The organism is Acidovorax sp. JHL-9, assembly GCF_000426205.1.
In the GTDB taxonomy this organism is placed as follows: Bacteria; Pseudomonadota; Gammaproteobacteria; order Burkholderiales; family Burkholderiaceae_C; genus Acidovorax; species Acidovorax soli.
This window is the reverse complement of record NZ_AUEX01000011.1, coordinates 1-57671: the sequence shown is the minus strand read 5'-3', so window position 1 is coordinate 57671 and position 57671 is coordinate 1. Positions and strand designations below refer to the sequence as shown.

Below are 57671 nucleotides of genomic sequence, written 5' to 3'. Positions count from 1 at the left end.
GCGATGGGCGCGGCGGCATGCTCGGCGGCTGGTCCACCGCTGTCGAATACTTCGACGGCGTGGCCCTGGCGGGCCAGTTCAACGGCCAGAAGCCGGCCCATGAGGCCGGCACCCAGAATGACAATGGAGGAAGGTTGGGGGTTCATGCGTCCTTCTGTGGCAACAGGAGGACAAAACGGGGCTGTGCCGTTGCTGGAAACTCCCCACGCCAGCATGACCTGGATCGGGTAGCGGAGCCCAGCGCCGAAGCGGCTGTTGAGTGGCTCCAGGGTCTTTCTCAGTCGCGCGCCAAGCTGGCGGGACACCCCTGTTTCGTCCGTAGGCAGGCATTACAGCATATCCTTTTGCGCCCCGGATTGACCTGGCGCATAGGCCATAATTTTTGCCATGACCATTCCATCCCGTTCCGATTCCCCGCAGCCGCGCTACGTGCGCGTGCTGTCCATTGCCGGCTCCGACAGTGGTGGTGGCGCGGGCATCCAGGCCGACCTCAAGACGTTCAGCGCCCTGGGCTGCTACGGCATGACCGCCATCACCGCCATCACCGCCCAGAACACGCTGGGCGTTACGGGCATCCATGGGGTGCCGCCCGACATGCTGCGCGCCCAGATCGATGCCGTGGCGCAGGACATCGGCGTGGACGCGGTCAAGATCGGCATGCTGGCGTCGCCCGAGGTGGTGCGTATGGTGGCGCAGGCCATCCGCACCCACAGTCTTCCCCATGTGGTGCTCGATCCGGTCATGGTGGCCACCAGCGGCGACCGGCTGATCGCCAGCGAGACCGTGCAGGTGCTGGTGAACGAGCTATTTCCGCTGGCGGAGGTGGTCACGCCCAACCTCGACGAAGCGGCCCTGCTGCTGGGCCGCGCGATCGACGGCATTGACGCCCTCGAAGACGCAGCCCAGGATCTGCTGGGCCTGGGCGCGCCCGCCGTGCTGCTCAAGGGCGGGCACCTGAAGGGTGAGCGCGTGGTGGACCTGCTGGCCACGCAGGCGGGCCAGCGCAAGCGCTTTGAGAGCGCCCGCATCGCCACCCACAACGGCCACGGCACGGGCTGCACGCTGTCGTCCGCCATGGCCGCGTTTCTGGCGCAGGGGCATGCCCTGCCGCAGGCCGTGGAAAAGGCCCGCGCCTATATCCTGGGGGCCATTGCGGCCGGCGCCGACGTGCACACCGGCCAGGGCCACGGGCCGCTGAACCACGGCTATGCACCGGTGGCGCAGATGGTGTTGCGGGTTTGATGACACCAGTGCTTTATAGGCAAGCGCTGGTGGTCACAGCGCCAGCAGCTCGGCCCAGATGCATGTCGAGCATGCCGCCACGGAAAACCTCGTGCAGCCGGCTCTGCAATGTCTTCCAAGTTCAGGCCTGTTGCAAGACCGTTGGCAATCATTGCCGACCACCAGGGGGTGGATATCCTCTGTTTCTGCGGGGCTTGGGAAGTCTGGCCGGGCTTCCACCGCAACGGAAAAATCCGCGCAGTCAGTCCCCCGCGACCCCGAGCAGCTTCTGCAACCTCTCGCTGCTCGTGGTGTATTCAAGCGGCAGCTTGTGCCCTGCCAGCCACTCGGCCGCTCCGAAGGCGGCGAGTGTGGCTTCGTGGAAGCCGCTCAGGATGAGCTTGCGCTTGCCGGGGTAGGTGATGGCGTCGCCCACGGCGTGGATGCCGGGCGTGCTGGTGGCCAAGGTGGCAGGGTCCACCACGAGCTGCTTGCGTTCCAGCTGCAGGCCCCATTCGGCAATCGGCCCCAGGCGCGGCACCAGGCCCAGGCGCACGAGCAGCAGGTCCAGGGGCAGGCGCAGTGGAGTGCCCTCGGGGGTGGTCAGCTCCAGCGCCGCAAGGCGTCCTTGTTCTTCCACAATGCCGCTGGCCACGCCGATGGCGACCTCGATGCGGCCTGCCGCGCGCAGGGCCTGCAGTTGGTCCAGCAGGGCGGGCGGGGCGTCGAACACGTCGCGGCGGTGCTGCAGCGTGGTGCGGGCCGGGCGCAAGGCCTCGGGAGCGGTGGCGCAGGCGATGGCCTGCTGCACGGCGGGTTCGTCGCCGCCGTGCACCACCACGCGCTGGCCGGCGAGGTGGGTGCCTTCATCGAGGCGGTAGCGCAGCTGGCCGCCCTCGTAGGCCTCCAGGCCGGGCAGCTTGAGCGTGCGCGGCACGAACGCACCCACGCCGCTGGCGATGAACACGGTGCGGGCCTGCAGCTGCGTGCCTTGCGCGGTGCCCACAAGAAAGCCGCCCTCCGGCTGCGCCTGCAGCGTGCTCACCTGCTGGCCGAGGTGGAAGGTGGGAGCGAAGGGCTCGATCTGCGCGCGCAGGCGCTGCACCAGTTCGTGTCCGGTGCAGGCCTTGATGCCGGGAATGTCATAGAGGGGTTTGTCGCCGTACAGCTCGGCGCACTGGCCGCCGGGGTGGGGCAGTGCATCGATGACATGGGCCCGCAGGCCCTGCAGGCCGAGCTGGAACACCTGGAAAAGCCCAACGGGCCCAGCGCCGATGACGATGGCGTCGGTGCAGGGCATTCCCGAACTCAATGAACCAGGGAGCCCATGCAACGGGCCTCGCCCAGACCCGGGCCGCCGTGCAAGGGCTGCCCCGTCGCACTGGCTGCGTTCCCCTTACCGCGCGCAGCGCGAGAGAAGGGGGAAGGCGCGCAGCGCCACAGGGCGGTGGGCATTATTTCACCAGGTCCTTGACCTTGCCGGGCTTGCCATTCCACTCGTCCGCATCGGGCAGGGCGGGCTTGCGCTTGGTGATGCTCTTCCAGCCGTCGGCAAAGGCCAGGTCGGCGTTGAGCTTGATGAAGGCGATCTGGTCTGCCGGCAGGTCCTCTTCGGCAAAGATGGCGTTGGCCGGGCACTCGGGGATGCACACGGCGCAGTCGATGCACTCGTCGGGGTCGATGACGAGCATGTTCGGGCCTTCGCGGAAGCAGTCCACGGGGCACACGTCCACGCAATCGGTGTACTTGCACTTGATGCAGTTTTCGGAAACGACGTGGGTCATGGCAGGAGTTGTGTGGGTCGGTGGAAACCCTCGATTTTAAAAGCTTTCACCGACGAGATTGAAGGTGCCCTGAAATCAGTGTGGATTCAGGGCATGGAGACATATCAATTGACCAGGACGGCGCCGGCAGTTTTGTGGCTGGCCGTGTCCACCAGGATCAGCGATCCCAGGATGCGGGCTTGGCCGAACGCAGCGGCCGGAATGGCCTCTTGCAGCACGAGCTGAACATGGCCAATGGCATTGGGGTCCAGCTGCGTGCTGGGCTCTTCGGCCAGCGTGTTGATGTTGAGCTTGTGCACCACAGCTTTCACCTTGGCCTTGACCCAGCGGTGGCCGTGCAGGGCCCAGTACACGCGGCCTGCCACCAGGGGCTCGTCGTCCATCCAGGCCACGGTGGTGCGCAGCTCGCGGCTGGCGGGCCAGGCAGGCGTTGCGGCGGGTGTGTCGCCGAAGTCGTCTTCGGTGGCCGGAGCGGCAGCTGCCGTGGGGGCCGCCAGGATCCAGTCGCCACGCGAGACATCCACCTCGCGGTCGAGGATGATGCCGGCGCTGGTGCCTGCGGGCACGTCCTGGGGGCGGCGGGCGTGGTCCAGCACCTGGGCCACAGTGGCCAGCTGGCCGCTCGGGAAGATCTGTACGGCGGCGCCGGGTGCAAAGCTGCCTGCGGCCACACGGCCCCAGAACACGCGGCGGCCCTGCGAAGTGTCGGAGGACGACGAGAACTTCTCGACCCACTGCACCGGGAAGGCCAGGGGCAGCGCTGTGTCGGCGGGGGTGTTGGGCAGTTCCTCGAGCACCTGGAGCAGGGTGGGGCCGTCATAGCCGCACCAACCGGCATGGGCGTCCACCACGTTCCAGCCCTTCAGGGCCGAGACGGGCACCGTGGCGCGCACGGTGATGCCCGCTGCCTGCGCAAAGGCCTGCAGCGCGCCCTGGATGTGCTTCCAGGCGAGCGCCGGGTCTTCCACCGCATCGAGCTTGTTCACGGCGAACACCAGCGAATGCACGCGCAGCAGGTGCGCCAGCAGACTGTGGCGGCGCGTCTGCGGCAACAGCTGCAGGCCGGGGTTCTGCCAGTCGAGCTTGGTGGCGTCCACCAGCACCACGGCGGCGTCGGCGCTGCTGGCGGCCGTGACCATGTTGCGCGTGTACTGCTCATGGCCCGGCGCGTCGCCAATGATGAACTTGCGCGCTTCGGTGGCGAAATAGCGGTAGGCCACGTCGATGGTGATGCCCTGTTCGCGCTCGGCGCTGAGGCCGTCGGTCAGCAGGGCCAGGTCGGTCTCGCCCTGGCGTTGCACGCCGGCCAGGTGGTCCTGCAGCACGGCCTTGCTGTCCACCAGCAGGCGGCCGATCAGCGTGCTCTTGCCGTCGTCCACGCTGCCGCAGGTGATGAACTTCAGCGCGGAAATATGGTCGTTCTTGACTGCGGCGCCTGCCACTACAGAGGTGTCGGCTATCAAATTAGTAGTCATCAGAAATACCCGTCTTTCTTGCGCTTCTCCATCGAAGCGTCGCTCGTCTTGTCGTCCATGCGCGTGGCGCCGCGCTCGCTCACGTCGGCGGCCAGGGTCTCGATGACGATATCGGCCGGTGTGGCGGCGGTGCTCTCCACCGGTGCGGTGCAGGTGATGTCGCCCACGGTGCGAAAGCGCACGTCGCGTGTTTCCACCACTTCACCGTCGCGCGGCGGGGTCAGCTCGGTCACGGGCATCAAGAGGCCCTTGCGGTCCACCACCGGGCGCTTGTGGGTGTAGTAGATGCTGGGCAGGCCGATCTGTTCGCGGTCGATGTATTGCCACACGTCCAGCTCGGTCCAGTTGCTGATGGGGAACACGCGGAAGTGCTCATTGGGCTGCAGGCGCGTGTTGAACAGCGTCCACAGTTCGGGGCGCTGGGCCTTGGGTTGCCACTGGCCGAAGCTGTCGCGGTGGCTGAAGATGCGCTCTTTGGCGCGGGCCTTTTCCTCGTCGCGGCGGGCGCCGCCGATCAGCGCGTCGAAGCGGAATTCCTCGATCGCTTCCAGCAGCGTGACGGACTGGTGCACGTTGCGCGATTCGCCGGGGTGGGCCAGGCGCACGGTGCCGCGCGCCATCGAATCCTCGACGCTGCGCACGATGAGGTCGGCGCCCAGTTCTTTTGCGCGGAAGTCGCGGAAGTCCGTGACCTCGGGGAAGTTGTGGCCCGTGTCGATCATGAGCAGCGGGTAAGGAATGCGGCCTGCGCCAAAGGCTTTTTCGGCGCACTTGAGCATGACCAGAGAATCCTTGCCGCCCGAGAACAGCAGGGCAGGGCGCTCGAAGGCGGCGGCGACTTCGCGCAGGATGAAGATGGTTTCTTCTTCCAGGGCGTCGAGATGCGAGTTGTTGAGGTGGTAGCTCATGGGGCTGTTTGCGTTCTTCTGCAGCAGCGCAGCGTCTGTGCGGGCGTTCATGGTCGGCTCCGTGGCGGGTCAGTGGGCAATGTGCAGGCCGCACTCGCGGTTGTCTTCACCTTTGGTCGGGTCCACGTAATCGAAGTTGTTGGGCAGGCCGTGCTTCACGCAGTATTCGTGCAGGTCCCTGGACGACCAGTGCAGCAGCGGTGCCACCTTGATCAGGCCGTCGGGATTGATGCTCACCGGTTCCATCTGCGCGCGCACGGCGGTGTCGGTGGCGCGCAGCGCGGTGAACCACACCCTGGGCGCAGTCTCGCGCAGTGCGCGGGTGAAGGGTTCGAGCTTGACCTCTTCGGTGAAGGCGGCGTGGCGCGGGTCGTCGAGCGCGGGCGTGGGGCCTTCCACGGCTTCGCGGTGCGCGCGCGAGCGGCGCGGCAGGTAAATCTGCAGGTTCAGGCCGAGCTGCTTCGTCACCGCATCGGCAAAGCGGTAGGTGGCCTCGGTGTTGTAGCCGTTGTCCATCCAGACCACCGGCACATCGGGCTGCACGCGCGTGACGAGGTGCAGGATCACCGCCTCGAACGGGCGGAAGTTGGTGGTGACGATGGAAGACTGGCCCAGGCCCAGCGCCCAGGCCACCAGGCCGGGGGCATCGTGGCCGAGTGTGGCATTGACCTGCGCGAGGTCGATGCTGCTGTTCACGGAAGCGCTCATGCCGCCTCCCGTGCAAACAGGGGGCGCGGTTCGTTCACATCGCCCTGGTAGAAGCCGCCAAAACGCGCGAACTGGCGCTCGGCGGCAGCGGCGTCCACACCCTCGGCCAGCACGGCGCTGCTGAAACCACTGCGGTGCATGTGCACCAGCTGGTCGATCAGTACATCGCCCGTAGCACGGATGTCGCCGGCGAATTGGTAGCGCCGGCGCAGCAGCAAGGCCTGGCTGTAGGCGCGGCCGTCGGTGAACTTGGGGAACTGCAGCTCGATGCGCTGCACGCCTTCGAGGGCACCGTTGGCTGCCAGCTCGGCCAGGTCGGCGTCGTTGGGGATTTGCAAGGTTTTCTCGGCTTCAGCGCCCGTTGGTAAAACGCCAGCAGCTATTATTTTCATGGTCATCAATCGCTCTCAGTCTTGTTCTGCCAGGGCTTCCTGGTCGGCCTTGGGGTGGCGCGCGGCGTTGGCGGCCTGCTTGAAGGGCTCGTGGCCAATGCGGCGCAGCGCGTCGATGAACAGCTCGCCGGGCTTGCGCAGCGCGCGGAAGGTGGCGAGCAGGGCCTCGATCACGTCGGGCACTTCGGCGGCCGTGAACGAGGGGCCGACGACCTTGCCGCCAATCGCGGGGCCGGACAGCGTGGTGCCGTCGGAGCCGCCCAGCGTGATCTGGTACCACTCCTTGCCGTCCTTGTCGACGCCCAGGATGCCGATGTGGCCGCTGTGGTGGTGACCGCAGCTGTTGATGCAGCCGCTCATGTGCAGGTCGATGGGGCCGAGGTCGAACAGCTCGTCCAGGTCCTGGTAGCGCTCGGTGACGGCCGCGCCGATGTGCAGCGAGCGTGCATTGGCCAGCGAGCAGAAATCACCGCCGGGGCAGATGATCATGTCGGTCAGCAGGCCGATGTTGGGCTGCGCCAGGCCCAGTGCGCGTGCCGCGTCGTACAGCGCGGGCAGGTCGCTTTCATGCACCCAGGGCAGCATCAGGTTCTGCTCGTGCGTCAGGCGCGCCTCTGCGGCGCTGAACTGCTCGGCCAGTTGCGCCAGGGCTTCCAGCGTGGCGGCGTCGGCGTCGCCGGTGGCAAAGCCAGGGCGCTTGAACGACAGGGTGACGGTCTTGAGGCCCGGCAGCCGGTGGCCGCGCACGTTTTGCTGCAGCCAGCGCTGGTACAGCTGGCCCTGCGTGTTGACCTTGGATGGCAGGTTGGCGGCTTGCAGTGCGGGCACCACGAAATTGGCGGTCACCCGGTCGAGTTCGGCCTGCGTGATGGTGTGGGGCGCGCCATCAAGTTCGACGATGTCCCTGTATTCCTTCTCCACCGCGTCGATGAAGTTCTGGCCTTCGCTCTTGACGAGGATCTTGATGCGCGCCTTCCACTTGTTATCACGCCGGCCGTAGCTGTTGTAGGTGCGCACCACGGCCTCGATGTAGTTGAGCAACTGGTCCCAGGGCAGGAATTCACGCACCACGCTGCCGATGATGGGCGTGCGGCCCATGCCGCCGCCCACTTTCACCGTGAACCCTATGCTGCCGTCCTCGGCGCGGCGCGCCTGCAGGCCGATGTCGTACCAGCCGGTGGCGGCGCGGTCTTCTTCCGCACCATTGAAGGCGATCTTGAACTTGCGTGGCAGGTAGCTGAACTCGGGGTGCAACGAGCTCCACTGGCGCGTGATTTCGGCAAACGGTCGGGTATCGACGATGCTGTCTTCGGCGATGCCTTCGAGCGCGTCGCAGGTGATGTTGCGGATGTCGTTGCCGCTGGTCTGGATACCGTGCATGCTCACGCTGGCCAGCAGGTCCATCACATCGGCGGCGCGGGTGATGGGAATCCAGTTGAACTGCACATTGGTGCGCGTGGTGAAGTGCCCGTAGCCATAGCGCAGCGGCGCTGCCGGCAGCGTGGTGCCGGGCTGCGCGTCCTGCAATGCGTCCTGCGTGGCCTGGGCATGCGCCAGCAACTCCGGTGCAGGTTGGTCGTACTCGCGCGCAATGTGGGCCAGCGTGCGCAACTGCGTGCTGCTGATTTCGCCGTAGGGCACGGCAATGCGCGCCATGGGGGCGTAGCGCTGGATGTACCAGCCGTTTTGCAGGCGTAGCGGCAAAAGTTGTTCGTCGGTCAGTTCGCCGCGCTGCCAGCGTTCGATCTGGTCGCGGAACTGCTCGGCGCGCAGTTTGACGAATTGCTTGTCGAATGAGGTGTATTGGTACATGGGGCAACGAGCCTCTTAAATCAAAACGAGTTTGGCGCCCGCCCAGGCGAGCAGCACGGAAAGGGCCGAGCGGATGAGGCGCTCGGGGGTGCGTGAAACCAGGCGTGAGCCCAGCCAGATGCCGGGCAGCGAGCCGGCCAGCAATTGCGCCAGCAGCGGCCAGTCGACCGAGCCCAGCGACGCATGGCCCAGGCCCGCCACCAGCGTGAGCGGCACGGCGTAGGCGATGTCGGCGGCGATGATACGCGGCAGCGGCAGGTGCGGAAACACCAGCAGCAGCACGGTGACGCCGATGGCGCCGGCGCCGACCGAAGTAAAGGTGACCAGCGTGCCGATGACGGCGCCCAGCAGCACCGGCAGGCTCCAGTGGCGGGGCTCTGCGGCATTGGCTGCGTTGGCGCGGCGCGCGGCCAGTTCGGCAGCCTGGCGCTGGGCCGAGAACACCAGCACCTTGTAGGCGGTGGCCGCGGCCGTGAGCAGCAGGGCAATGCCCAGCGTGCTGGTCATGAGGTGCTGCGCCTGCGCCGTGGCCGGCCCCATGCGGTGCAGCAGCCACAACGCAGCCAGTGCTGCCGGAATGCTGCCTGCGCACAGCAGGCCCACCACGCGCCAGGGCACCAGGCGCTGGCGCGCCATGCTCACGGTGCCACCCATCTTGGTGAAAGCCGCGAACAGCAGGTCGGTGCCAATGGCCAGGTGGGGTTTCACGCCAAAGAAGAAGATCAGCACGGGCGTCATCAGCGAGCCGCCGCCCACACCGGTCAGGCCCACGATGAGCCCGACGGCAAAGCCCGCAAAAATGAACGCGAAATCATGCATGGCTGCGACTGTAGAGGTGCAGCTTATGAAAACAAACGATTGTTTCGTGCTGCCCTTATGCGAATAAGCTTATGCACGAGCTGTGGCGCGGGTTGCGCGGGTTTGATGCCGCCGCTGGCCTTGTTCTTTCTCCGGCCCGGGCCAGCAGCCTCCGTGCATGTGCCGCCCTGCCTGTGCGGGCGTGAAGGCGCTTGAGGCGCTGGCCCGCCTTTGGTGGCTCCAGGGAGGCGCGCAGCACCCTGTTCACTTCTCCAGCCGCTCCGTGCCCATGGCACGTGCCAGGCGCGCATCCAGCGGCAGCGGCTCTGCATTCAACAGCGCGGCCAGCAGCTCGCCGCACAGCACGGCCCGCGTGAGCCCGCGAGCACCCATGGCGGTGCAAACCCACAGGCCGGGCAGGGATTGGGCATCGACAGGGCCGACGATGGGCAGGCGGTCGGTCGAGGTGCAGCGCACGCTGGCCCAGGCGCGCACGGCCGCGGCATCCGAGGGCGATGTGCCGGCAAACGCCGCCTGCAGCGTGGGTGCCGCGCCGGGCAGCAATTCCTGCAAGCGCCGCCAGTTGGTGGCATGGGCCGAAGCCGCTTCTGCGGGAGTCAGCGGCAGGGCGTCCACATCCCGTTCAAAGGTGGAGCCCATGTGCCAGGCAAGGCCCACCTCTCGCGGAACATGGGCGACCAGTCCGCCATTTCCGTTGACCGGAAAAGGGGGCAGGGCAGTGGCACCCGGGTCTTGCAAGCCCCACGATAACTGGCCACGCACGGACTGCAGCGCCAGGGCGGGCGCCGAAGAGGCCGCGAGCAACGCATTGCAGGCAGGGCCTGCAGCCAGCACCACGCATTCAGCCTCGGCAACGGCGTGGCCGTGCTCATCCAGTGCCTGCCACTGCCCCGTGGCGCAGCCGTTGGTCCCGGGGCTGCGCTGCAGGCGCGCTACCAGCGTGCGGGGGCACCACTCGATGCCGGGCTGCGCCAACAATGCGCGGACCAGGCGGGCGGGTTGCACCCAGCCCGCTTTTGCATGCCAGCAGGCGGGGGTGTCTTGCGCCAGGCCGGCGGCTTGCAGAATGGGCGCACTGGCTGCCCGGCTCCAGTCGGCACCCGGGCCTTGTTCCCAGCCTTCGGGCAGGCCCAGGTTCAGCTCGGGCCGGCGTTCCAGCACGCCGCAAGGATTCCAGTCCACACTCTGCTGCAACAGCGCCTTCGACTGCTGCAGCATGGCGCGCACACCACTGCGCGACACGCGCGAGAAAACATTGTCGTCCGGCGACAGATGGGGGGCGAACAGGCCCACCGGCAGTCCGGAGGCCCCCGCCGCTGGTGCATCCCCCATGTCCAGCACCTGCGCCTGCCAGCCGCGCCGCGCCAGGCTGGCTGCCGTGGCGGCCCCTGCCAGGCCTGCGCCAATCACCATGCAGCGGGCCGGTGCCGTGTGCACGGTGTGGGCAGGGGCGGTGCGCGAAGTGCGCGGCTCCCACCGTGGATCGAAGGTGGCTTGCAGGTTGTCGCGCTTGGGCGGCACGCCCGCCACCTTCTCTGCATTGAAGCCGCATTGCGTGAGGGCGTCGCGCACCGAGCGCGCAATGGTCCAGGTGGCCAGGCGCGTGCCTCGGCGGCAACAGCGCGCCACGGCCTTGAGCGTATGCAGGTTCCAGAGTTCCGGATTGCGCTGGGGGCTGAATCCGTCCAGATAGACTGAATCCACGGTCCATTCCTGCTGGCGCAGCACCGTTTGCGCGTCACCGACGCACAGCGTGAGCAGCACGCGCCCGCCATCAAACGTGAGACGGTGCACGCCGGGCAACAGTCCCCAGAACTGGTCGTGCAGTTCCTGGGCCAAGGGCGCAAGTGCCGGATGGGCCGAGGCAGCGCGCAGCAGATCAGCGGCACCGATGGGCCAGGCCTCCGTCGAGATGAAGTGCAGCAGGCGCGGACGCTGTGCATCGGCCCGCCATGCCGCCCAGGTGACCAGAAAATTCAGCCCGAAGCCGAACCCGGTTTCGAGAATGCGCCACTGGGCCTGCCCGGCCCAGGCCGCAGGTAGCCCGCAGCCGTGCAGGAAAACCTGGCGCGCCTGTTCCGGTCCACCGTTTTCACTGTGGTACCGGTCGCTGAAGCGGGGGCTGAACGGGGTGCCGTCCGGGAGCCAGTCAATGGGTTCGGACATGGGGCGGTATGGAAAAAGACGCAGGAGCCAGGTGGTGCGCAGGCCAAGGCCTGACCGCGACCGTCACCCGATGACTGTTGAAAGTGAAATCACTGATGCAGCGCTGCACGCCGTTACGCGCTGGGCGGGACATAGCCCGCCGCGGCGTCTGCGCCGCCGCCAAAGAAATGATTCTCCATTTGCCGGGCCAGGTACTGGCGGGCGCGGGCATCGGCCAGGTTCAGGCGGTTTTCGTTGACCAGCATGGTCTGGTGCTTGATCCAGTCGGCCCAGGCCTGCTTGCTGACGTTTTCCCAGATGCGCTTGCCCAGTTCGCCGGGGTAGGGAGGGAAGTCGAGGCCTTCGGCTTCCTTGCCGAGCTTGATGCATTGAACGGTGCGTGCCATGGGGTTTCCTTGTGTTGGGGTGAGCACACAGTGCTCGCTAAGATGTTTTGGATATAAAAAACTGAAATCTTGGTTGTTCCAGTTTTGAAGAGGGCCTTCCAGAATGCGTTGCATTGGTGTTTCGCGCCGCAACCCATTCCCAAAAGAGGCCTTTCATGAACTTTCGCCGCAACTTTATCAAGTTTCCCTTCGCTACCGCCCTCGTGGGCGGTTTGGCCCTGGCGGCGTTGCCGTCGTTTGCACAGTCTGTGACGCTGCTCAATGTGTCGTACGACCCCACCCGCGAACTGTATGCGGAGTTCAACCAGGCTTTCGCCAGGCACTGGAAGGCCAGGAGCGGCCAGGACGTGACCATCCAGCAAAGCCATGGTGGTTCGGGCAAGCAGGCGCGCTCGATCATCGACGGGCTGGAGGCCGACGTGGCCACCCTGGCCCTGGCCGGTGATACCGACGCGCTGCACGCCAACGGTGGCTGGATTCCGAAAGACTGGCAAAAGCGCCTGCCGCACAACAGCTCGCCCTACACCTCCACCATCGTGCTGGTGGTGCGCCAGGGCAACCCCAAGGGCATCAAGGACTGGGACGACCTTGTCAAGCCCGGCATCCGCGTGATCACGCCCAACCCCAAGACCTCGGGGGGCGCACGCTGGAACTACCTGGCCGCCTGGGAATTCGCCAAGCGCAAGCTGGGCAGCGACGCCAAGGCCAAGGACTTCGTGGCCAGGCTCTACGGCAACGTGCCCATACTGGACACCGGCGCGCGCGGCTCCACCATCACCTTTGCCCAGCGCAATCAGGGGGATGTGCTGATCGCCTGGGAAAACGAGGCCTACCTGCTCGAAAAGGAATTTGGCGCCAAGTTCGACGTGATCGCGCCCTCCATTTCCATTCTGGCCGAGCCCGCCGTGACGGTGGTGGACAAGAACGTGAACAAGAAGGGCACGCGCGCCGTGGCCGAGGAATACCTCAAGTTCCTCTACACCGAAGAGGGCCAGGACATCGCGGGCAAGCATTTTTACCGCCCGGCCGTGTCCGACAAAGCCAAGGCCAAGTACGCCAGGCAGTTCCCCAGGCTGAACCTGTTCACCATCGATGCCGCCTTTGGCGGTTGGGACAAGGCGGCCAGGGACCACTTTGCCGACAACGCGAGCTTTGACCAGATCTATGCGCGGAAATAAGGGGCGGATGTGCATGCAACTACAGCACGCACAAGAAGCTATTCAATATGCAGCTTTTGCCGGCTTGGCTCAGCGCCTGGACTCTGGCGGGCTGGCGGTTGAACGCTGGGGGGCGAACAGATCCCAGCTGGCAATGAACAGTGCTGCAATCGCGGGGCCGATGACAAACCCGGTCAGCCCGAAAAGGGCCATGCCGCCCAGCGTGGAGATCAGTACCACATAATCGGGCATCTTGGTGTCCTTGCCCACCAGGATCGGGCGCAGGATGTTGTCCACCAGGCCGATCACCCCCACGCCATAGAGGGCCAGCACCACGCCCTGCACCACGGCGCCGGTGGCCAGGAAATACAAGGCCACAGGCCCCCATACAAGCCCTGCGCCCACGGCGGGCAGCAGCGACAAGAATGCCATGGCCACGCCCCAGAGCACGGGGGCCTGGATGCCCAGGATCCAGAAAATCAGGCCACCCAGTGCTCCTTGCGAAGCGGCTACCACGATGTTCCCCTTCACGGTGGCCCGGATGACGGTGGTGAACTTGTCGGCCAACTGGTGCTTGTGTTCGTGGCCGAGCGGCGTGGCGTGGCTGATGCGCTTCGCCAGCACCGCGCCGTCGCGCAGCAGAAAGAACAGCAGGTACAGCATCACGCCAAAGCCCACCACGAATTCCAGGGTGTTCTGACCGAAGCTGAGCGCCTGGGTTGCAAAGAACTGGCTGGCCTGCACCGCCACCGACGACAGCTTTTCCTGCAGTTCGGCCAGGGTGGTCAGGTTGAAACGCTCCAGCAGCCCGGTGGCCCAGGCGGGCAGGGCGGCCAGGATCTGCTGCAGATACTGGCCAAAGTTCAGCTGGCCTGATTTGAGGCGGTCGTAGATGCCGGTGGCCTCCTGGACCAGGTTCAAGGCGATCAGCGTCATGGGCAAGATGACGATCACCAGGCACAGCGATAAGGTGGCAAGGGCTGCCAGATTGGGGCTCTTGGGCATGCGCCGCAACAGCCTGCGGTGCAGGGGGGCAAACAGGATCGCCAGCACCACTCCCCAGAACACGGCACCATGAAACTGCCACAGGATGGCGCCGAAGGCGAGCGTGACCAGGGTCAGGAGAATCAGGAACACGCGGTTCTCGAAGGGGGAGGATGGCATGGGCGTCGGCTGGCAGATGGAATGCCCGCAATGTACGCGAGTGAATGACGCCCCCCTGGCACGCTGGCCCCGGGGGCGAGGTAATCCCGGATTCCTTGGCAGGGACCGGTTGGCGGTTCGGTGGCACAATACGCCCCGTACCAAAGGCCCTTCCCCAGCCACAGTCGCATCCGCCAATCGGTCCAGCCGTGTCGCGGAAGGTTTCTCAACCAGCTAATGCTTCCCCAAGGGAAGCGGAGGTCAGCGGAATATGAGCGATACGACATCCGTCTATCAAGCCTACCAAGGCAATACCTACCTCTTCGGCGGCAATGCGCCCTATGTCGAAGAGATGTACGAAAACTACCTTGCCAACCCTGGCAGCGTGCCCGACACGTGGCGCGAGTATTTTGATGCGCTGCAGCATGTGCCGGCCGTCGATGGCTCCAACGCCCGCGACGTTCCCCACCTGCCCGTGATCAACGCTTTTGCCGAACGCGCAAAGCAGGGCGGCACCAAGGTGGTGGTGGCCAGTGCCGACGCCGAAATGGGCCGCAAGCGCACGGCCGTGCAGCAGCTGATCGCCGCCTACCGCAACGTGGGCCAGCGCTGGGCCGATCTGGACCCCCTGAAGCGGACCGAGCGTCCCGCCATTCCCGAACTGGAGCCGTCGTTCTACGGCTTCAGCGATGCCGACCAGGAAACGGTGTTCGACACCAGCAACACCTTCTTCGGCAAGGACAAGATGCCGCTGCGCGAGCTGCTCAATGCGCTGCATGAAACCTACTGCGGCACCATCGGCGCCGAGTACATGTATACCACCAACCAGGCGCAAAAGCGCTGGTGGCAGCAAAAGCTGGAAGGCATTCGCAGCAAGCCCCAGTTCAACGCCGACCGCAAACGCCACATTCTCGACCGCCTGACGGCTGCCGAAGGGCTGGAACGCTTCCTGCACACCAAGTACGTGGGCCAGAAGCGCTTCTCGCTCGAAGGCGGCGAGAGCTTCATCGCCGCCATGGACGAGCTGATCCAGTCGGCCGGCGCCAAGGGCGTGCAGGAAATCGTGATCGGCATGGCCCACCGCGGCCGCCTGAACGTGCTGGTGAACTCGCTGGGCAAGATGCCCAAGGATCTGTTCGCCGAGTTCGACCACACTGCGCCCGAAGACCTGCCGGCCGGGGACGTGAAATACCACCAGGGCTTCAGCTCCGACGTCGCCACTGCCGGCGGCCCGGTGCACCTGTCGCTGGCCTTCAACCCCTCGCACCTGGAAATCGTCAACCCCGTGGTCGAAGGCTCGGTGCGCGCCCGCATGGACCGCCGCGACGACCCCAGGGGCAGCCAGGTGTTGCCCGTGCTGGTGCACGGCGACTCGGCCTTTGGCGGCCAGGGCGTGAACCAGGAAACCCTGGCGCTGGCCCAGACCCGTGGCTACACCACCGGCGGCACGGTGCACATCATCATCAACAACCAGATCGGTTTCACCACGTCCGACCCGCGCGACATGCGCTCGACCGTGTACTGCACCGACATCGTCAAGATGGTCGAGGCCCCCGTGCTGCACGTGAACGGTGACGACCCCGAAGCCGTGGTGCTGGCCACCCAGCTGGCGCTGGAGTTCCGCATGGAGTTCCGCCAGGACGTGGTGGTCGACATCACCTGCTTCCGCAAGCTGGGCCACAACGAGCAGGACACCCCTGCACTGACCCAGCCGCTGATGTACAAGAAAATTGCCCAGCACCCCGGCACGCGCAAGCTGTACGCCGACAAGCTGGCCGCGCAGGGCATGGGCGCCACGCTGGGCGACGACATGGTCAAGGCCTACCGCGCCGCCATGGATGCCGGCAAGCACACCATCGATCCGGTGCTGACCAACTTCAAGAGCAAGTACGCGGTGGACTGGTCGCCCTTCCTGGGCAAGAAGTGGACCGACGCCGGCGACACCGCCATTCCGCTGACCGAATGGAAGCGGCTGGCCGAAAAGCTCACCACCATTCCGGACAGCGTGGCGCCGCACCAGCTGGTCAAGAAGGTGTACGACGACCGCGCCGCCATGGGCCGTGGCGAGGTCAACGTGGACTGGGGCATGGGTGAGAGCATGGCTTTTGCCTCGCTGGTGGCCAGCGGCTACCCGGTGCGCCTGTCGGGCGAGGACTCGGGCCGTGGCACCTTCACGCACCGCCACGCCGTGATCCACGACCAGAACCGCGAAAAGTGGGACACCGGCACCTATGTGCCCCTGCAGAACGTGGCCGAGAACCAGGCACCGTTCGTCGTGATCGACTCCATCCTGTCCGAAGAAGCCGTGCTGGGCTTCGAGTATGGCTACGCCGGTTCCGACCCTAACACGCTCGTCATCTGGGAAGCGCAGTTCGGCGATTTCGCCAATGGCGCGCAGGTGGTGATCGACCAGTTCATCGCCTCCGGCGAGGTCAAGTGGGGCCGCGCCAACGGCCTGACGCTGATGCTGCCGCATGGCTATGAAGGCCAGGGGCCCGAGCACAGCTCGGCACGACTGGAGCGCTTCATGCAGCTGGCCGCCGACGCCAACATGCAGATCGTCCAGCCCACCACGGCCAGCCAGATCTTCCATGTGCTGCGCCGCCAGATGGTGCGTGACCTGCGCAAGCCGCTGGTCATCATGACGCCCAAGTCGCTGCTGCGCAACAAGGATGCGACCTCGCCGCTGTCCGAGTTCACCAAGGGTAGCTTCCAGACGGTGATCCCCGAGCAGAACGAGGCCATCGACAAGAAGGCCGACAAGGTCAAGCGCGTGATTGCCTGCTCTGGCAAGGTGTATTACGACCTGGTGAAGAAGCGCACCGAAAACGAAGTGACCGACGTGGCGATCATCCGTGTCGAGCAGCTGTACCCGTTCCCGCACAAGGCCTTTGCTGCTGCGCTCAAGAAGTACCCCAACGCCACCGACATCGTCTGGTGCCAGGACGAGCCGCAGAACCAGGGTGCCTGGTTCTTCATCCAGCACAACATCCACGAGAACATGCTCGATGGCCAGAAGCTGGGCTACTCGGGCCGCGCAGCGTCCGCTTCGCCGGCCGTGGGTTATTCGCACCTGCACCAGGAACAGCAAAAGGCGCTGGTCGAAGGCGCGTTTGCCAAGCTCAAGGGTTTTGTCCTGACCAAGTAAGGCCGGCAACCCCTCTCCAGAACAAAACCCATTCCGAAAGAACTGACATGGCTATCGTAGAAGTCAAAGTACCGCAACTGTCCGAATCCGTGGCCGAGGCCACCATGCTGACCTGGAAAAAGAAGGCCGGCGAGGCCGTGGCCGTGGACGAGATCCTGATCGAGATCGAAACCGACAAGGTCGTGCTGGAAGTACCCGCACCGGCTGCCGGCGTGCTGGCAGAAATTGTCCAGGGTGACGGCGCCACCGTGGTGGCTGACCAGCTGATCGCCAGGATCGACACCGAAGGCAAGGCCGGTGCAGCCGCTCCTGCGGCTGCAGCGCCTGCGGCGGCAGCGGCGCCTGCCGCCGCAGTGGCCGTGGCCGCTGCGGCGACCGGTGGTTCGAAGGCCGACGTGGCCATGCCTGCCGCCGCCAAGCTGCTGGCCGACAACAACCTGTCGGTGTCGGCTGTGGCGGGCACGGGCAAGGATGGCCGCGTGACCAAGGGCGACGTGCTGGCCGCCGTGGCCGGTGGCGTGAAGTCGACGGCCGCCGTGATCCCCACGGGCGTGCCCACCAAGGCGCTGGCGCAGGTGGCGGCACCTTCGTCCGCTCTGAACCTGGGCGACCGCCCCGAGCAGCGCGTGCCCATGAGCCGCCTGCGCGCCCGCGTGGCCGAGCGTCTGCTGCAGTCGCAGTCCACCAACGCCATCCTGACCACGTTCAACGAAGTCAACATGGCACCCGTGATGGAGCTGCGCAAGAAGTTCCAGGACCAGTTCACCAAGGAACACGGCACCAAGCTGGGCTTCATGTCGTTCTTCGTGAAGGCCGCCGTGCACGCGCTCAAGAAGTACCCGGTGCTGAACGCGTCGGTGGATGGCAATGACATCGTCTACCACGGCTATTTCGACATCGGTATCGCCGTGGGTTCGCCCCGTGGCCTGGTGGTGCCCATCCTGCGCAACGCCGACCAGATGAGCTTTGCCGACATTGAGAAGAAGATCGCTGAATTCGGCAAAAAGGCGGGCGAAGGCAAGCTGGGCATTGAGGAAATGACCGGCGGCACGTTCTCCATCTCGAATGGCGGCACCTTCGGCTCGATGATGTCCACCCCCATCATCAACCCGCCGCAGTCGGCGATCCTGGGTGTGCACGCCACCAAGGACCGCGCCATGGTCGAAAACGGCCAGGTCGTGGTGCGCCCGATGAACTACCTGGCGATGTCGTATGACCACCGCATCATCGACGGCCGCGAAGCCGTGCTGGGCCTGGTGGCCATGAAGGACGCGCTGGAAGACCCGTCGCGCCTGCTGTTCGACATCTGATCCCTGCAATGCATCGACCCACCCGCGCGGACCGTTTTGCGGTCCGGCCCGCCGGTGGGTCTTTCACCAACTGACTGAGTGAGATTTTTCATGAGCAAACAATTTGACGTCGTCGTGATCGGTGGCGGCCCCGGTGGCTACATCGCTGCCATCCGTGCAGCGCAGCTGGGCATGAACGTGGCTTGCATCGACGAATGGAAGAACGACAAGGGCGGCCCGGCCCCTGGCGGCACCTGCACCAACGTGGGCTGCATCCCATCAAAGGCGCTGCTGCAATCCTCCGAGCATTTCGAGCACGCCAACAAGCACTTTGCCGACCACGGCATCACCGCCACCGGCGTGAAGATGGATGTGGCCAAGATGGTGGCCCGCAAGGACAGCGTGGTCAAGCAGAACAACGACGGCATCCTGTACCTGTTCAAGAAGAACAAGGTCAGCTTCTTCCATGGCCGTGGTTCGTTCGTGAAGGCTGCCGAAGGCGGCGGCTACGAGATCAAGGTGGCCGGTGCTGCCGAAGACACCCTGGTGGGCAAGCAGATCATCGTCGCCACCGGCTCCAACGCGCGTGCCTTGCCCGGCGCGGAATTTGATGAAGTGAACATCCTGTCCAACGACGGTGCGCTGCGCATTGGCGCAGTGCCCAAGAAGCTGGCCCTGATCGGTTCGGGTGTGATCGGCCTGGAGATGGGCTCGGTCTGGCGCCGCCTGGGCGCCGAAGTGACGGTGCTGGAAGGCCTGCCCACTTTCCTGGGTGCCGTGGACGAACAGATCGCCAAGGAAGCCAAGAAGGCTTTTGACAAGCAGGGCCTGAAGATCGAGCTCGGCGTGAAAGTCGGCGAGATCAAGAACAGCAAGAAGGGCGTCAGCATCGCCTACACCAACAGCAAAGGTGAAGCCCAGACCCTCGATGCGGACAAGCTCATCATCTCGATTGGCCGCGTGCCCAACACCATTGGCCTGAATGCCGAAGCCGTGGGCCTGCAGCTCGACGAGCGCGGCGCCATCGCTGTGGACGGCGACTGCAAGACCAACCTGCCGGGCGTGTGGGCCGTGGGCGATGTGGTGCGGGGCCCCATGCTGGCGCACAAGGCCGAGGAAGAAGGCGTGGCCGTGGCCGAGCGCATGGCAGGCCAGCACGGCCATGTCAATTTCAACACCATCCCCTGGGTGATCTACACCAGCCCCGAGATCGCCTGGGTGGGCCGCACCGAGCAGCAGCTCAAGGCCGATGGCGTGAAGTACAAGGCAGGCACCTTCCCCTTCCTGGCCAACGGCCGCGCGCGCGCGCTGGGCGACACGACAGGCATGGTCAAGTTCCTGGCCGATGCCACCACGGACGAAATCCTGGGTGTGCACATGGTCGGCCCACAGGTCAGCGAGCTGATTTCCGAGGCCGTGGTGGCCATGGAGTTCAAGGCCAGCGCGGAAGACATTGCCCGCATCTGCCATGCGCACCCATCCCTGAGCGAAGCCACCAAGGAAGCGGCCCTGGCGGTGGACAAACGCACGCTGAATTTCTGATTCTTTGCGTCAAATTGGCTGCTGGCGCTTATGAATAAAGCGCTGGCAGCTATTTATTTTATAGCTGCATAGTTCCGGGCCGCTTCAACGTGACTGTCAAACAGACCTATCTCGCAGAACTTGACGCGAAAGGCTTTCAGAGCGACCCGGCGCAATTGCGCGCGGTGGACGCCTTGCAGCGCTGCGCCCGCGACTGGGCTGCCTACAAGTCGCGCCGCTCCAACGCCCTCAAGAAAATCGTCAACCACCCCGATGTTCCGCGTGGCGTTTACATGTATGGTGGCGTGGGGCGAGGCAAGAGCTTTCTCATGGATTGCTTCTTCAATGCCGTGCCGATCAAACGCAAGGTGCGCCTGCATTTTCACGAGTTCATGCGCGAGGTGCACCGCGAGCTGGCGGCCCTGCAGGGCACGCAGAACCCGCTGGATGTGCTGGGCCGGCGCATTGCCAAGCGCTACAAGCTGATCTGCTTTGACGAGTTTCACGTTGCCGACATCACCGATGCGATGATCCTGCACCGCTTGCTGGTGGCGCTGTTTGACAACGGGGTAGGTTTCGTCACCACCTCCAACTTCAGGCCCGATGAGCTCTATCCCGATGGCTTGCACCGCGACCGCATCCTGCCGGCCATTGCACTGCTGAACGAAAAGCTGGAGGTGGTGAACGTGGACAACGGCACCGACTACCGGCGCCGCACGCTGGAGCAGGTGAAGCTCTACCACACGCCCCTGGGCCCGCAGGCAGATGCCGAGATGAACGCTGCCTTCGATCAGTTGGCCGAAGTGCATGACGAAGACCCGGTGCTGCACATTGAGGCCCGCGAGATCCGGGCGCGGCGCAAGGCGGGGGGCGTGGTGTGGTTTGACTTCAGGACGCTGTGCGGTGGACCCCGCTCGCAGAATGATTACCTGGAGATCGCCACGCAATTCCACACGGTGTTGCTGTCGGATGTGCCCTACATGCCGGTCAACATGGCGTCGCCTGCGCGGCGCTTTACCTGGCTGGTGGACGTGTTGTATGACCGGCGGGTCAAACTCATTTTGTCGGCGGCCGTGCCGCCAGAGCAGCTCTACACCGATGGACCGCTGGCACACGAGTTTCCGCGCACGGTGTCTCGGCTCCACGAGATGCAGTCCAAGGAGTTTCTGGCGCTGGAGCGCCGCACTGTTGACACGGGACTGACGTAATGAAAAACGCTTGGGCAATCTGGGGTGTTGTTTGTGCGATGGTTGGGCCTGCCATGGCGCAACCGTTGGCATCTGCACCGCCGCAAGGCCGCCACAGTGCCGAGCAGGCGCAGCGGCAGGCCGAGCGCGACCGAATCCTCCAGGAGCGCCAGGCCATCGTGGCGACCCGAAAGCGTGACGAAGCCGCGTGCTATCGCCGGTTTGCGGTGGAGGACTGCCTGCGCGACGTGCGGGCCCAGGCGCGCAATGCCGAGCTTCAATTGCGCGCGCGTGAGTTGCAGCTCAATGACGCGGAGCGCAAGGAAAAGGCCGCAGAGCGGCTGCGTTCGATTGAAGAGAAGCAGCGCGTGGCGCCGGACCGCTCGCAACCCCAGGGGGCGGCCCGTGGGGCGGGGCGTCCTGCCACCGGTGTGGAAGATTTGCGCACGCAGCACCAACGCGAGGCGCAACAAAGGGCGCAGCAGCAGCGCAGCCGCCAGGAGTCCCATGCTGCCAGCAAGGAGCAGCGCGCCACGCAAAGCGCTGAACGCGCGGCCGCCGCGCGCGCGCGCCACGCTGAAAATGTGAAATCGGCACAGGAGCGGCGCGAGCGAATGCAGAAAATGCAAGCCGAAGCGGCTGCCGCAGGGCGCAAGCCGGCTGCCCCCTTGCCTGCTTCTCCAGGGCTTCCGTCCACGCAGCCCTGAATATCGAGCGCTGATGGTTTGCACGCGCCAGGCGCGTGCTCGGGCGTTGTGCGCTTCAGGCGTTTCCGGTGGACAGTGGGACCAGTCGCGCGATCTTCCTTTCTTCAACCAGGGTCTCGATCTTCACAATGACCAGCGACAGGTTGTCGCCGCCGCCGCGTGCGCGGGAGCGCGCCTTGTCGATCAGGAATTCGGTGGCTTCGCGCGGTGACAGCGAATCCACCACCGAGGCCAGTTCGGTGGGGGAGAAGTAGTGCCACACGCCATCGCTGCAGGCGAGCAGGACATCGCCCGGGCGCAATTGCTGAATGGTGTGGGTGGTGATGGGCGGGTCGCTTTCGGTGCCCAGGCAGCCCACCAGAATGTTGGAGTGCGGATGGATGTTGGCCTCGGCTTCGGTCAGCTCGCCGCGATCGACCAGGGCCTGAACATACGAGTGGTCACTCGTGCGGAAGGTCAGCCTGGCTCCTTCAAAGTGGTAGATGCGCGAATCGCCTGCATGGACCCAGTGGCAGTCCCCGCGGGGGTTGATCAGGAAAGCCGCGATCGTGCTGTGCGGTTCCTGCTCGGATGAAATGGCCGTGAGGCGGATGACGATGTGGGCCTCTTCCACCATGTTCTTGAGCATGGCCGCAGGGTCGTCGGTTTCCGGCGAGTAGCGTTCGAACAGCTGGCGTGCCGTCATCATCACCTGGTCGGAGGCCTTGCGCCCGCCACTGCGCCCGCCCATGCCATCGGCAACCACACCGAGCACGCATCCGTTGTAGCGGTCATGCGAGATCAGGGCCACCTGGTCTTGCTGGTATTCGCGGTCACCCTTGTGGATGCCGGTCGATGCGATGAGGCGGAACGCTTTGGTCATGCTGGTGATTGTGGGGGGCGGCGGCGCAAATACCCATCGGAGAGGCGTGTCGGAGCGCGTATTATCCGCTCGCGTGTGGCATTTTTGCCATGCCCATGGGCGCATGGCGCCGCCACCGCCTTGAAATCGAACCACCACTCCTTGCCCCGCCAGTTGATAGATCTGCGCATCGCCCATGCCGATCTGGACGCCCGCATCGACCACGGCGCGCTGGAGGCGGTGCCTGACGAGTTTTCGCTCAGGCGCCTGAAAAAGCGCCGCCTCGCATTGCGCGATGCAATCGACCGCCTGGAGCGTGCGCTCCAGCCCCAAGAACCTGCGTGATGGGTCTTGCGGACGCAGTGCATGCGGCATTCCAACCCGAAGGGGTGCTGTCGCGAACGGAGGGCCACTACCGCGCGCGCGAGGGGCAGATCCGGATGGCGGATGCGGTGGCCCGGACCATCGAGCTCGGTGGCGCCCTGGTGGTAGAAGCCGGCACCGGCGTTGGCAAGACCTTTGCCTATCTGGTTCCGGCACTGCTCAGTGGCGAGCGGGTGTTGCTTTCCACGGCCACCAAGGCCTTGCAGGACCAGCTTTTTGCCCGGGACCTGCCTCAGCTGGTCTCTGCATTGGGCGTGCCGGTACGCACGGCGCTGCTGAAGGGGCGGGGCAGTTACCTGTGTCTGCACCGCATGGAAAAGGCGCGGCAGGACACCGCGCTGCACGATCGCAACGTGCAGCGGGTGCTGGCGAAGGTGGAGATCTGGTCGCACAGCACGCGCTCGGGTGATCTGGCGGAATTGCCAGGTCTCGACGAGCGATCGCCCGTCATCGCGCTGATCACCTCCACCCGTGAAAACTGTCTGGGCGTGGCGTGCCCTCGCTTTCGCCAGTGCCATGTGCACATCGCCCGGCGTGAAGCGCTGGCCGCCGATGTGGTGGTGATCAACCACCATCTGTTCTTTGCCGACGTGGCCGTGCGGGAGTCGGGCATGGCCGAGCTGCTGCCGACTGTGCGGGTCGTGGTGTTGGACGAGGCACACCAGATCAATGAAATCGGTGTGCAGTTTCTCGGCACGCACCTGTCCACAGGGCAATGGCTGGATTATTCCCGTGATCTGCTGGCGACAGGTTTGCAGCACGCCCGCGGCCTTGCGGACTGGAGCACCCTGGCGGGACACCTGGAGCGGGCGTGTGGCGATCTGCGCATTGCCGTGGGACCGAGGGTGCCCGGCGCCAAGCTGCGCTGGACTGGCGAAGTGCCCGAAACCGTCATGCCTGCAGGCTGGCAAGAGGCCCTTCGGGGCATGGCAGCGGCGTGCGCGCAAGCGATGGAAGCGCTGGACCCGTTGAGCGAGTTGTCCCCTGATCTCGTCCGGCTGTATGAGCGCGGCTCGGAACTTTTGGCGCGCCTGGGGCGGTTTGCAGCGCCCTGCAGTCCGGACGCCGTGCGCTGGCTGGACGTGGGCGGCCAGCTGCGGCTGGTGGAGTCGCCGCTGGATATTGCGCAGACCATGCAGACCCGCGTGCTTGCTGCTCCCGCTGAATCCGGCGCCGAAAAAGATGACGGCGACGGATGGCCGGCCCCCGCGCAGCATGCGGGCCGGGCCTGGATTTTCACGTCCGCCACCCTGGGGGACGATGCCGGGCTGACATGGTTCACCGAGCGCTGTGGCCTGCAGAACGCTGAAATACTGCGTGTTGACAGCCCGTTCGACTATGCATCCCAGGCGGCGCTGTATGTGCCCCGGCATTTGCCAGAACCGTCTGATCCCGGCCATAGCCTGGCAGTGGCCGGGCTGGCTGGAGCGGCTGCCAGTCGCCTTGGCGGGCGCACGCTGGTTCTGACCACGACGCTCAAGGCCCTGCGCGCCATTGGTGATGCGTTGCAGGCCCGTTTCAGCAACCAGGAAGGGCCGGAGGTGCTGGTGCAGGGCGACCGGCCCAAGCGCCAACTCATGCAGCGTTTTCGCGAGGGAGCCTCTGGCGGCGGACGGGGTTGCGTGCTGGTGGCTTCGGCATCTTTCTGGGAAGGCTTTGATGTGCCTGGCGATGCCTTGCAGCTGGTGGTCATCGACAAGCTGCCTTTTCCACCCCCTGGCGACCCGCTGATAGAGGCACGCAGCCAGCGCATCAAAGCCGCTGGCGGTCGCTCGTTTCAGATGCTTGCCGTGCCCGAGGCGGCTGTTGCGCTCAAGCAAGGCGCAGGGCGGTTGATCCGGAGGGAATCAGACCGCGGTGTGCTGGTCGTGTGCGACACGCGGTTGGCCACCATGGGCTATGGCAAGCGGCTGATGCGCGCGCTGCCGCCCATGCGCGTTCTGGAAAATCCAGAGGGATTGGAGGCCGCGCTGGATGCGCTTACCAGAACTTCCACCACGGATTGGACTTGGCCTTGACGGTACCCGTGGCGTAGGCGCCCTGGGGGTAGGAGGCTTGCATGACCCGGCGGGCATCATCACGCAGCTGGGTCATTCCCAGGGCATCGTAGGACTGGATCAGGATGTACAGGGCTTCTTCAAGCGCAGGGACACCCTGGTAGTCGGCCAGTGCAGCCTGGGCGCGGCCGATGGCCGCCACATAGGCGCCGCGCTGGAAGTAGTAGCGGGCAACGTGGACTTCATACTGGGCCAGCGAATTGACGATGTAGGTCATGCGCTGGCGAGCGTCTTTGGCGTAGCGCGAATCAGGGAACCGTGTCACCAGTTCGCTGAACGACTCGAAGGAATCCTTGGCGGCTTTCTGGTCGCGTTCGGAGAGATCCTGCTGGGAGATCCATGAAAAAAGACCCAGGTTGTCGTTGAAGTTGACCAGGCCTTTGAGGTACATCGCGTAATCGAGCGCAGGACTTGCGGGGTGCAACTTCATGAAGCGGTCCAGCGTGGCGATGGCCTGTGCCTTTTCACCACCCTTGTACTGCGCATAGGCTTTGTCAAGCTGGGCCTGCTGGGCAAGGGGCGTGCCTGCCGCACGGCCCTCCAGTTTTTCCAGCAAGGGCACGGCCTTGTCGAAAGCGCCGCCGCTCAACTCGTCCTTGGCTTCCGAGTAAATGCGGTTGGGGCTCCAGCCCGCTGTCTTGTCTTCCGGCGTGCTTGAACAGCCCGCGAGCAAGCCGGCGGTCAGCAGGGCAGTGATAAAAGGCAGGGGGGCACGCAGCATTGCAGGCAGCTTTCAGACAAAAAGTGAACGTGTGTCCCGTGAGGCGCTGCACCGGCTGTCGCACCGGCATGGTACGGCTTGGCCCGCGGCGCAATCTCAACCGACACCGGCATTGTACCGACGGTGCCTGCCTGGTCCCGTTTGCCTGAAACGGCTATTGCACGAGCCGGGCCAGGTGGGCTTCCTACAATGGAGCCCATGTTTGTACACCTGCGCCTGCACACCGAATTTTCCGTCGTTGACGGCACCAATCGCATCGATGACCTGGCCAAGGCAGCAGCCAAGGATGGCCAGCCTGCATTGGCCATCACCGACCTCAACAACCTTTTTGGCGCCATCAAGTTCTACAAGGCGATGCGAGGCAAAGGCGTCAAGCCGATTCTGGGGGCGGAAATCTTTCTGGAAGGCGAGGCGGGTGCAGCGCCGTCGCGCATGCTGGTGCTGGTGCAGGGGCGCCAGGGCTATCTGAATCTGTCCGAGCTGCTGGCACGCGCCTGGACCCGCAGTGTGTCCAAAACCCATGCCGTCTGCACCTGGGCGTGGTTGGAGGAGCTGGGCGAAGGGCTGATTGCGATCTCGGGCGCCCAGGCAGGAGCGGTGGGGCAGGCCCTCATGAAAGGCGATGACGCCGGGGCGGCGCGTCTGGCGTTGCGGCTGGCTGGCATCTTTCCCCACCGTTTCTACGTGGAGTTGCAACGGGCAGGCCGCGCCGACGACGAGGCCCATGTGGTGGCGGCTGTGCAGCTGGCGGCACGGCTGCATCTGCCGGTGGTGGCCACGCATCCCGTGCAGTTTGGCTCAGCGGACGATTACGAGGCCCACGAGGCGCGGGTGTGCATTGCCGAGGGCGAGATCCTGGGCAACCAGCGTCGGGTGCGCAAGTTCACGCGCGAGCAGTATTTCAAGTCGTCGGCGCAGATGCAGGCGCTGTTCGAGGACCTGCCCGCCGCGCTGGCCAATTCGGTGGAGATTGCGCGCCGTTGCAACATCACCCTGGTGCTGGGCAAGCCGCAGCTGCCCAATTTCCCCATTCCCCCCGTGAATGGGCAGGTGCTGTCGGTGGAGGACTACTTTCGCCATGTGTCCTTTGAGGGGCTGGAGGAGCGCCTGACGCTTCTGTTTCCCGAAGAAACCAAGCGCAATGCGCAGCGCCCGCGCTATGTGGAGCGGCTGGAGTTCGAGCTCAATACCATCCTCAAGATGGGGTTTCCCGGCTACTTCCTGATTGTGGGGGACTTCATCCAATGGGCCAAGACGCACGGCTGTCCCGTCGGGCCGGGCCGGGGTTCCGGCGCGGGGTCGCTGGTGGCCTATGCACTCAAGATCACCGATCTGGACCCGCTGGAATACAACCTGCTGTTCGAGCGTTTCCTGAACCCGGAGCGGGTGTCCATGCCCGACTTCGACATTGACTTTTGCCAGGCGAACCGCGACCGCGTGATCGACTATGTAAAGGACAAATACGGCAAGGATGCCGTCAGCCAGATTGCCACTTTCGGCACCATGGCGGCCAAGGCCGCCATCCGCGACGTGGGCCGGGTGATGGACATGAGCTACACCTTTTGTGACGGCATCTCCAAGCTGGTGCCCAACAAACCGGGGCAGTCCTACACCCTGCAATACCCGCCCGAGACCAAGAAGGAGGGGGACAAGAACAACTACGCGCTGGAGCTGGAACCCCTGCTCTACGAGCGGGTGCGCAAGGAGGACGACGTCAAGACCATCATCGAGATGGCGCAGAAACTCGAAGGCATGACGCGCAATATCGGCATGCATGCCGGGGGCGTGCTGATCGCCCCGGGCAAGCTCACTGATTTTTGCCCGCTGTACCAGCAGCCTGGCAGCGAATCGGCCGTGAGCCAGTACGACAAGGACGATGTGGAGGCCATCGGCCTCGTGAAGTTCGACTTTCTGGGCCTGGCCACGCTCACCATCCTGGAGATCGCGCGCGAGTTCATCATCAAGCGCCACAAGGGCCAGGAGAACTTCGCGTTCGAAACCATTCCGCTGGACGATGGCCCTACCTACCGGCTGTTCTCCGATGGCAAGACCGAGGCCGTTTTCCAGTTTGAAAGCCGCGGTATGCAGGGCATGCTCAAAGAGGCGCGACCCAGCCGTCTGGAGGATTTGATTGCCCTGAATGCCCTGTACCGCCCGGGTCCCATGGACCTGATACCCAGCTTCGTGAACCGCAAGCACGGCAAGGAGGTGGTGGAGTACCCGCACCCGCTGGTGGAGCCCGTGCTGGCTGAGACTTACGGGATCATGGTGTACCAGGAGCAGGTGATGCAGACCGCCCAGGTGCTGGGCGGCTACAGCCTGGGCGGCGCCGACATGCTGCGCCGTGCCATGGGCAAGAAGAAGGCCGAGGAGATGGCCGAACACCGCGCCATCTTCCGCAAGGGCGCTGCCGAAAAGGGCATCAGCCAGGAGAAGGCCGACGAGGTGTTCGACCTGATGGAGAAGTTCGCGGGCTACGGTTTCAACAAGTCGCACGCAGCCGCCTACTCGCTGCTGGCCTACCACACGGGCTGGCTCAAGGTGCACTACACGGCCGAGTTTTTCTGCGCCAACATGACCGTGGAAATGGACGACACCGACAAGCTCAAGGTGCTGTTCGAGGATGCGGTCAAGAACTTCGGGATGACCTTCGAGCCCCCAGACGTGAACCGGGGCGTGTACCGGTTCGAGCCGGTGACCGACAAGGTGATCCGTTATGGCCTGGGTGCCGTCAAGGGAACGGGGCAGCAGGCCATCGAGGCCATCGTCGCCGCCCGTGAGGGACGGGGCGAGGGGCCGCAGGGCTCCACTACTGGCCCCTTCAAGAGTCTGTTCGATTTTTGCGTGCGGGTAGATCGGACACGCCTGAACAAGCGCACGGTCGAGGCGCTCATCAAGGCGGGGGCGTTTGATGCGCTCCATCTCAATCGTGCCGCGCTGGTCGCTTCGATCGACCGGGCGTTTGACTTTGCCGCGGCCACGCTGGCCAACGTGAACCAGGGCGGGCTCTTTGACATGATGGGCGAAGACGCCCATGGATCGAGCACCCAGGAGCCCGATCTGGTCGACGCGGTGCCCTGGGGCATCAAGGAGCGGCTCACCCAGGAGAAGACGGCCGTCGGCTTCTACCTGTCGGGCCACCTGTTTGACGAGGTGGCGCAGGAGGTACGCCGTTTCGTGCGCACGCAGATCGATGAATTGCTGGACAGCCGCGAGCCCCAGATCTTGGCCGGCATCGTCAGCGACTTTCGGGTGATCAACGGCCAGCGGGGCAAGCTGGGCCTGTTTCGCCTCGATGACAAATCCGGCGTGCTGGAGGCCTCTGCCGACGAGGCCTTGCTCAACACCTACCGTAACCAGCTCAAGGAAGATGAGTTCGTGGTGATGATGGGGCGCCTGCAGCTCGACCACTTCAGCGGCGGGCTGCGGGTGAAGGTGCAGCAGGTGTGGGACATGGCCGGAGCGCGCGCCCGGTTCGGCAAATACCTGCATGTCGTGGTGGGGGACAAATCCCCTGACGTGCCAGGTCTGGTGCGGGAGTTCCCTCCACGCCGGGAGGAGTCGGAGCAGGGCGATCTGCTGCACGGGCTGCGCGTGCGCATGGGGGTGCGCTGCGTGGCAGAGCAGGGGGCCGCGGTGGCCGAACTCCAATTGGGTGACGCCAGCCGCTTTTATCCGACCGATGCCGCGCTGGCGGCCTGGAGCGCCGGGGTGGGAACCGGCTCGGCCACGGTGATCTATGAGTGACCCGTGGATGGGGCGGCGCGCATTTTGCCGGCGGTTGTAAAAACCGCAATCGTCCTCAGATGACACGGGCTGCAGTGCAACGGATGCATCGCTAGAATGAATTTCATGGCAACAAAACCACCTTCTCCCCCCACCGCGCTGCCCCCCACCCGGCCAGCACAGGATGATGGCGGTTCGGTCGTGCTCGAAAGACGCGCGCAAAAGACCCAGCCGCCCCATATGTACCAGGTGGTCATGCTCAATGACGACTACACGCCCATGGAGTTCGTGATCGTGGTGCTGCAGGAGTTTTTCAGCAAAGACCGCGAACAGGCCACCCAGATCATGCTGAAGATCCACCTCGACGGCAAAGGCGTGTGCGGCGTGTATTCCCGCGATGTGGCCGCCACCAAGGTGGACCAGGTGCTGGAGGCAGCGCTGAAGGCTGGCCACCCCCTGCAATGTGTGAGTGAGCCTGTTGAATAACGGGTTTCTCGTCCCGATCTAAAGTTATCCCTTCCACGCAAGCACAAAGGAGTTCACATGATTGCCCAGGAACTGGAAGTCAGCTTGCACATGGCCTTTGTTGAGGCCCGCCAGCAGCGCCACGAGTTCATCACCGTGGAGCATCTGTTGCTTGCACTGCTCGATAATCCCAGCGCAGCGGAGGTGCTGCGCGCATGTTCGGCCAATATCGATGATCTGCGTTCATCGCTGTCGAATTTCATCAAGGACAACACGCCGCAGGTCGCAGGGTCTGATGAGGTGGACACCCAACCCACGCTGGGCTTCCAGCGGGTGATCCAGCGTGCCATCATGCACGTGCAATCCACGGGCAACGGCAAGAAAGAGGTGACGGGCGCCAACGTGCTCGTGGCCATCTTCGGCGAGAAGGATTCGCATGCTGTGTATTACCTGCACCAGCAGGGCGTGACGCGCCTCGATGTGGTCAACTTCATCGCCCACGGCATCAAGAAGGGCGAGCCGCCAGAGCCCGCCAAGGCCGAGAACCAGGCCGAGGGTGAAGAGGGTGGTAGCTCCGAGCGCAACGAGAAAGCCTCGCCGCTGGAGCAGTTCACCCAGAACCTGAACCAGCTCGCCAAGGACGGCAAGATCGACCCGCTGATCGGCCGCCACTACGAGGTGGAGCGCACGATCCAGATCCTGTGCCGCCGCCGCAAGAACAACCCGCTGCTGGTGGGCGAGGCGGGCGTGGGCAAGACCGCGATTGCCGAGGGCCTGGCCTGGCGCATCACGCAGAACGATGTGCCCGAGATCCTGGCCGAGGCCACGGTGTACTCGCTGGACATGGGCGCGCTGCTGGCGGGTACCAAGTACCGCGGTGATTTCGAGCAGCGCCTCAAGGGCGTGCTCAAGTCGCTCAAGGACAAGCCCAACGCGATTCTGTTCATTGACGAGATCCACACGCTGATCGGTGCGGGGGCCGCCTCGGGTGGCACGCTGGACGCCAGCAACCTGCTCAAGCCGGCGCTGTCCAGCGGCCAGCTCAAGTGCATCGGCGCGACCACCTTCACCGAGTACCGTGGCATCTTCGAGAAGGACGCCGCGCTGTCGCGCCGCTTCCAGAAGGTGGACGTGGTCGAGCCCACCGTGGCCGAGACCGTCGACATCCTCAAGGGCCTCAAGTCGCGCTTCGAAGAGCACCACAGCGTGAAATACGCAGCGGCTGCCCTGCAGGCTGCGGCCGAGCTGAGCGCCAAGTACATCAACGACCGCCACCTGCCCGACAAGGCCATCGACGTGATCGACGAGGCGGGTGCTGCCCAGCGCATCCTGGTGCCCAGCAAGCGCAAGAAGACCATCGGCAAGGCCGAGATCGAAGAGATCGTGGCCAAGATTGCGCGCATTCCACCCGCCAATGTGTCCAACGACGACCGGGGCAAGCTCCAGACGCTGGAGCGCGACCTCAAGAGCGTGGTGTTCGGCCAGGACAAGGCGCTGGAGGTGCTGGCCTCGGCGGTCAAGATGGCGCGCTCGGGCCTGGGCAAGGGCGACAAGCCGATCGGCTCCTTCCTGTTCAGCGGTCCCACCGGCGTCGGCAAGACCGAGGCGGCTAAGCAGCTGGCCTTCATCATGGGCATCGAGCTGATCCGCTTCGACATGTCGGAGTACATGGAGCGCCACGCCGTGAGCCGCCTGATCGGTGCGCCTCCGGGCTACGTGGGCTTTGACCAGGGTGGCCTGCTGACCGAAGCCATCACCAAGAAGCCGCACGCGGTGCTGCTGCTCGACGAAATCGAGAAGGCGCACCCGGACATCTTCAACGTGCTGCTGCAGGTCATGGACCACGGCACGCTGACGGACAACAACGGCCGCAAGGCCGACTTCCGCAACGTGCTCATCATCATGACCACGAACGCTGGCGCCGAGACCATGAACAAGGCGACCATCGGCTTCACCAACCCGCGCCAGGCGGGCGACGAGATGGGCGACATCAAGCGCCTGTTCACGCCCGAGTTCCGCAACCGGCTGGACGCCATCGTCAACTTCAAGGCACTTGACGAGCAGATCATCCTGCGCGTGGTGGACAAGTTCCTGCTGCAGCTGGAAACCCAACTGGCCGAGAAGAAGGTGGAGGTCACCTTCACCGACGCCCTGCGCAAGCACCTGGCCAAGAAGGGGTTTGACCCGCTGATGGGCGCGCGCCCCATGCAGCGCCTGATCCAGGACACCATCCGCCGTGCGCTGGCCGACGAACTGCTGTTTGGCCGTCTGACGGAGGGTGGGCGCCTCACGGTGGACATCGAGCTCAAGACCGATGACAAGGGCGTGGAAACGTCCGAAGTGCTGCTGGACATCCAGCCGCTCCCCAAGAAGGATCGCTCGGCCAAGTCGGAACCCGCTGAGCCGGAAGAAGCCACGGCGGATTGACGCGGTGCAGTGGCTGCGCCGCCGGCGCGTTCGCTGTGGCCCGCCAAAAGAAAGCCCACGGTGTATGCCGTGGGCTTTCTTACATGGCGTCAAGCGTGGGCGCTTGGAGTGCGCTGTGGCACCACCGCCATTCAAGGGGTTTGCAGGCGTTGCAGCAGCTCCAGGGTGGGGTAGCCATCCTGTGCCGTGCCGATGCTGCGCTGGAAGGCCCGCAGCCCTGCGCGGGTGGCGGGGCCCATCACGCCGTCCGGGGTGCCGGCAGCAAACCCCCTGAGGTTCAGTGCCTCCTGCAGTGCCTGCATCTGCGCGCGCGACAGGGGCTCCAGATCGCGCGGCCAGGCGCCCGCGACCGCTGCGCCGCCGCCGATCTGTTGCGACAGCTGCGCCACCGCGAGCGCGTAGTGGATCGAGTTGTTGTACCGCAGGATGCTCCGGAAATTGGCCCCCACCAGAAACGCCGGGCCGCGGGCACCCGCCGGAGCCACGATGGAGGCCGCGCTCAGGGCCGGCAGCCTCTGGCCGTCGAGTGCACGTATGCCCTCGGCTTCCCATTGCGCGGTCGTTTGCTGCACAGACAGGTCTGCCCGGGCATGGTCGAACGTGGGTGGGAGCCGCACCTCGGCACCCCAAAGCTCATGGGTTTGCCAGCCGGAGCGGGACAGAAAATGGGCCGTGGAGGCCGCCACATCGGGGATGCTGCCCCAGATGTCACGGTGCCCGTCGCCATCGGCATCCACGGCGTAGGCCAGGAACACCGAGGGCAGGAACTGGGTGTGGCCCATGGCGCCAGCCCAGGAGCCCACCATGCGCTCGGCGGTGATGTCGCCCTGGTCCATGATGCGCAGTGCCGCCAGCAGTTCGGCCTGTGCCCAGGCGCGGCGCCGGCCGTCGTAGGCCAGCGTGGCCAGCGCATCCACGGTGTGGAAGCTGCCAAAGTTGCTGCCGTAGTTGCTCTCCATGCCCCAGATGGCGGTGATCACCGTGGCGGGCACGCCGTAGCGGGCGGCGGCGGCCTCCAGCGCTGTGTGGTGCTCGGCCAGCTGGGCCTTGCCCTGCGTGATGCGCTGCACCGAGACCGCGCTGTCGAGGTAGGCCCAGGGCGTGCGGGCGAATTCGGGCTGGGTACGGTCCAGCTCCACCACGCGGGGTTGCCATTGGGCGTTGCCAAGCACGTCGCGCACGGTGCCGGGCCGGATGCCGGCCGCAAGGGCCTGCGCAGAAAACGCGGCGCGCCAGGCGGCAAAGCCTGCGGCGTGCTCTGCATCGGCGGGGGTGCCCGCGCTGGCGGCCGCTGGCAACGTGGTGCTTGCCGTGAGGGGCTGGCTGGGGGGCGTTGGCGCGGAGGTGCAACCTGCGAGGGCCAGGGCCGCAACCAGTGCGGCCGGCCGCAACCTGGGCGCGAGGGCCTGGCAATGCGGCGAGAAGGAGGAAAGTGCGAGGATGCGATGCATGCGCCATTGTCTCGTGCTGCAGCGCCCGTGTCTTGCCGCACGCGTGGCACGCCGCGAATGGGCTGGTTGGCGTGTTTACTACTATTTTGATAGCTGTAGGTGCTTTATTTGCAAGCGATTGAGGCCAAAAAGCATGAAATTCAGGTACAGTTGGAGTTTGGCGCTTGTGATGCCCATGGGCGCTCTTTTCCAGCCTTTGTTTGTCCACCGACCATGGCCTCTCACACTTTCCTCTGGCACGACTACGAAACCTTCGGTGCGAACACCCGGCGCGACCGGCCGGCGCAGTTTGCGGCCATCCGCACGGACGCGGCGCTCAACGAGATCGGCGCGCCGCTGATGCTCTATTGCCAGCCGGCCAACGACTACCTGCCCGATCCAGAGGCCTGCCTCATCACCGGCATCACGCCCCAGCTGTGCCTCGAAAAAGGCGTGCCCGAGCATGAGTTCGCCAACCGCATCGAGGCCGAATTCGCGCAGCCGGGCACCATTGGCGTGGGCTACAACACCATCCGCTTCGACGACGAGATCACGCGCTTCATGTTCTGGCGCAACCTCATCGACCCCTATGCGCGCGAGTGGCAGAACCAGTGCGGCCGCTGGGACCTGCTCGATGTGGTGCGCATGACGTATGCGCTGCGCCCCGACGGCATGGAGTGGCCCCGCAAGGAAGACGGCACGCCCAGCTTCAAGCTGGAGCATCTTTCCAAGGCCAACGGCCTGCTGCACGAGGCCGCGCACGACGCGCTGTCCGACGTGCGCGCCACCATCGCGCTGGCGCGGCTCATTCGCCAGCACAACCCCAGGCTGTTTGACTTTGCCCTGTCGCTGCACAAAAAAGACCGCGTGGCCGCCGAATTGCGCCTGCCCGCCACGGCACTCACGGCGCGGCCGTTTCTGCATGTCTCGGGCATGTTTCCGGCCGAGCGCGGTTGCCTGGCGGTGATGTGGCCGCTGGCCAGCCATCCCACCAACAAGAACGAGCTGATTGCCTGGGACCTGGCCCATGACCCGCGCGAGCTGGCCACGCTGGGCGCCGACGAGATCCGGCTGCGCATGTTCTCCCGCGCGGCCGACCTGCCGGAGGGCACCATGCGCCTGCCAATCAAGACCATCCACCTGAACAAGTCGCCCATGGTGGTGGGCAATGTGAACACGCTCACGCCCGCGCTGGCGCAGCGCTGGGGCATGGACCTGGTCCAGGCAGCGCAGCACGCAGACATGGCGCGGGCCCTGCCCGACATGAGCGGCATCTGGCCGGTCGTGTTTGCCCGCCCGGCCGAGCCCGCTCCCGATGTGGACCAGGACCTGTATGGCGGATTCGTCGGCAACAGCGACCGCCGCCACCTGAACGATCTGCGCACCCTGAGTGGCGCGAAACTGGCCGCCGCGCGCACGGGCTTTGACGATCCGCGTCTGGCCGAGCTGGTGTGGCGCTACCGGGCCCGCAACTTCCCCGGCACCCTGTCGCCCGAAGAGGCTGAGCGCTGGGAGGCGCACCGCGCCGCCTGCCTGTTTGACGGGGCGGGCGGGGCGCGCACCGTGGAGCAGCTGTTCACCGCAATCGACCAGATCTCGGAGACCGCCGACGACGACCGCACCCAGGAGATCCTGGGCGCCTTGTACGATTACGCCGAGCACATCGCACCTGAACGCTAGCCCCCCTGAGGCGCTGGCGCGCCTTCCCCCTGAGGGGGACGCACCCGGTGGCCTGGCAGAGCCAGTTCCACGGGTGCGCTGGCGTCAGGGCGCGCCAGTATTGATCGCCCCGCCTTGTAAGTAGCCCCGCAGAAACAGCGCAGATTTTTATGACGACACCGCAAAACCGCAGCTTCACCACCCAGATCGTGCATGCCGACCGCCTGGGCGGTGCCGCGCATGGCGCCATCCACCAGCCCATCCACACCTCGGTGCAATACGGCTTTGACCAGGTCGAGGACCTGATTGCCGTGTTCCAGGGCACCGCCAAGGGCGGCTTCAACTATGCCCGCCAGGGAACCCCCACCACGGCCGCGCTCGAGGCCAAGCTCACGCAGATGGAGCAGGGCCAGGGCAGCATCGTCTTTGCCACCGGCATGGCCGCCATCTGCGCCATCTTTCTCACGTTGCTCAAGGCGGGTGACCATCTGGTGGCCAGCAAGTTCGTGTTTGGCAACACCAACAGCGTGTTGGGCACGCTCGCCGATCTGGGCATTGAAGTCACCACGGTGGACGTGACGGACACCGCCAAAGTGGCCACCGCCCTGCGGCCCAACACCCGCATGGTGTTTGCCGAAACCATTGCCAACCCCGGCACGCAGATTCCCGACCTGGAAGGCATTGGCGCGCTGTGCCAGGAGCGCGGCCTGCTGTACGTGGTGGACAACACCGTGGCCTCGCCGTACCTGTTCCGTCCGGGCACGGTGGGGGCGGGCCTGGTGGTGCATTCGCTCACCAAGAGCATCGGTGGGCAGGGCGACGCGCTGGGTGGCGCCGTGATCGACACCGGCGTTTTCGACTGGAGCCGCTACCCCAACATCTTTCCGGCCTACCGCAAGGGCGATGCCAAAGGCTGGGGCCTGCAGCAGCTGCGCAAGAAGGGCCTGCGCGACATGGGTGGCAGCTTGTCATCCCATGCCGCGCACCAGATTGCGCTGGGCGCCGAAACGCTGGCCCTGCGCATGGACCGCACCAGCGCCACCGCATTGGCGCTGGCCCAGTGGCTGGAGCAGCACCCGGCCGTGGCGCGGGTGCATTACCCGCTGCTGGCGTCACACCCGCAGCATGCCCAGGCCCAAAAGCACTTCAAGGCGGGCTCGTGGCTGCTGTCGTTCGAGTTGCGCGACCCCGCCCAGTGCCTGCCCTTGTGCAACCGCCTGCGGCTGCCCATCAAGGCCACGGGCCTGGCGGATACGCGCACGCTCATCATCCCGGTGGCCCACACCATCTTCTGGGAAGCGGGCCCCGAGGTGCGGGCCGTCATGGGCATTGGCGACAGCATGATCCGCCTGTCGGTCGGCCTGGAGGAATTGCAGGACCTGCTGGCCGACTTTGCGCAGGCGCTGGCCTGAAAGCAGGTGATCTGCTCTTGAGATTAGAGCTTCCAGCGATTTTTCTGTAAGCGCTGGCAGCCAATCTGGCTTGGAATTCAGCCAAAAAACCGGTAGCACACCCCAATCGCAGCGACCACCCCTGCCAGCTCTGCCAGCAGCGCGCAGGCCACCGCATGGCGAGCGCGCTGGATGCCCACCGCCCCGAAGTACACCGCCAGCACATAAAACGTGGTTTCGGTGCTGCCCTGGATGGTGGCGGCCACCAGTGCGGCGAAGCTGTCCACACCCTGGCTCTGCATGGTTTCGATGAGCATGGCACGCGCCGCGCTGCCCGAAAACGGTTTGACCAGCGCCGTGGGCAGGGCATCGACGAAGCGCGCATCCACGCCCAGCACCTGCACGCACCAGCGGATGGCATCGAGCACATAGCCCAATGCCCCCGAGGCGCGGAACACTCCCACCGCGCACAGCATGGCCACCAGGTAGGGCAGCAGGCCCTTGGCCACCTCGAAGCCCTCGCGGGCGCCTTCGATGAAGGCTTCATAAACGGCCACCTTGCGCCAGGCGCCCACCACCACAAAAAGCACGACCAGGGCAAACAGCGTGAGGTTGCCCAGCAGCGACGACAACTGCGCCAGGGCTGCCGCCGACAGCGTGGCCAGCAGCGCCATGAAGCCGGCCAGCCCCAGCGCCAGCGGTAGCAGGTAGGCCAGCACCACCGGGCTGAACAGCGGCAGCCGCTGCACCACGGCCACGCTGACGAGCCCCACCAGGGTGGAGGCCGATGTGGCCAGCAGGATGGGCAGGAACACCAGCGTCGGATCGGGCGCGCCCTGCTGCAGGCGGTACATGAAGATGGTCACCGGCAGCAGCGTGAGCGACGAGGCGTTGAGCACCAGGAACAGGATTTGTGCATTCGTGGCAGTGTCGGGCTGCGGGTTCAGCTCCTGCAGCGCGCGCATGGCTTTCAGGCCCATGGGCGTGGCGGCGTTGTCCAAGCCCAGCGCGTTGGCGGCAAAGTTCAGTGTCATCAGGCCCAGGGCCGGGTGGCCGCGCGGCACGCCGGGCATCAGCCGTGCAAACAGCGGCGCCAGCCAGCGCGCCAGGGCGTTGACGATGCCGGCCTTCTCGGCAATGCGTAAAAATCCCAGCCACAGGGTGAGCGTGCCAAACAACAGCACCATCACCTCGACCGACAGCCTGGCCATGGCAAACAGGGCCTCGACCATGGCCGCAAAAATCTGGGCATGGCCGCCAACCAGCCATTGGGCCAGGGCGGCAACTGCCGCGGTGACAAAAAAACCCAGCCAGAGGATGTTGAGCAAGGGGAAAAAAACTCCGTGTGGGCCGAATGTGTTGTGGGGCCGGACCGCAGCCGTCTTGATTGCCACGCCAACCTGGGTGCGAACCCGGCCATGGATAGGTTAACCCGTATTTTTGCCTGCAAACGCGCAACGGACAGGGCAAATCGCCGGGTGGTACGCTACAGGGTTCGGTTGCGTGTCCGGTTTGGGTTGAAAAACCAGCGCGCATTCGCCCCAAGACAAAAACCAGGCGCCATGGATCCATTGAACCGGTTCATCGAGCGCCACAACACGAAGGAACATCCGCCATGGGCGCGCAATGGAAAGCAAAAGGCAAGGCACAAGTCGCAGATGCCAGAGGCAAGCTGTTTGGCAAGCTGGCCAAGGAAATCATGGTGGCTGCGCGCGGCGGGGCTGACCCGGCCGGCAACTCGCGCCTGCGCCTCGTTGTCGAGCAGGCCCGCAAGGTCTCCATGCCCAAGGACACGCTGGAGCGCGCCATCAAGAAGGGCGCCGGCATTGGCAGTGAGGCCGTTCACTTCGAGCATGTGATCTACGAAGGCTATGCCCCGCACCAGGTGGCCGTGATGGTCGAGTGCCTGACCGACAACGTGAAACGCACGGCGCCCGAAATGCGCGTGCTGTTTCGCAAGGGCCAGCTGGGCACCTCGGGTTCGGTCGCCTGGGATTTTGATCATGTCGGCATGATCGAAGCCGAGCCCACGGTTGCCGGTGCCGACCCCGAAGAAGCCGCCATCGAGGCGGGTGCGCAAGACTGCGAAGCGGGCGACGAGGCGGGCACGACCACCTTCTGGACCGATCCCGCTGAACTCGACCTGGTCAGCCGTGCGCTGCCGGCGCACGGCTTCACCGTGCTGTCGGCCAAGCTGGGCTACAAGCCCAAGAACCCGGTGAACCCTGCCAACCTGACGCCAGAGCAGCTGGAAGAGGTGGAAAGCTTTCTGGCCGCCATTGACGCCAACGACGACGTGCAGAACGTCTATGTGAGCCTGGGCAGCTGATCGCCCGGGGGCTGGCCACCACCCCGGCCCGCGCTGGGCTTTTTTTGGCAACCATTCCATGACCGCTGACCATTACGCCGCCCTCGGGCTGGGCGCCAACGCGTCGCTGTCCGACATCAAGAAGGCTTTTCGCCAGAAGGCGTCGTTCTATCACCCCGACCGGAACGACGCACCCGATGCCGCGCAGCGCTTCCAGGCCGTGCAAAAGGCCTACGAGGTGCTGGCTGACGACGAGGCCCGCCAGGCCTACGACGACAACCGCCGCCGCAACCTGCTGGACGACCCGCTGCAGACCGCACAAGAGATCTGGCAAACCTATTTCAAGAGCATTCTTCCTTCGTGAAACTTTCCCCTTACTTTTATGACTTGCGTTCGGCCTACCAGGCCGAGCTGGATGACCTGGTTTCGGATTCGGAGGGCAAGGATGTGCTGCGTAAGCGGCTGGCCGAAAAGCGTTCCGAGATCGGTTTCCTGGTGAAGATGATGGAACTGGCCCCCGAGATGGTGGCGGTGGTCTTTCACCAGGGTTTCCGTTTTGCCAAGCCAGCGGTGATGGAGCATTTGCTTGGCCAGGGGGCGGACAAGCTACCCGAGTGGGGCGCGCTGACGGGCGCCGTTGCGCTGGAACCCTGGGCCGCCAGCCTGGCTCAAACCGTGCTGCGCGAGCCCGGTGGCCCGGCCTTCATGGTCGTGGCGGCGGGGTTGGAGTATCTGCACCAGCATGCGCGCCTGGCCCCGGCACCGGCGCAGGGCGAGGCCGAGCACGATGGCGACGAAGAGGCCGCCGAGCACGACGATGACTACAACGCACTCAGCGCCGACGATGCCACCGACCCGCACAACAGCCGCACCCGCGAAGAGGCCAGCTCCCACTGGCTGGCCGAGGCCGGCTTTGACCGCAAAGACTGACAAGACCGAGATTTTCCGCCCATGAACCACCTGGCCCTCATCACCAAAACCACCAGCCTGATTGCCGCGGGCGACATCGTGGGTGCCGAATCGGCGCTGGCCGAGCTGGCCGATACCGAAGGCGACAACGCCCTGATGGTCGTGCTGGACCAGCTGGCACCGAAAGATGTGCTGGCCGTGATGCGCGAGTACGACGACTCCAAGGCCTCGGTCGTCAACCTGCTGGTCACGCCCGAGCAGTTTGCGCGCGCCATGGTGCTGGAAAAGCAATACAAGGACCTGACCCACACGCACCTGCGCAACATGGTCAACGCCGTCATCTTTCGGGACGATGCCGACCCGGTGGAGTTCTTGACCGCCATTGGCGACCTGGAAGGCGGCGCCGAGGCCCTGGCCAACTACTTTGCCGAAAAATGGAGCCGCATCGAGGCTTTTGCCCGCACCGGCACCTTCGACGCCACCGAAGATTACGGGCTCACCCTGACCGATGACGAGCTGCTGGCGTCAGGCTATGTGCAGCCCCGCATCGACCAGGACGAAGTGGCCGACCGCGACTGGATGCAGCTGGCCTGGCTGCTGCGCTATGAATGCCGTGATCTCTTCATTGAAACCCTGCTGGTGCTGCGTGCCAAGGCGCGTGCCCACGACATGGGCCTGGACGAGGGTGACGAGCCGGCCGAGGAAGACGACGGCAAGTTCGAGACCAGCGACACCGACCGCGGCAAGGCCACCCCTGCGGCGCGCACATCCGACGAAGAATCCGCTATATAGATAACAACCCCCCTGAGGCGCTTTGCGCCTTCCCCCTTCTCTCGCCGCGCTGTGCGAGGCGGGCAGGGGGGCGCCGCCAGCGCGGCGGCCCTGGCCTGGTCCGTGCCAGTTTCGTGAGGCCGCGACGACGCGCAGCGCGATGGAGAGCTGAATGACATTGCCTGACACTCCAAACACTGATCTGCCTGCCGCAACCCATGCTCTGCAGCTGCACGACGCCCGCCCGTTCTTTGAAAAAGCGCTGGTGCATGGCGTGCAGCACGGCATCCTGGATGCCGCCCGGCTCGACGCCATCCGCACTGATGCCCCCAAGGGCATGGTGCAGATCGCCCGCTATTTCGGCAGCGAGTTTTTGCGGCCCGAGCTGGAAAAGGCACGTGACCGCATGGTCAACCTCATCAGCCTGTATTTGCTGGAAACCACGGGCGGTGATCTGGACCAAGCCGCCCTCTCGCTGCGCGACCACTCGTTCCTGTCGCGCTCCAAGGGCGGCTCGGACATGCTCAAGCGCCTGATCGCTCTGCCCGAGAGCAGCAATTTCGGCATGGCGGGTTATGCCGATGCCCAAACGCCGCTGCTGGCGCTGTGGTCGCTGCGCAGCCATGCCGACTACCGGGCCGAGCTGGCGCGCCGCAGCCAGATTGCCAGTGCCATCGGTGCCGCGCAGTGGCTGGCCGAACAATACGACCTGGATACCGACGAGCTGGAAGCCGCCGGTGCCGATGCCGAGGCCGTCATCCGCACCGGCCTGCTCATGCAGGCCCTGGCGCCCAAAGCCATGCACCTGGGCGAGTGGCCCAACGCCGTCGCCCTGGAGAAGCTGGTGACGGCGCTGCGCAAGAAGCAACTGACAGCACCCACGCAGCTGCGGTTGCCCGCTGGCGTGCCTGTGGATCTGCGCGCGGTGATGCAGGCGCAGTGCGCTGCCGTGCTGGCCGACCTGCCCAAACTGCTCGATGCGGCTGTGCCGCTGCGCGCGCTGCTGCGCCCCACCAGCGTGTTTCGTGCCCGCTATTTTCTGCTGGACGACCCACTGGCCGAGGTGGACCATTACCACCGCAGCCTGGATGCGCTGCAAGAGGGCGGCGAGCCGCCCCAGCCTGCCAGCAAGACATGGATGAAGACCACCCAGGGCAACGAAGACGAACATTCGCTGCTGACGCTGTTCCTGTGCGTGGCAGCAGGCGCTCCCAAAAAGACCTTGCTGACCGAAAAAACCGCTGCCAGCCTGGTGCGCAAGATCCGCAAGAGCGGCCTGCAGCCCGGGCTGGCCACCGCGTTCATCCGCAGCCATGCGCCTGGTGCTCACCAGTCCGACTACATCGACCTGTGGAACAGCTTTGTGCAGGAATCGACCAAAACGCTGGGCAGCGACATGGATTACCAGATGCGCGACGCGCTGGCCTTGCTGCGCCGTGAGTGCCATGTGGCGGGGTGACGCGGCGTGCCGGAGCGACCCGGGCGCTTGAGGCCAGCGCCTGCGCGTGACCAATGCGCACCATCGCCCGCGCCATGGCGCACGTGGGCGCAACCCGCTCGGGCACCTAGCGTTCATGCATCTGCTGAGTCATTAGGGTGTGTTTACAATTGCATACGCATTTCCTGGCGTGCTTTTCTCTCCGGCTCGCAACACACGGCGGATTCCTCAGACCGTTTTGCGCACAGCCCTCAGCCCTTCCCATCCTCCGTGCACAGTCCCACGCTCGTCATCGTCGCAGGCATCCTCGCGGTGCTGGTTACCACGGTGCTTTATGCCGTGTGGCATTTCAACAAGGGCATTCCAGGCTTGCGGCTGTGGACGCTGTCTTTTCTGAGCGCCTCGGTGTTTTGCGCCATTTTGCTGGTGCGCGACTACACGCCGGAGGTGCTGTCAGTGGTGCTGACGCAGGCGTCCATCTCCGTGGCCGCTTACCTCTGCCTTCTGGCAAGCCGTGCCTACATGGGGCGGCACCCCTTGCCGCATGGGTATGCGGTGACGGTCATTGCTGCCGTAATGGCGTTGGCGGCGTATTTCACGGTGGTGCAGCCGCACCTGGGAGTCCGGTTTGCGTTGGCGGGATCGGTTTCTGGCGCATGCTTTTTGCTGACAGCCCACACCCTGGCGCGGGGTGGCTTTCGCAATGTGCCGGCACGCTATCTGTTTGCCCTCGTGGCGGGCCTGCATGGGCTTTTCCTGTTCTTGCGTCCGCTGCTGTTCAGGCTGGCCACGCCTGAAGTGGGTGGGGGTGCTGGCGCCGACATGGTGGCGCTGCTGTCGCAGTTCGTGGTGCTGGAAGCCACGTTGGCCTTGGTGATGATGGCATTTGGCACGCTGATGCTCACCAATGAATACATTACCAGCGAGTTGCGCCACCTGGCCGAGATGGACCCGCTGACCAATGTGTTCAACCGGCGTGCGTTTCTCACGCTGATGGACAAGGCCATCAGCAGCGCACAGCGCACGCCGTCTGGTCTTTCTGTGCTGGCGATGGATCTGGACCATTTCAAAAAGGTCAACGACACCTGGGGGCACAAAAGTGGCGACGACGTGCTGCGCCACTTTGTCCGCCTGGCGACCGGCTGCCTGCGCAAGGAGGACGTGATGGGGCGGCTGGGCGGTGAGGAGTTTGCCATTTTTCTGCCCAACGCCAGCAGCGAGGGCACCCGTGCCGTGGCCGAGCGCCTTCGTGCCATGGTGGCCAGCCAGCCTGTGCTCACCGATCGTGGCCCCATTGCCTTGACGGTGAGCATCGGGGCTACGCAATACCTGCCCGGCGATTCGTCAGATGCCCTTTTGCAGCGCGCGGACGAGGCCATGTACCTGGCCAAGGAGCATGGGCGCAACAGGGTGGAGGCAAGGGCTCTTTGAGGGCATGCGTGAGTTGATCACGGGCGAGGCAACGATGGCTGGCAACCCTGGGAGATCGTAAACAGGCTCCCCGGACAGGCCGGCCGCGAACGTGGCCAGCGCCAAGGCGTGGAGGGTGCCCACGGTGTGGCTTTGGCGCGAAACGGGGAAGGGCAGAAAAGCTGCGGTTTCATGGGTTGGTTTCTTGTATCGGTTGTTGGATTATTGGTGTGTCTCGGGGTGAATGATGCAAGTTAAATGGTTGTTTGACGCGCATCAAAGTGGGCCCAGGACACCCGTCGAAGAATGGCCACCATGTCTGCCGAAACCATATCGTCGCAGCCCTCGGCGGGCGATCTTTCAGGATGGAATGAGCGTATGGGCTGTGAAAAAAAAGGAGTTCCCATGACAACCCGAAAGCTGGCGCGCCTTGCGGCCCTGGCACTGTCCACTCTGGCTCTGGCCGCTGCGGCACAACACAAGGAGGGTGCATCGGCACCCGAGGTGAATTACCAGGCAGGTACTTCACCTCTGGCCGATGTGGCCATGTACCAAAGTTCGAATCCCAAGGCGCCCAAGATGACGCAGGCCGAGTTCGATCGGGCCCGCCAGATTTACTTTGAGCGTTGCGCTGGCTGCCACGGCGTGCTGCGCAAGGGTGCCACCGGCAAGCCACTGACGCCTGACGTCACGTTGCCCAAGGGCACGGACTACCTCAAGGTGTTCATCGCTTACGGCTCGCCCGCCGGCATGCCCAATTGGCAGACCTCGGGTGAGATGTCCGAGGCCGACGTGGACCTGATGGCCCGCTACATCCAGCAGGATCCTCCAGTCCCGCCAGAGTACGGCCTGGCGGACATGAAGAAAACGTGGAAGGTCGTCATTCCTGCGGACCAGCGTCCGAAGAAGAAGATGAACAACTACAACATCACCAACATCTTCTCGACCACGCTGCGCGATGCGGGCGAGATCGCGCTGATCGACGGTGACACCAAGGAAATCATCAGCATCATCAAGACCGGCTATGCGGTGCATATCTCGCGCATGTCGGCTTCGGGCCGCTACCTGTTCGTGATCGGTCGTGACGCCAAGGTCAACATGATCGATTTGTGGATGGAAAAACCCGACACGGTGGCCGAAATCCGCACCGGCCTGGAAGCGCGCTCGGTTGAGAGCAGCAAGTTCAAGGGCTTCGAAGACAAGTACGCGATTGCCGGCACCTACTGGCCGCCACAGTTCGTCATCATGGATGGCGACACGCTGGAACCCCTGAAGATCGTCTCCACCCGTGGCAACGTGGTGGGCACGCAGGAATACCACCCCGAGCCGCGCGTGGCCTCCATCGTGGGCAGCCACTTCAAGCCCGAGTTTGTCGTGAACGTCAAGGAGACCGGCAAGACCCTGATGGTGGACTATTCCAACCTGAACGCACTGAAGATGACCGAGATTGGCTCGGCACCTTTCCTGCATGACGGCGGCCTGGATGCTACCAAGCGCTACTTCATGGTGGCTGCCAACAACAGCAACAAGATTTCGGTGTTCGACCTCAAGGACAGCAAGCTTGCGGCCATCGTCGATGTGGGCAAGATTCCCCACCCCGGCCGCGGCGCGAACTTCAACCACCCGAAATACGGTCCTGTCTGGGCTACCGGTCACCTGGGCGACGAAACCATCTCCCTGATCGGCACCGACCCCAAGAAGCACAAGCAATACGCCTTCAAGGAAGTGGCCAAGCTCAAGGGCCCAGGCGGCGGCGCTCTGTTCATCAAGAGCCACCCCAAGTCCAACCACCTGTATTCGGATGCGCCGCTGAACCCCGATCCGAAGATCTCGCAGTCGGTGGTGGTGTATGACATGAAGAACCTGGACAAGGGCTATGTCACGCTGCCGATCGCCGAGTGGGCTGGTATCAAGGACGATGGTGCCAAGCGCGTCGTGCAGCCGGAATTCAACAAGGCCGGCGACGAAGTCTGGTTCTCGGTGTGGAGTGCCAAGGACAAGATCAGCGCCATGGTGGTGGTCGACGACAAGACACTCAAGCTCAAGAAGGTCATCAAGGACCCTCGCCTGATCACGCCGACCGGCCACTTCAACGTGTACAACACGCAGCACGACGTGTATTGATGTGACGGCGCCGCCGCGCAGCCCCCTCGGGCTTCGCGGTGGTGGCTACAAAAAAACCGCCGGCAGGAGCATTTCCTGCCGGCGGTTTTTTTATGGCGTTGGCGGACTATTTGGTGCCAAAAATGCGGTCACCCGCATCGCCCAGGCCGGGCAGGATATAGCCATGCTCGCTCAGTTCCCGGTCGATGGCGGCAGTGAAGATCTGCACGTCGGGATGGGCTTTTTGCAGCGTGGCAATGCCTTCGGGCGCGGCCAGCAGGCACACGAACTTGATGGAACGGGGGTGGAGCTTCTTCAGGCGTTCCACGGCGGCAGCAGCCGAGTTGCCGGTGGCCAGCATGGGGTCCACCACGATGATGTCGCGTTCTTCCATCTCGGACGGCATCTTGAAGTAGTACTCCACGGGCTGCAGCGTGGTCGGGTCGCGGTACAGGCCGATGTGGCCCACGCGGGCACCGGGCACCACGTTGAGCATGCCGTCCAGAAAGCCGTTGCCGGCGCGCAGGATGGACACCAGCACCAGCTTCTTGCCATCGATGACCTTGCCGGTCATGGTCTCCAGGGGGGTTTCGATCTGCACGTCCTGCAGCGGCATGTCGCGCGTGACTTCATAGGCCATCAGCGTGGAGAGTTCGCCCAGCAGGCGGCGAAAGCTGTTGGTGCTGGCTTCCTTCTTGCGCATCAACGTGAGCTTGTGCTGGACCAGGGGATGGGTGATGACGGTGACGTTGCTCATAGGGCGGAGGCCTTTTTTATGGTTATGGATGATCGGTAAAACGCAGTCAGTCTGCCAGAAAGCGCGAATAGCGCGCCATATCGACGTTGCCACCGCTGATCACGATGCCCACCCGGGCGCCGCGCACGTCCACGCTGCCGTTTCCTGCGCCGGCAAAGGCCAGGGCTCCGGTGGGTTCGACCACGATCTTCATGCGCTCGGCAAAAAAACGCAGGGCCTGCACCAGTTGTTCGTCGGTGGCGGTGACCATGTCGTCCGCCAAGCGCTGGATGATGGGGAAGGTGAGCTGGCCCAGCGCCTGGGTTTGCGCGCCGTCGGCAATGGTGTGGGGCGTGGTGATCTGCACGATATGGCCCGCTCGGTAGGACTGTTGCCCGTCGTTGCCCGTCTCGGGCTCCACGCCCACCACGCGGCAGTGTGGCGCCAGTGCCTCGGCGGCCAGCAGGCTACCCGCCAGCAGGCCGCCGCCGCCCACGCAGACGAAGAGGTAGTCGAGGTGGGGCACTTCTTCCAGCAGCTCCTTGGCCGCGGTGCCTTGGCCCGCGATGACGTGCGGGTGGTCATAGGGCGGCACCAGCGTCATGCCGCGCTCCTGCGCCATGCGCCGGCTGATGGCCTCGCGGTCTTCGGTGTAGCGGTTGTAGGTGACGACCTGTGCGCCATATCTGCGCGTGGCGGCCATCTTGGCGGCGGGGGCGTCTTCGGGCATGACGATCACGGCGGGCATGTCCAGCAGCCGGGCCGAAATGGCGATGGCCTGGGCATGGTTGCCGGCCGAGAAAGCCAGCACACCGCCCTTGCGCTGCTCGTCGGTGAACTGGGCCAGGGTGTTGAAGGCGCCGCGGAACTTGAAGGCGCCCGTACGCTGCAGGTTTTCGCACTTGAAGAAAAGCTGCGCGCCCAGCCGCTCATCGGCGGTGGTGGAGCGCAGCACTGGCGTGCGGTGCGCCATGCCATGCAAGCGATGCGCTGCATCGGCCACATCGGCGTAGGTGGGCGCAGACATGGGCACGGAAACGGGTGTCTGGGTCATGGCGGCATCCTTGGGCAGGTGGGGCGCAGGGATGCGGCAACCACGCTGCCGCATCATAGCCCGTTGCGGTGCATTTTGAAGCAAATCAACGCTACAGCGCTTATTCTGTATGTACTTGCAGCTATCTATTTTGATGAATCTGGGGTCGGTCCTGTTCGCTGAAGCGCTGCAGCGGGGCCAGCGCCGGGAAGTCGCCCGCCCGCTTTTGCTTCATGGCCTTGACCGATTCGCGCAAATGCTGGTTGCTCCAGATGGCGCCCTGCAGCCAGCCCATCTGGCGCAGGCTGTCCTCCACGGAATGGTCGCGGGCATAGTTCACCGCCTGCTTGGTGCCCCAGATGGCCACGGGGGGCTTGCTGGCGATCTCGCGCGCGCATTGCAGGGCGGCGGCCAGCATGGCGTCCTGTGTGTCGAACACTTCGTTGACCAGGCCGTAAGCCAGGGCTTTTTGCGCGCCCAGGCGGCGGCCGGTGTAGGCCAGCTCCTTGACAACGCCCAGCGGGATCAGTTTGGGCAGGCGCTGCAGCGTGCCCACGTCGGCCACCATGCCGATGTTGATCTCCTGGATGCAGAAGAACGCATCCTGCGTGGCGTAGCGGATGCAGCCGGCCGTCACCATGTCCACCGCGCCGCCGATGCAGCCGCCCTGGATGGCCATGATCACGGGGATGCGCAGGCTTTCGACGCGGGTGAAGGTGGCTTGCATGTCGGTCAGCAGGTCGAAGATGGCGGCGCGGCCCTCGGGGCTCTGGTCGTCCATGGCAATGGCGCCGCTGAAGGTTTCGAGCGCCATGCCCGCGCTGAAATGCTTGCCGGTGCTGCTGATGACCAGCGCCCGCGCCTCGCCCGTCTGGTGCAACTGGGCCAACACCCCATCGAGCTCGCGCCAGAAGGTGGGGTGCATGGTGTTCATGGCCTCGGGTTGGTTCAGTACCAGATGGGCCACGTGGTCGGTGGTGCTCAGGGAAAAACAGGTGGGAGGGGTCATGGACGAGGAATGTAGGCCCGCGGTGCTGCTGCACACCGTCGCGTGGGCGACTTCCCATGAAATATGCCGTTGACGCTTGTAAATAAAACGCTGGAAGCTATTAAATCAGGAGTAATGTGCTGTGCCAGAGCGCCGCAGAGCCCGGGCGACCTGCCGCATCAACGCCGCTTGCTGCCCCCGAAGATTCCGCCCAGCACGCCGCGCAGGATCTCCCTGCCCAGCGAGGTACCCATGGTGCGAACTGCCGACTTGGCCATGGTCTGGGCCAGTCCGTCGCGCCTTCCGCCGCGCGGCCCCGTGCTGCCAAACAGCACGTCGTTGAGTCCGCCCATCAGGCCGCCGCCTTCTTCGGCGGGTGTTCCGCTGGCGCTTCTGCCATGGCCATTGGGCGTCTGCGTCGCGGCCTCCTCGGCGCGGCCCTTGAGTTTTTCGTAGGCCGATTCACGGTCCACCACCTTTTCGTACACCCCGGCTACCAGCGAGCTGGCCATCAACGCCTGGCGCTGTTGCGGTGTGATGGGACCGAGCTGGCTGCCGGGCGGCAGCACAAACACCCGTTCGGTCACGCTGGGGCGGCCCTTGGCGTCCAGAAAGCTCACCAGCGCTTCGCCCACGGCCAGCTCGGTGATGGCGGTTTCGATGTCCAGGCCCGGCTTCTGGCGCATGGTGGTGGCCGTGGCTTTCACTGCCTTCTGGTCACGAGGTGTGAAGGCGCGCAGCGCATGCTGCACCCGGTTGCCCAGCTGGGCGAGCACGCTGTCGGGGATGTCCAGCGGGTTCTGGGTGACGAAGTACACGCCCACGCCCTTGGAGCGTACCAGGCGCACCACCAGCTCGATGCGCTCGACCAGCACCTTGGGCGCTTCGTTGAACAGCAGGTGGGCCTCGTCGAAGAAGAACACCAGCTTCGGAATCTCGGGGTCGCCGATCTCGGGCAGTTGTTCGAACAGCTCGGACAGCATCCACAAGAGGAAGGTGGCATACAGGCGTGGCGAGTTCATGAGCTTATCGGCCGCCAGGATGTTGAGTACCCCTTTGCCGTCCACCGTCTGCATGAAGTCCGCGATGTCCAGCATGGGCTCGCCGAAGAACTTGTCGCCGCCTTGCTGCTCGATCTGCAGCAGCCCGCGCTGGATGGCACCCACGCTGGCGGCGCTCACGTTGCCGTATTCGGTGGTGAATTCCTTGGCGTTGTCGCCCACGTACTGCAGCATGGCACGCAGGTCCTTCAGGTCCAGCAGCAGCATGCCGTTGTCGTCGGCGATCTTGAAGACCAGGTTGAGCACGCCGAGCTGGGTCTCGTTGAGGTTGAGCATGCGTCCCAGCAGCAGCGGGCCCATGTCGGAGATGGTGGCGCGCACCGGGTGACCCTGTTCGCCGAACACGTCCCACAGCGTGGTGGGGCAGGACTGGGCAGTGGGCAGTTCCAGCCCGCGATCCTTGAGGGTGGCGGCCAGCTTGTCGCCGATCTTTCCGCTTTGGCTGGCGCCCGTGAGGTCACCCTTCACGTCGGCCATGAACACGGGCACGCCGATGCGCGAAAAGTTCTCGGCCAGGGTCTGCAGGGTCACGGTCTTGCCGGTGCCGGTGGCGCCGGTGATGAGTCCGTGGCGGTTGGCCAGGCCGGGCAGCAGGTGGCATTCAATCGTGCCATGTTTGGCAATCAGCAGGGGTTCGGCCATTTAGGGTTTCCTCGGAGATCGGTGGCAGGCAAAAGTAAAATCGCGGCCACTAGATTAAATCAATACCAAAGGACTTCCCGTGGCAGGACACAGCAAATGGGCGAATATCCAGCACCGCAAGGGGCGCCAGGATGAAAAACGCGGCAAGATCTGGACCCGCATCATTCGTGAAATCACTGTGGCCGCCCGTGCCGGTGGCGGCGACCTGTCTGCCAACCCCCGCCTGCGCCTGGCGGTGGACAAGGCCAAGGCGGCCAACATGCCCGCTGACCGCATCAAATACAACATCGACAAGGCCACAGGCAACGCCGAAGGCCTGACCTACGAAGAAATCCGCTACGAAGGCTATGGCATCGGTGGCGCCGCCATCATGATCGACACCATGACCGACAACCGCGTGCGCACCGTGGCCGAAGTGCGCCACGCGTTCAGCAAACACGGTGGCAACATGGGCACCGAAGGCTCGGTGGTGTTCCAGTTCAAGCACTGTGGCCAGCTGATTTTTGCCCCTGGCACGAGTGAAGACAAGGTGATGGAGGTGGCGCTGGAGGCGGGCGCCGAAGACGTGCTGACCGATGACGATGGTGCGGTGGAGGTGTTGACCGCCCCAGCCGACTTTGAAACCGTAAAAAACGCGCTGGAGGCCGCAGGCCTGGCGCCCGAGGTGGCCGGCGTGACCATGCGGCCCGAGAACACGATTGAGCTGACCGGCGACGACGCCGCCAAGATGCAAAAGCTGCTGGACGTGCTGGAAGACCTGGACGACACCCAGGAGGTCTATCACAACGCTGCTTTGTGACACAGCGCTGCGCTCTCGCCATTTTTTCTTGCACTGACCTGTTTTCCCACTGATATTCCCCGAACCCCCGCCCAGCGGTCGAGTGCTGCGCGCCGGGTTCACCAAAGGCTCCTATGAAAGTACTTGTGATTGGTGGCGGCGGCCGTGAACACGCGATGGCGTGGAAACTGAGCCAGTCCCCCAAGGTGACCAAGGTGTATGTGGCGCCTGGCAATGGTGGCACGGCGCTCTCCAGCCACCTTGAAAACATCGCCATCACCGACGTGCGTGAACTGCGCTTGTGGGCCCAGGCCGAGAAGATCGCGCTCACCGTCGTTGGCCCCGAGGCCCCGCTGGCAGCGGGCGTGGTCGATGAGTTCCGTGCCAACGGCCTGCGCATCTTCGGCCCTACCAAGGCGGCTGCGCAGCTGGAAAGCTCCAAGGCGTTCAGCAAGGCCTTCATGCGCCGCCACGGCATTCCCACGGCCGACTACGACACCTTCACCGACCCGGCTGCGGCCCACGCCTTTGTGGATCGCCTGGGTGCGCCCATCGTCATCAAGGCCGACGGCCTGGCCGCCGGCAAGGGCGTGGTGGTGGCCACGACGCTGCAAGAGGCCCACGACGCCGTCGATTTCATGCTGGTGGACAACAAATACGGCGTGGCGCACAACGAGGGTGGCGCGCGCGTCGTCATCGAAGAATTCCTCGACGGCGAGGAAGCCAGTTTCATCGTGCTGTGCGACGGCAAGAACGTGCTGGCGCTGGCCACCAGCCAGGACCACAAGCGCCTCAAAGACGGCGATGAAGGCCCCAACACCGGTGGCATGGGCGCTTATTCGCCCGCGCCCGTGGTCACGGCCGATGTGCATGCCCGTGCCATGCGCGAGATCATCCTGCCCACCATCCGGGGCATGGAAAAGGACGGCATTCCGTACACGGGCTTTTTGTATGCGGGCCTGATGATCGACGCCAAGGGCCACCCCAAGACGCTCGAATTCAACTGCCGCATGGGCGACCCGGAGACGCAACCCATCCTCATGCGCCTGAAAAGCGATTTTTACGATGTGATGGCCGCGGCAGCCGACGGCAAGCTCGACCAGATCGAACTGCAGTGGGACCGCCGTACCGCCCTGGGCGTGGTCATGGCCGCCCACGGCTACCCCGAGGATCCGCGCAAGGGCGATGCGATCACCGGCCTGCCTGCCGAGGCGGACGATGCAGTGGTGTTCCATGCAGGTACGCAGTTGAAAGACGGCGTGGTCAGCGTCACCGGCGGCCGTGTGCTGTGCGTCACCGTGCTGGCCGACAGTGTCAAGCAGGCGCAGCAGCGCGCCTATGACGTGGCGCGCGGCATTCACTTTGACGGCGCGCAGTACCGCCACGACATCGGCTTCCGGGCCCTGAAAAACTGATGGCAGACGCTCAGGCCTTGAACCCTGCCGACACGGTGGCCCGCGTGCGCGGCTACCTGGTGGGCCTGCAGGCGCGCATCACCGATGCACTGGGAGCCCTGGAAGGCGAGGGCGGTGCGCGCTTTCTGGCCGACGCCTGGCGCAAAGCCCCCGGCGAGCCGCTGCAGGGCGATGGCATCACCAAGATCATGGAAGGTGGGCGGGTGTTCGAGCGCGCGGGCTGCGGCTTCAGCCATGTGCGCGGACCGCAGCTGCCGCCCTCGGCCACGCAGCACCGGCCCGAGCTGGCGGGCGCGCCGTTCGAGGCCATGGGTGTGTCGCTGGTGTTCCACCCGCGCAACCCCTACGTGCCCACGGTGCACATGAACGTGCGCATGATCGCCGCTGGCCATCCGGGGCAAATACCCACCTGCTGGTTTGGCGGCGGCATGGACCTGACTCCGTACTACGGCTTCGAAGAAGACGCGGTGCACTTCCACCGTACCTGCCGCGATGCGCTGGCACCGTTTGGTGACGACAAGTACCCGCGTTTCAAGCAGTGGTGCGACGAATACTTCTGCCTCAAGCACCGCAGCGAGCAGCGCGGGGTTGGCGGGGTGTTCTATGACGACTTCTCGGAGCTGGGCTTCGAGCAAAGCCTGGCCATGACGCAGTCGGTAGGCGATGCCTTCCTCGGCGCCTATCTGCCCATCGTGGAAAGGCGCCAGAACCTGCCGTTTGGCGAGCGCGAGCGCGACTTCCAGCTCTACCGCCGGGGCCGCTATGTCGAGTTCAATCTGGTGTGGGATCGGGGCACGCACTTTGGTCTGCAGTCGGGCGGGCGCACTGAATCCATCCTGCTGTCCATGCCGCCGCTGGTGGCATGGTCGTATCAGCGCTCAGACGTGGCCGAGTCGGCCGAAGCCCAGCTTGTGCAGCGCTTTCTGGTGCGGCGCGACTGGCTTGCCGATGGCGCTGACACGACATCCTAAAGGCCGTGAAAAGCGCAAAAGCTATAATTTCAATAGCTGTCAGCGCTTTTTACACAGGCACTGGAGGTAAAAATGCCTCAAACTGCCGCAGTACCCGAGCGCAACACCCAAGGCGCAGCCCGCTGGCTGTGCGCCGCGTTGCACGCTATATTGATTCCATTCCCTTTCTAACCACCGCCTGATGACCACCTCCACCAAACCGGAAACCGCCGCCAAAAAAGACGTCACCAAACTCCAGCGTGCCATCGTCGATGGACTGGAGGACGTCAAGGCGCAAGACATCCAGGTCTTCAACACCGAGCATCTCTCGCCGCTGTTTGAACGGGTGATCGTGGCATCGGGCACCTCCAACCGCCAGACCAAGGCACTGGCTGCCAGCGTGCGCGATGCGGTGAAAGAAGCCGGTTTTTCCAAGCCGCGCATCGAAGGCGAAGACAACGGCGAATGGATCATCGTGGACTGCGGTGCCGCCGTGGCGCACATCATGCAGCCCACCATCCGCCAGTACTACCGCCTGGAAGAGCTGTGGGGCGACACGCCGGTGCGCCTGAAGCTGGGCGCAGCCAAGCCCGTGGCTGCGGCGGCCAAGAAGGCACCCGCCAAGAAAAAGGCCGCTACCGTTGCGGCAGAGGTCCCCGCCCGCAAGCCCGGCAAGCCCAAGGCGGCCAGCGCCGCCGTGACAGAGGCCAAGCCCAAAGCGGCAGCCAAGAAGGCACCGGCCCGCAAGACCCCTGCCACGGCCGCGGCAGGTGCCGCAGCCAAGAAGCCCTCAGTCGCCAAGAAGGCCCCCGTAAAGACGGTGGTCGTCAAGCCCGCAGCCAAAAAGCCTGCTGCGAAGAAATCTGCCCCGCGCGCCGCTTCCAAGCCCGCTGCAGCCACAAAGCCCGCAGCCAAAAAGGCGCCTGCCCGCAAGGGCTGAGGCTTTGCCGCAGGGTTCTTTGCGCGCGTCGCCTGACCTGCGCCAGGGGCCCGGTTTTCACACCAAGGCGCATACATGAAGCTGCTTATCGTGGCGGTGGGGCAGCGGGTGCCTGATTGGGCGCAAACGGCCTACGACGATTACGCCAAACGCTTTCCACCCGAACTCAAGGTCGAGCTCAAGGCTGTCAAGACCGAACCGCGCGGCTCCAAGACCCTGGAGACGCTCTACGCCGCCGAGCGCGAGCGCATCGAAGCCGCCATCCCGCGCGGCACACGCGTGGTAGCCCTGGACGAACGCGGCGCCAACCTCACCACCAAGGCCCTGGCCGAACGCCTCAAGGGCTGGCAACTGGGGGGCGACGATGTGGCGCTGGTCATCGGCGGCCCTGACGGGCTGGATCCAGCCTTCCGCCAGGCCGCACACGAACGCATCCGCTTGTCGGATCTCACCCTGCCCCATGCCATGGTGCGCGTGCTGCTGATCGAGCAGCTTTACCGCGCGTGGTCGGTGAACGCAGGACATCCCTACCACCGCGAATGAGATACCGGGACGGCGGGGTGGTGTATGAATTGCTATTCTATTGGTAGCTTCTAGCGCTTTATTTATAAGCTATAGAGTGAATTTTTACCATAAATCTGACCATGCCCGACTTCATCTATCTTGCCTCCCAGAGCCCCCGCAGGCGCCAGCTGCTCGAACAACTGGGCGTGCGCCACGAGCTGCTGCTGCCCAATGTGGAGGGCGACGAGCCGGAGGACGCTGAGGCCATCGAGGTGGTATTGCCCGGCGAATCCCCCACGGCCTATGTGGAGCGTGTGACGGGGCTGAAGCTTGACTCCGCCGTGGCACGGCGCGCACGCCGTGGTTTGCCCGATGCCCCTGTCCTTTGCTCTGACACCACCGTGGCCTTGGGCCGCACCATCTATGGCAAGCCCGACGATGCGGAGCACGCAGCGCGCATGCTGGCCAAGCTGGCGGGCCACGAGCACCGGGTGCTCACCGCCGTGGCGCTGCAGGTGGGCACCAAACGCATTTCGGCACTGTCCGTGTCGCGCGTCACCTTTGCCGCCATGACGACCGCACAGATCAACGCCTACGTGGCCACCGGCGAGCCGCTGGGCAAGGCTGGGGCCTACGGCATCCAGGGCCGGGCGGCGGCGTATGTGGAACACCTGGCGGGCAGTTATTCGGGCATCATGGGCCTGCCCTTGTACGAAACGGCGCAACTGCTGCGCGCCGCCGGGTTTGCTATCTGAGAACAACATGCAACAAGACATCCTGATCAACTGGTCCCCCCAGGAAACTCGCGTGGCCGTGGTGGAGCACGGCGCAGTGCAGGAGCTGCACATCGAGCGCACGCTGGAGCGGGGTCTGGTGGGCAATGTTTATCTGGGCAAGGTCTCACGCGTGCTGCCGGGCATGCAGTCGGCCTTCATCGACATCGGGCTGGAACGCGCGGCCTTTCTGCATGTGGCTGACGTGTGGCAGCGCCAGCCGGATGGCGAGCCGCCGGCATTTGCGCGCAAGAGCGAGCCGCAGGTGCCGATCGAAAAGCAGGTGTTCGAGGGCCAGGCGCTCATGGTGCAGGTCATCAAGGACCCCATCGGCACCAAGGGCGCGCGCCTGTCCACGCAGATCAGCATTGCGGGCCGCCTGCTGGTGTTTCTGCCGCAGGACGACCATGTGGGCGTGTCGCAGAAGATTCCACCTGCCGAGCGCGATGCGCTGCGCGCGCGCCTGCAGGCACTGGTGGGCGACAAGTCCACGGGCGGTGGCGGTGGCTTCATCCTGCGCACCAATGGTGAGGATTCCACCGACGCAGAGCTGGCCGAGGACATTGCCTATCTGCGCAAGACCTGGGCGCGCATCAAGGAAGCCTCGCTCAAGCTGCCCGCCATGTCGCTGCTGCACCAGGACCTGGACCTGCTGCAGCGCGTGCTGCGCGACCTGGTGGGTGACCACACGCAGACCATCCGGCTTGATTCGATGGAGCAGTTCCAGCGCCTGCGTGCGTTCGGACAGGAATTCATGCCCGCAGCCGCCGGCAAGCTGCAGCACTACAAGGGCGAGAGGCCCATCTTTGACCTGTACTCCATCGACGAAGAAGTGGCCAAGGCCTTGGGCCGTCGTGTGGATCTGAAGTCGGGTGGCTACCTTATCGTGGACCAGACCGAGGCGCTCACCACCATTGATGTGAATACAGGTGGCTATGTGGGCGCGCGCAATTTCGACGACACCATCTTCAAGACCAACCTGGAAGCCGCGCAGGCCATTGCGCGCCAGCTGCGCCTGCGCAACCTGGGTGGCATCATCATCGTGGACTTCATTGATATGGCCCGTGAGGACCATCAGGAAGCCGTTCTTTCAGAGTACAAGAAACAGCTTGCGCGCGACCGGGTCAAAACCATGTCGGGCGGCTTTTCTCAATTGGGTCTGGTGGAGATGACACGCAAGCGCACCCGCGAATCGCTTGCACACATGTTGTGCGAACCTTGCAGTGTCTGCAGGGGGGCCGGTCAGGTGAAAACCGCACGCAGCGTTTGCTACGACGTACTGCGCGAAATTCTGCGCGAGGCTCGCCAATTCAACCCGCGGGAGTTTCGCGTAGTGGCGTCGCCGCGCGTTGTGGAGCTTTTTCTGGATGAAGAGAGCCAGCATCTCGCGGGCTTGAGCGATTTCATTGGCAAACCCATCTCACTGCAAGCCGAGAGTGCCATGGGTCAAGAGCAGTACGACATCGTGCTGCTGTAATGTTGTCAAGGCAATGCACGCCGGAGTGGCGGGCTTGGCCCATCCGTCTTGTCACTCGGGGTGAAGCAGGTGATGGGACGCGCTGGAGTCTCGTCTTTTTCCTGGTTTTCCCGTGCTAAAATCTATGGCTTCGCTGCCTTGAGCCCTCCTCTTTGGTAGGTTGTAGGCGGCGGAGGAAAAAAAGAAGATGGTTTTGGGTTGGTCTGGGTAAAAACCCGGTATATAATTCAAGGCTTCGCTCGGTGGGTCTGGTTGCTGTGAGTGGCTGGGATCTGGAGAGTGAAAGTTTTCGAAAGTTTGACGGTTCTTCAAAAACTGTGCTAGAATTTAAGGCTTCGCTGATCGCAGCGGGTTGAAGATGATGAGGCGGCTTAGGCGCTTTGTGATCTGGTTCATTAAAAACATACAGCCGATAAGCGTGGGCGTTTGATGGCGAGTGCCAAGTTCTTTGGAACTAGTGCTTAGCACTACAAACGCTCATGAGAGAGAAGTGAAGTTCACTTCAATTCTT

Annotated in this window: 48 protein-coding genes (1 of these 48 running past the window's edge); 28 read left to right on the top strand and 20 right to left on the bottom strand. The window is 64.6% G+C overall.

Going from position 1 to position 57671, the window contains the following annotated elements; all coding sequences use genetic code 11:
* Positions 1–146, bottom strand: partial view of an FAD-dependent oxidoreductase gene (locus K225_RS0109050; protein WP_026436099.1) — the start only. The gene continues 964 nt to the left of window position 1, outside the view; only the first 146 of its 1110 coding nucleotides appear in the window; its start codon is at positions 144–146; its stop codon lies off the left edge, out of view.
* A 241-nt stretch (positions 147–387) separates the two neighbouring features.
* Here K225_RS0109050 and thiD point away from each other — a divergent pair, with 241 nt between their 5' ends.
* Positions 388–1242 (top strand): bifunctional hydroxymethylpyrimidine kinase/phosphomethylpyrimidine kinase, encoded by an 855-nt coding sequence (gene thiD, locus K225_RS0109045; RefSeq protein ID WP_026436098.1) that lies wholly within the window; start codon positions 388–390, stop codon positions 1240–1242.
* 241 nt (positions 1243–1483) lie between these two features.
* Here thiD and K225_RS0109040 read toward each other — a convergent pair whose 3' ends face one another.
* The 10 genes from K225_RS0109040 to K225_RS0108995 form a co-directional block, all read right to left on the bottom strand.
* On the bottom strand, positions 1484–2521 hold the full coding sequence (locus tag K225_RS0109040; RefSeq protein ID WP_026436097.1) for an NAD(P)/FAD-dependent oxidoreductase: 1038 nt from the start codon (positions 2519–2521) through the stop codon (positions 1484–1486).
* 154 nt (positions 2522–2675) lie between these two features.
* The gene (gene fdxA, locus K225_RS0109035) at positions 2676–3005 is read right to left on the bottom strand and encodes a ferredoxin FdxA (protein ID WP_026436096.1); all 330 of its coding nucleotides are present in this window, start codon (positions 3003–3005) and stop codon (positions 2676–2678) included.
* 104 nt (positions 3006–3109) lie between these two features.
* The gene (locus K225_RS0109030; protein ID WP_026436095.1) at positions 3110–4480 is read right to left on the bottom strand and encodes a sulfate adenylyltransferase subunit 1; all 1371 of its coding nucleotides are present in this window, start codon (positions 4478–4480) and stop codon (positions 3110–3112) included.
* On the bottom strand, positions 4480–5439 hold the full coding sequence (gene cysD / locus K225_RS0109025) for a sulfate adenylyltransferase subunit CysD (RefSeq protein ID WP_026436094.1): 960 nt from the start codon (positions 5437–5439) through the stop codon (positions 4480–4482). Before cysD ends, K225_RS0109030 begins: the two co-directional genes overlap by 1 nt.
* Positions 5440–5457: 18 nt before the next feature.
* Positions 5458–6096, bottom strand: coding sequence for a phosphoadenosine phosphosulfate reductase family protein (locus K225_RS0109020; protein ID WP_026436093.1), 639 nt, complete (start codon positions 6094–6096; stop codon positions 5458–5460).
* Positions 6093–6488: a DUF934 domain-containing protein gene (locus K225_RS0109015; RefSeq protein WP_026436092.1), complete on the bottom strand. Its 396-nt coding sequence runs from the start codon at positions 6486–6488 to the stop codon at positions 6093–6095. The genes K225_RS0109020 and K225_RS0109015 overlap by 4 nt, the downstream gene beginning before the upstream one ends.
* A 15-nt stretch (positions 6489–6503) precedes the next feature.
* Complete coding sequence (locus tag K225_RS0109010; RefSeq protein WP_026436091.1) at positions 6504–8300, bottom strand: nitrite/sulfite reductase; 1797 nt, start codon at positions 8298–8300, stop codon at positions 6504–6506.
* A gap of 15 nt (positions 8301–8315) precedes the next feature.
* Positions 8316–9119 carry a sulfite exporter TauE/SafE family protein gene (locus K225_RS0109005; protein WP_026436090.1) on the bottom strand — a complete coding sequence of 268 codons (804 nt, stop codon included), beginning with the start codon at positions 9117–9119 and terminating at the stop codon, positions 8316–8318.
* A 243-nt stretch (positions 9120–9362) separates the two neighbouring features.
* The gene (gene mnmC, locus K225_RS0109000; RefSeq protein ID WP_026436089.1) at positions 9363–11285 is read right to left on the bottom strand and encodes an FAD-dependent 5-carboxymethylaminomethyl-2-thiouridine(34) oxidoreductase MnmC; all 1923 of its coding nucleotides are present in this window, start codon (positions 11283–11285) and stop codon (positions 9363–9365) included.
* Positions 11286–11398: 113 nt separating this feature from the next.
* Positions 11399–11671 carry an oxidative damage protection protein gene (locus K225_RS0108995; RefSeq protein WP_005799545.1) on the bottom strand — a complete coding sequence of 91 codons (273 nt, stop codon included), beginning with the start codon at positions 11669–11671 and terminating at the stop codon, positions 11399–11401.
* Positions 11672–11826: 155 nt separating this feature from the next.
* Between K225_RS0108995 and K225_RS0108990 the strand changes: the two genes are divergently transcribed.
* The gene (locus K225_RS0108990; protein ID WP_026436088.1) at positions 11827–12849 is read left to right on the top strand and encodes a sulfate ABC transporter substrate-binding protein; all 1023 of its coding nucleotides are present in this window, start codon (positions 11827–11829) and stop codon (positions 12847–12849) included.
* Positions 12850–12918: 69 nt separating this feature from the next.
* On the opposite strand, the gene K225_RS0108985 is transcribed toward K225_RS0108990, so the two are convergent.
* Positions 12919–13992, bottom strand: coding sequence for an AI-2E family transporter (locus K225_RS0108985; protein WP_026436087.1), 1074 nt, complete (start codon positions 13990–13992; stop codon positions 12919–12921).
* 250 nt (positions 13993–14242) lie between these two features.
* On the opposite strand from K225_RS0108985, the gene K225_RS0108980 reads away from it, so the two are divergent.
* The 5 genes from K225_RS0108980 (at position 14243) to K225_RS0108960 (ending at position 21823) form a co-directional block, all read left to right on the top strand.
* Positions 14243–17119 (top strand): 2-oxoglutarate dehydrogenase E1 component, encoded by a 2877-nt coding sequence (locus tag K225_RS0108980; RefSeq protein WP_026436086.1) that lies wholly within the window; start codon positions 14243–14245, stop codon positions 17117–17119.
* Between the two features lie 47 nt (positions 17120–17166).
* Positions 17167–18429, top strand: coding sequence for a 2-oxoglutarate dehydrogenase complex dihydrolipoyllysine-residue succinyltransferase (gene odhB / locus K225_RS0108975; protein ID WP_026436085.1), 1263 nt, complete (start codon positions 17167–17169; stop codon positions 18427–18429).
* A 90-nt stretch (positions 18430–18519) separates the two neighbouring features.
* Complete coding sequence (lpdA, locus tag K225_RS0108970) at positions 18520–19950, top strand: dihydrolipoyl dehydrogenase (RefSeq protein ID WP_026436084.1); 1431 nt, start codon at positions 18520–18522, stop codon at positions 19948–19950.
* An 89-nt stretch (positions 19951–20039) separates the two neighbouring features.
* On the top strand, positions 20040–21137 hold the full coding sequence (gene zapE, locus K225_RS0108965) for a cell division protein ZapE (RefSeq protein WP_026436083.1): 1098 nt from the start codon (positions 20040–20042) through the stop codon (positions 21135–21137).
* Positions 21138–21190: 53 nt separating this feature from the next.
* Positions 21191–21823 (top strand): hypothetical protein, encoded by a 633-nt coding sequence (locus K225_RS0108960; protein WP_081679635.1) that lies wholly within the window; start codon positions 21191–21193, stop codon positions 21821–21823.
* Between the two features lie 55 nt (positions 21824–21878).
* On the opposite strand, the gene K225_RS0108955 is transcribed toward K225_RS0108960, so the two are convergent.
* Complete coding sequence (locus K225_RS0108955) at positions 21879–22685, bottom strand: PP2C family serine/threonine-protein phosphatase (protein WP_026436081.1); 807 nt, start codon at positions 22683–22685, stop codon at positions 21879–21881.
* Positions 22686–22805: 120 nt separating this feature from the next.
* Here K225_RS0108955 and K225_RS0108950 point away from each other — a divergent pair, with 120 nt between their 5' ends.
* Together K225_RS0108950 and K225_RS0108945 are read left to right on the top strand one after the other, a co-directional pair.
* Positions 22806–23009 carry a YdcH family protein gene (locus K225_RS0108950; protein WP_026436080.1) on the top strand — a complete coding sequence of 68 codons (204 nt, stop codon included), beginning with the start codon at positions 22806–22808 and terminating at the stop codon, positions 23007–23009.
* A complete protein-coding gene (locus K225_RS0108945) occupies positions 23009–25066 on the top strand; it encodes an ATP-dependent DNA helicase (protein ID WP_026436079.1) in 2058 nt (685 codons plus the stop codon). The genes K225_RS0108950 and K225_RS0108945 overlap by 1 nt, the downstream gene beginning before the upstream one ends.
* Here K225_RS0108945 and K225_RS0108940 read toward each other — a convergent pair.
* On the bottom strand, positions 25029–25826 hold the full coding sequence (locus K225_RS0108940) for an outer membrane protein assembly factor BamD (protein WP_026436078.1): 798 nt from the start codon (positions 25824–25826) through the stop codon (positions 25029–25031). The genes K225_RS0108945 and K225_RS0108940 overlap by 38 nt on opposite strands.
* 198 nt (positions 25827–26024) lie before the next feature.
* Here K225_RS0108940 and dnaE point away from each other — a divergent pair, with 198 nt between their 5' ends.
* The 3 genes from dnaE (at position 26025) to clpA (ending at position 32444) form a co-directional block, all read left to right on the top strand.
* Positions 26025–29573: a DNA polymerase III subunit alpha gene (dnaE, locus tag K225_RS0108935; protein ID WP_026436077.1), complete on the top strand. Its 3549-nt coding sequence runs from the start codon at positions 26025–26027 to the stop codon at positions 29571–29573.
* 96 nt (positions 29574–29669) lie between these two features.
* A complete protein-coding gene (clpS, locus tag K225_RS0108930) occupies positions 29670–30038 on the top strand; it encodes an ATP-dependent Clp protease adapter ClpS (protein ID WP_026436076.1) in 369 nt (122 codons plus the stop codon).
* 57 nt (positions 30039–30095) lie between these two features.
* Positions 30096–32444 (top strand): ATP-dependent Clp protease ATP-binding subunit ClpA, encoded by a 2349-nt coding sequence (clpA, locus tag K225_RS0108925; RefSeq protein ID WP_026436075.1) that lies wholly within the window; start codon positions 30096–30098, stop codon positions 32442–32444.
* Between the two features lie 131 nt (positions 32445–32575).
* Here the strand turns inward: clpA and K225_RS0108920 are convergent, their stop codons facing one another.
* On the bottom strand, positions 32576–33895 hold the full coding sequence (locus K225_RS0108920; RefSeq protein ID WP_051248830.1) for a lytic murein transglycosylase: 1320 nt from the start codon (positions 33893–33895) through the stop codon (positions 32576–32578).
* A gap of 213 nt (positions 33896–34108) precedes the next feature.
* Here K225_RS0108920 and sbcB point away from each other — a divergent pair, with 213 nt between their 5' ends.
* Together sbcB and K225_RS0108910 are read left to right on the top strand one after the other, a co-directional pair.
* On the top strand, positions 34109–35554 hold the full coding sequence (sbcB, locus tag K225_RS0108915) for an exodeoxyribonuclease I (RefSeq protein WP_026436073.1): 1446 nt from the start codon (positions 34109–34111) through the stop codon (positions 35552–35554).
* Positions 35555–35703: 149 nt separating this feature from the next.
* Entirely contained in the window at positions 35704–36945 is a 1242-nt protein-coding gene (locus K225_RS0108910) for a cystathionine gamma-synthase family protein (protein ID WP_026436072.1), read from the top strand.
* 77 nt (positions 36946–37022) lie between these two features.
* Here K225_RS0108910 and K225_RS0108905 read toward each other — a convergent pair whose 3' ends face one another.
* Positions 37023–38252: a nucleoside recognition domain-containing protein gene (locus tag K225_RS0108905; protein WP_026436071.1), complete on the bottom strand. Its 1230-nt coding sequence runs from the start codon at positions 38250–38252 to the stop codon at positions 37023–37025.
* Between the two features lie 287 nt (positions 38253–38539).
* On the opposite strand from K225_RS0108905, the gene K225_RS0108900 reads away from it, so the two are divergent.
* The 7 genes from K225_RS0108900 (at position 38540) to K225_RS0108870 (ending at position 45884) form a co-directional block, all read left to right on the top strand.
* Positions 38540–39253: a YebC/PmpR family DNA-binding transcriptional regulator gene (locus K225_RS0108900; protein ID WP_026436070.1), complete on the top strand. Its 714-nt coding sequence runs from the start codon at positions 38540–38542 to the stop codon at positions 39251–39253.
* 58 nt (positions 39254–39311) lie between these two features.
* Positions 39312–39596: a DnaJ domain-containing protein gene (locus K225_RS0108895; protein ID WP_026436069.1), complete on the top strand. Its 285-nt coding sequence runs from the start codon at positions 39312–39314 to the stop codon at positions 39594–39596.
* Positions 39593–40162 (top strand): hypothetical protein, encoded by a 570-nt coding sequence (locus K225_RS0108890; protein ID WP_026436068.1) that lies wholly within the window; start codon positions 39593–39595, stop codon positions 40160–40162. Before K225_RS0108895 ends, K225_RS0108890 begins: the two co-directional genes overlap by 4 nt.
* A 21-nt stretch (positions 40163–40183) precedes the next feature.
* On the top strand, positions 40184–40933 hold the full coding sequence (locus K225_RS0108885; RefSeq protein WP_026436067.1) for a hypothetical protein: 750 nt from the start codon (positions 40184–40186) through the stop codon (positions 40931–40933).
* 151 nt (positions 40934–41084) lie between these two features.
* Complete coding sequence (locus K225_RS0108880) at positions 41085–42371, top strand: hypothetical protein (RefSeq protein WP_026436066.1); 1287 nt, start codon at positions 41085–41087, stop codon at positions 42369–42371.
* 249 nt (positions 42372–42620) lie between these two features.
* Entirely contained in the window at positions 42621–43781 is a 1161-nt protein-coding gene (locus K225_RS20625; protein ID WP_051248827.1) for a GGDEF domain-containing protein, read from the top strand.
* 384 nt (positions 43782–44165) lie between these two features.
* Positions 44166–45884: a nitrite reductase gene (locus tag K225_RS0108870; RefSeq protein WP_026436065.1), complete on the top strand. Its 1719-nt coding sequence runs from the start codon at positions 44166–44168 to the stop codon at positions 45882–45884.
* 106 nt (positions 45885–45990) lie between these two features.
* On the opposite strand, the gene upp is transcribed toward K225_RS0108870, so the two are convergent.
* The 4 genes from upp to K225_RS0108850 all read right to left on the bottom strand — a co-directional run bounded on the left by upp (position 45991) and on the right by K225_RS0108850 (position 50323).
* Positions 45991–46620, bottom strand: a complete 630-nt coding sequence (upp, locus tag K225_RS0108865) for a uracil phosphoribosyltransferase (protein WP_026436064.1) — start codon at positions 46618–46620, stop codon at positions 45991–45993.
* 46 nt (positions 46621–46666) lie between these two features.
* Positions 46667–47653 carry a threo-3-hydroxy-L-aspartate ammonia-lyase gene (locus K225_RS0108860; RefSeq protein ID WP_202900037.1) on the bottom strand — a complete coding sequence of 329 codons (987 nt, stop codon included), beginning with the start codon at positions 47651–47653 and terminating at the stop codon, positions 46667–46669.
* A 121-nt stretch (positions 47654–47774) separates the two neighbouring features.
* Positions 47775–48641 (bottom strand): enoyl-CoA hydratase-related protein, encoded by an 867-nt coding sequence (locus K225_RS0108855; RefSeq protein WP_026436062.1) that lies wholly within the window; start codon positions 48639–48641, stop codon positions 47775–47777.
* Between the two features lie 158 nt (positions 48642–48799).
* Positions 48800–50323 (bottom strand): helicase HerA-like C-terminal domain-containing protein, encoded by a 1524-nt coding sequence (locus K225_RS0108850; RefSeq protein ID WP_026436061.1) that lies wholly within the window; start codon positions 50321–50323, stop codon positions 48800–48802.
* Between the two features lie 79 nt (positions 50324–50402).
* On the opposite strand from K225_RS0108850, the gene K225_RS0108845 reads away from it, so the two are divergent.
* The 7 genes from K225_RS0108845 to rng all read left to right on the top strand — a co-directional run bounded on the left by K225_RS0108845 (position 50403) and on the right by rng (position 57160).
* On the top strand, positions 50403–51122 hold the full coding sequence (locus K225_RS0108845; protein ID WP_026436060.1) for a YebC/PmpR family DNA-binding transcriptional regulator: 720 nt from the start codon (positions 50403–50405) through the stop codon (positions 51120–51122).
* 113 nt (positions 51123–51235) lie between these two features.
* Positions 51236–52516, top strand: coding sequence for a phosphoribosylamine--glycine ligase (gene purD / locus K225_RS0108840; protein ID WP_026436059.1), 1281 nt, complete (start codon positions 51236–51238; stop codon positions 52514–52516).
* Entirely contained in the window at positions 52516–53487 is a 972-nt protein-coding gene (hemF, locus tag K225_RS0108835; protein WP_051248824.1) for an oxygen-dependent coproporphyrinogen oxidase, read from the top strand. The genes purD and hemF overlap by 1 nt, the downstream gene beginning before the upstream one ends.
* Before the next feature lie 181 nt (positions 53488–53668).
* Positions 53669–54406 carry a ribosome silencing factor gene (gene rsfS, locus K225_RS0108830; protein WP_026436057.1) on the top strand — a complete coding sequence of 246 codons (738 nt, stop codon included), beginning with the start codon at positions 53669–53671 and terminating at the stop codon, positions 54404–54406.
* A gap of 75 nt (positions 54407–54481) precedes the next feature.
* Complete coding sequence (rlmH, locus tag K225_RS0108825) at positions 54482–54949, top strand: 23S rRNA (pseudouridine(1915)-N(3))-methyltransferase RlmH (RefSeq protein WP_026436056.1); 468 nt, start codon at positions 54482–54484, stop codon at positions 54947–54949.
* 101 nt (positions 54950–55050) lie between these two features.
* Positions 55051–55665 carry a nucleoside triphosphate pyrophosphatase gene (locus K225_RS0108820; RefSeq protein ID WP_026436055.1) on the top strand — a complete coding sequence of 205 codons (615 nt, stop codon included), beginning with the start codon at positions 55051–55053 and terminating at the stop codon, positions 55663–55665.
* Positions 55666–55672: 7 nt separating this feature from the next.
* Positions 55673–57160, top strand: coding sequence for a ribonuclease G (rng, locus tag K225_RS0108815; protein ID WP_026436054.1), 1488 nt, complete (start codon positions 55673–55675; stop codon positions 57158–57160).
* The last annotated feature ends 511 nt before the right edge of the window (positions 57161–57671 follow it).

What these genes read in the sequence shown, in the direction of transcription:
- K225_RS0108980 (WP_026436086.1), top strand. Translation starts at nt 14,243, where the DNA reads ATGAGCGATACGACATCCGTCTATCAAGCCTACCAAGGCAATACCTAC.
- K225_RS0109015 (WP_026436092.1), bottom strand. Translation starts at nt 6,488, where the DNA reads ATGAAAATAATAGCTGCTGGCGTTTTACCAACGGGCGCTGAAGCCGAG.
- sbcB (WP_026436073.1), top strand. Translation starts at nt 34,109, where the DNA reads ATGGCCTCTCACACTTTCCTCTGGCACGACTACGAAACCTTCGGTGCG.
- K225_RS0108820 (WP_026436055.1), top strand. Translation starts at nt 55,051, where the DNA reads ATGCCCGACTTCATCTATCTTGCCTCCCAGAGCCCCCGCAGGCGCCAG.
- clpA (WP_026436075.1), top strand. Translation starts at nt 30,096, where the DNA reads ATGATTGCCCAGGAACTGGAAGTCAGCTTGCACATGGCCTTTGTTGAG.
- rng (WP_026436054.1), top strand. Translation starts at nt 55,673, where the DNA reads ATGCAACAAGACATCCTGATCAACTGGTCCCCCCAGGAAACTCGCGTG.
- K225_RS0108860 (WP_202900037.1), bottom strand. Translation starts at nt 47,653, where the DNA reads ATGACCCAGACACCCGTTTCCGTGCCCATGTCTGCGCCCACCTACGCC.
- thiD (WP_026436098.1), top strand. Translation starts at nt 388, where the DNA reads ATGACCATTCCATCCCGTTCCGATTCCCCGCAGCCGCGCTACGTGCGC.
- K225_RS0108995 (WP_005799545.1), bottom strand. Translation starts at nt 11,671, where the DNA reads ATGGCACGCACCGTTCAATGCATCAAGCTCGGCAAGGAAGCCGAAGGC.
- K225_RS0108850 (WP_026436061.1), bottom strand. Translation starts at nt 50,323, where the DNA reads ATGGCCGAACCCCTGCTGATTGCCAAACATGGCACGATTGAATGCCAC.
- K225_RS0108955 (WP_026436081.1), bottom strand. Translation starts at nt 22,685, where the DNA reads ATGACCAAAGCGTTCCGCCTCATCGCATCGACCGGCATCCACAAGGGT.
- K225_RS0108880 (WP_026436066.1), top strand. Translation starts at nt 41,085, where the DNA reads ATGACATTGCCTGACACTCCAAACACTGATCTGCCTGCCGCAACCCAT.
- K225_RS0108870 (WP_026436065.1), top strand. Translation starts at nt 44,166, where the DNA reads ATGACAACCCGAAAGCTGGCGCGCCTTGCGGCCCTGGCACTGTCCACT.
- fdxA (WP_026436096.1), bottom strand. Translation starts at nt 3,005, where the DNA reads ATGACCCACGTCGTTTCCGAAAACTGCATCAAGTGCAAGTACACCGAT.
- hemF (WP_051248824.1), top strand. Translation starts at nt 52,516, where the DNA reads ATGGCAGACGCTCAGGCCTTGAACCCTGCCGACACGGTGGCCCGCGTG.
- K225_RS0108910 (WP_026436072.1), top strand. Translation starts at nt 35,704, where the DNA reads ATGACGACACCGCAAAACCGCAGCTTCACCACCCAGATCGTGCATGCC.
- K225_RS0109010 (WP_026436091.1), bottom strand. Translation starts at nt 8,300, where the DNA reads ATGTACCAATACACCTCATTCGACAAGCAATTCGTCAAACTGCGCGCC.
- cysD (WP_026436094.1), bottom strand. Translation starts at nt 5,439, where the DNA reads ATGAACGCCCGCACAGACGCTGCGCTGCTGCAGAAGAACGCAAACAGC.
- K225_RS0108945 (WP_026436079.1), top strand. Translation starts at nt 23,009, where the DNA reads ATGGGTCTTGCGGACGCAGTGCATGCGGCATTCCAACCCGAAGGGGTG.
- upp (WP_026436064.1), bottom strand. Translation starts at nt 46,620, where the DNA reads ATGAGCAACGTCACCGTCATCACCCATCCCCTGGTCCAGCACAAGCTC.
- K225_RS0109020 (WP_026436093.1), bottom strand. Translation starts at nt 6,096, where the DNA reads ATGAGCGCTTCCGTGAACAGCAGCATCGACCTCGCGCAGGTCAATGCC.
- odhB (WP_026436085.1), top strand. Translation starts at nt 17,167, where the DNA reads ATGGCTATCGTAGAAGTCAAAGTACCGCAACTGTCCGAATCCGTGGCC.
- mnmC (WP_026436089.1), bottom strand. Translation starts at nt 11,285, where the DNA reads ATGTCCGAACCCATTGACTGGCTCCCGGACGGCACCCCGTTCAGCCCC.
- rsfS (WP_026436057.1), top strand. Translation starts at nt 53,669, where the DNA reads ATGACCACCTCCACCAAACCGGAAACCGCCGCCAAAAAAGACGTCACC.
- K225_RS0108895 (WP_026436069.1), top strand. Translation starts at nt 39,312, where the DNA reads ATGACCGCTGACCATTACGCCGCCCTCGGGCTGGGCGCCAACGCGTCG.
- K225_RS0109005 (WP_026436090.1), bottom strand. Translation starts at nt 9,119, where the DNA reads ATGCATGATTTCGCGTTCATTTTTGCGGGCTTTGCCGTCGGGCTCATC.
- dnaE (WP_026436077.1), top strand. Translation starts at nt 26,025, where the DNA reads ATGTTTGTACACCTGCGCCTGCACACCGAATTTTCCGTCGTTGACGGC.
- K225_RS0108985 (WP_026436087.1), bottom strand. Translation starts at nt 13,992, where the DNA reads ATGCCATCCTCCCCCTTCGAGAACCGCGTGTTCCTGATTCTCCTGACC.
- K225_RS0108960 (WP_081679635.1), top strand. Translation starts at nt 21,191, where the DNA reads ATGGCGCAACCGTTGGCATCTGCACCGCCGCAAGGCCGCCACAGTGCC.
- purD (WP_026436059.1), top strand. Translation starts at nt 51,236, where the DNA reads ATGAAAGTACTTGTGATTGGTGGCGGCGGCCGTGAACACGCGATGGCG.
- clpS (WP_026436076.1), top strand. Translation starts at nt 29,670, where the DNA reads ATGAATTTCATGGCAACAAAACCACCTTCTCCCCCCACCGCGCTGCCC.
- K225_RS0109030 (WP_026436095.1), bottom strand. Translation starts at nt 4,480, where the DNA reads ATGACTACTAATTTGATAGCCGACACCTCTGTAGTGGCAGGCGCCGCA.
- K225_RS0108920 (WP_051248830.1), bottom strand. Translation starts at nt 33,895, where the DNA reads ATGCATCGCATCCTCGCACTTTCCTCCTTCTCGCCGCATTGCCAGGCC.
- K225_RS0108885 (WP_026436067.1), top strand. Translation starts at nt 40,184, where the DNA reads ATGAACCACCTGGCCCTCATCACCAAAACCACCAGCCTGATTGCCGCG.
- K225_RS0109040 (WP_026436097.1), bottom strand. Translation starts at nt 2,521, where the DNA reads ATGCCCTGCACCGACGCCATCGTCATCGGCGCTGGGCCCGTTGGGCTT.
- K225_RS0108990 (WP_026436088.1), top strand. Translation starts at nt 11,827, where the DNA reads ATGAACTTTCGCCGCAACTTTATCAAGTTTCCCTTCGCTACCGCCCTC.
- K225_RS0108855 (WP_026436062.1), bottom strand. Translation starts at nt 48,641, where the DNA reads ATGACCCCTCCCACCTGTTTTTCCCTGAGCACCACCGACCACGTGGCC.
- K225_RS0108900 (WP_026436070.1), top strand. Translation starts at nt 38,540, where the DNA reads ATGGGCGCGCAATGGAAAGCAAAAGGCAAGGCACAAGTCGCAGATGCC.
- lpdA (WP_026436084.1), top strand. Translation starts at nt 18,520, where the DNA reads ATGAGCAAACAATTTGACGTCGTCGTGATCGGTGGCGGCCCCGGTGGC.
- K225_RS0108940 (WP_026436078.1), bottom strand. Translation starts at nt 25,826, where the DNA reads ATGCTGCGTGCCCCCCTGCCTTTTATCACTGCCCTGCTGACCGCCGGC.
- rlmH (WP_026436056.1), top strand. Translation starts at nt 54,482, where the DNA reads ATGAAGCTGCTTATCGTGGCGGTGGGGCAGCGGGTGCCTGATTGGGCG.